The sequence below is a fragment of the uncultured Veillonella sp. genome, from assembly GCF_937981445.1.
Lineage (GTDB): Bacteria > Bacillota > Negativicutes > Veillonellales > Veillonellaceae > Veillonella_A.
The window spans coordinates 115,343-173,013 of sequence record NZ_CALJON010000008.1 but is presented as its reverse complement, the minus strand read 5'-3'; the positions used below and the strand labels follow the sequence as shown (position 1 = coordinate 173,013).

The 57,671-nt window shown below is 39.6% G+C and carries 44 protein-coding genes, 1 tRNA gene, 1 other RNA gene and 2 other annotated features (2 of these 48 running past the window's edge); of the genes, 35 read left to right on the top strand and 11 right to left on the bottom strand.

Annotation, left to right across the window (positions count from 1 at the left end; genetic code table 11):
- The 7 genes from Q0376_RS01830 to Q0376_RS01800 all read left to right on the top strand — a co-directional run.
- Positions 1–104, top strand: the final stretch of a protein-coding gene (locus Q0376_RS01830; protein ID WP_298703449.1) for a hypothetical protein. It extends 469 nt beyond the left edge of the window; the window shows 104 of its 573 coding nt (coding positions 470–573); the start codon falls outside the window, past its left edge; it ends in the stop codon at positions 102–104.
- 10 nt (positions 105–114) lie between these two features.
- Positions 115–1,086 (top strand): DUF805 domain-containing protein, encoded by a 972-nt coding sequence (locus Q0376_RS01825; protein WP_298703447.1) that lies wholly within the window; start codon positions 115–117, stop codon positions 1,084–1,086.
- A gap of 94 nt (positions 1,087–1,180) precedes the next feature.
- Positions 1,181–2,578, top strand: coding sequence for a hypothetical protein (locus tag Q0376_RS01820; protein WP_298703445.1), 1,398 nt, complete (start codon positions 1,181–1,183; stop codon positions 2,576–2,578).
- 17 nt (positions 2,579–2,595) lie between these two features.
- Complete coding sequence (locus tag Q0376_RS01815) at positions 2,596–3,765, top strand: glycoside hydrolase family 3 N-terminal domain-containing protein (protein ID WP_298703443.1); 1,170 nt, start codon at positions 2,596–2,598, stop codon at positions 3,763–3,765.
- Positions 3,766–3,781: 16 nt separating this feature from the next.
- The gene (locus tag Q0376_RS01810) at positions 3,782–4,537 is read left to right on the top strand and encodes a DUF805 domain-containing protein (RefSeq protein ID WP_298703441.1); all 756 of its coding nucleotides are present in this window, start codon (positions 3,782–3,784) and stop codon (positions 4,535–4,537) included.
- Positions 4,538–4,606: 69 nt separating this feature from the next.
- A complete protein-coding gene (locus Q0376_RS01805; protein ID WP_298703439.1) occupies positions 4,607–5,470 on the top strand; it encodes a DUF805 domain-containing protein in 864 nt (287 codons plus the stop codon).
- Between the two features lie 63 nt (positions 5,471–5,533).
- Positions 5,534–6,193: a DUF805 domain-containing protein gene (locus tag Q0376_RS01800; RefSeq protein WP_298703437.1), complete on the top strand. Its 660-nt coding sequence runs from the start codon at positions 5,534–5,536 to the stop codon at positions 6,191–6,193.
- Between the two features lie 184 nt (positions 6,194–6,377).
- On the opposite strand, the gene panD is transcribed toward Q0376_RS01800, so the two are convergent.
- The 4 genes from panD to Q0376_RS01780 all read right to left on the bottom strand — a co-directional run bounded on the left by panD (position 6,378) and on the right by Q0376_RS01780 (position 9,619).
- Positions 6,378–6,761 carry an aspartate 1-decarboxylase gene (gene panD / locus Q0376_RS01795; RefSeq protein ID WP_298703435.1) on the bottom strand — a complete coding sequence of 128 codons (384 nt, stop codon included), beginning with the start codon at positions 6,759–6,761 and terminating at the stop codon, positions 6,378–6,380.
- 152 nt (positions 6,762–6,913) lie between these two features.
- Entirely contained in the window at positions 6,914–7,768 is an 855-nt protein-coding gene (gene panC / locus Q0376_RS01790; protein ID WP_298703433.1) for a pantoate--beta-alanine ligase, read from the bottom strand.
- Positions 7,769–7,790: 22 nt separating this feature from the next.
- Positions 7,791–8,657, bottom strand: coding sequence for a 3-methyl-2-oxobutanoate hydroxymethyltransferase (panB, locus tag Q0376_RS01785; RefSeq protein WP_298703431.1), 867 nt, complete (start codon positions 8,655–8,657; stop codon positions 7,791–7,793).
- 32 nt (positions 8,658–8,689) lie between these two features.
- The gene (locus Q0376_RS01780; protein ID WP_298703429.1) at positions 8,690–9,619 is read right to left on the bottom strand and encodes a Rossmann-like and DUF2520 domain-containing protein; all 930 of its coding nucleotides are present in this window, start codon (positions 9,617–9,619) and stop codon (positions 8,690–8,692) included.
- Between the two features lie 488 nt (positions 9,620–10,107).
- Positions 10,108–10,422: a binding site (T-box leader), on the top strand.
- A 58-nt stretch (positions 10,423–10,480) separates the two neighbouring features.
- On the opposite strand from Q0376_RS01780, the gene Q0376_RS01775 reads away from it, so the two are divergent.
- The 9 genes from Q0376_RS01775 (at position 10,481) to Q0376_RS01735 (ending at position 21,602) form a co-directional block, all read left to right on the top strand.
- On the top strand, positions 10,481–11,941 hold the full coding sequence (locus tag Q0376_RS01775) for an energy-coupling factor ABC transporter ATP-binding protein (RefSeq protein WP_298703427.1): 1,461 nt from the start codon (positions 10,481–10,483) through the stop codon (positions 11,939–11,941).
- A 36-nt stretch (positions 11,942–11,977) separates the two neighbouring features.
- Complete coding sequence (locus tag Q0376_RS01770) at positions 11,978–12,820, top strand: energy-coupling factor ABC transporter ATP-binding protein (protein ID WP_298703425.1); 843 nt, start codon at positions 11,978–11,980, stop codon at positions 12,818–12,820.
- A gap of 9 nt (positions 12,821–12,829) precedes the next feature.
- Positions 12,830–13,510 (top strand): energy-coupling factor transporter transmembrane protein EcfT, encoded by a 681-nt coding sequence (locus Q0376_RS01765; RefSeq protein WP_298703423.1) that lies wholly within the window; start codon positions 12,830–12,832, stop codon positions 13,508–13,510.
- Positions 13,511–13,528: 18 nt separating this feature from the next.
- On the top strand, positions 13,529–14,227 hold the full coding sequence (queC, locus tag Q0376_RS01760) for a 7-cyano-7-deazaguanine synthase QueC (protein ID WP_298703421.1): 699 nt from the start codon (positions 13,529–13,531) through the stop codon (positions 14,225–14,227).
- Between the two features lie 304 nt (positions 14,228–14,531).
- Positions 14,532–15,149, top strand: coding sequence for an SGNH/GDSL hydrolase family protein (locus tag Q0376_RS01755; RefSeq protein ID WP_298703419.1), 618 nt, complete (start codon positions 14,532–14,534; stop codon positions 15,147–15,149).
- 1,173 nt (positions 15,150–16,322) lie between these two features.
- The gene (locus Q0376_RS01750) at positions 16,323–16,838 is read left to right on the top strand and encodes a hypothetical protein (protein ID WP_298703417.1); all 516 of its coding nucleotides are present in this window, start codon (positions 16,323–16,325) and stop codon (positions 16,836–16,838) included.
- A gap of 209 nt (positions 16,839–17,047) precedes the next feature.
- Positions 17,048–17,349, top strand: a binding site (T-box leader).
- 202 nt (positions 17,350–17,551) lie between these two features.
- Positions 17,552–18,472: a PLP-dependent cysteine synthase family protein gene (locus Q0376_RS01745; RefSeq protein ID WP_298703415.1), complete on the top strand. Its 921-nt coding sequence runs from the start codon at positions 17,552–17,554 to the stop codon at positions 18,470–18,472.
- A 130-nt stretch (positions 18,473–18,602) separates the two neighbouring features.
- Positions 18,603–19,244 carry a serine O-acetyltransferase EpsC gene (gene epsC, locus Q0376_RS01740; RefSeq protein ID WP_298703412.1) on the top strand — a complete coding sequence of 214 codons (642 nt, stop codon included), beginning with the start codon at positions 18,603–18,605 and terminating at the stop codon, positions 19,242–19,244.
- 543 nt (positions 19,245–19,787) lie between these two features.
- Positions 19,788–21,602: a multicopper oxidase family protein gene (locus tag Q0376_RS01735; protein WP_298703410.1), complete on the top strand. Its 1,815-nt coding sequence runs from the start codon at positions 19,788–19,790 to the stop codon at positions 21,600–21,602.
- Between the two features lie 204 nt (positions 21,603–21,806).
- Here the strand turns inward: Q0376_RS01735 and Q0376_RS01730 are convergent, their stop codons facing one another.
- Positions 21,807–22,523 (bottom strand): DUF3800 domain-containing protein, encoded by a 717-nt coding sequence (locus tag Q0376_RS01730; protein WP_298703408.1) that lies wholly within the window; start codon positions 22,521–22,523, stop codon positions 21,807–21,809.
- A gap of 188 nt (positions 22,524–22,711) precedes the next feature.
- Between Q0376_RS01730 and Q0376_RS01725 the strand changes: the two genes are divergently transcribed.
- Both Q0376_RS01725 and Q0376_RS01720 read left to right on the top strand, forming a co-directional pair.
- A tRNA-Ser gene (locus Q0376_RS01725) sits at positions 22,712–22,802 on the top strand.
- 247 nt (positions 22,803–23,049) lie between these two features.
- Positions 23,050–23,778, top strand: coding sequence for a DUF554 domain-containing protein (locus Q0376_RS01720; RefSeq protein WP_298703406.1), 729 nt, complete (start codon positions 23,050–23,052; stop codon positions 23,776–23,778).
- 189 nt (positions 23,779–23,967) lie between these two features.
- Here Q0376_RS01720 and Q0376_RS01715 read toward each other — a convergent pair whose 3' ends face one another.
- On the bottom strand, positions 23,968–25,152 hold the full coding sequence (locus Q0376_RS01715) for a cyclopropane-fatty-acyl-phospholipid synthase family protein (RefSeq protein ID WP_298703404.1): 1,185 nt from the start codon (positions 25,150–25,152) through the stop codon (positions 23,968–23,970).
- A 535-nt stretch (positions 25,153–25,687) separates the two neighbouring features.
- On the opposite strand from Q0376_RS01715, the gene Q0376_RS01710 reads away from it, so the two are divergent.
- Positions 25,688–29,212 carry a PD-(D/E)XK nuclease family protein gene (locus Q0376_RS01710; RefSeq protein WP_298703402.1) on the top strand — a complete coding sequence of 1,175 codons (3,525 nt, stop codon included), beginning with the start codon at positions 25,688–25,690 and terminating at the stop codon, positions 29,210–29,212.
- Positions 29,178–33,302, top strand: a complete 4,125-nt coding sequence (locus Q0376_RS01705; protein WP_298703399.1) for a UvrD-helicase domain-containing protein — start codon at positions 29,178–29,180, stop codon at positions 33,300–33,302. The genes Q0376_RS01710 and Q0376_RS01705 overlap by 35 nt, the downstream gene beginning before the upstream one ends.
- A 268-nt stretch (positions 33,303–33,570) precedes the next feature.
- Here the strand turns inward: Q0376_RS01705 and Q0376_RS01700 are convergent, their stop codons facing one another.
- Complete coding sequence (locus Q0376_RS01700; RefSeq protein ID WP_298703397.1) at positions 33,571–34,362, bottom strand: basic amino acid ABC transporter substrate-binding protein; 792 nt, start codon at positions 34,360–34,362, stop codon at positions 33,571–33,573.
- Positions 34,363–34,856: 494 nt separating this feature from the next.
- Here Q0376_RS01700 and Q0376_RS01695 point away from each other — a divergent pair, with 494 nt between their 5' ends.
- The gene (locus Q0376_RS01695) at positions 34,857–36,083 is read left to right on the top strand and encodes a M20/M25/M40 family metallo-hydrolase (protein ID WP_298703395.1); all 1,227 of its coding nucleotides are present in this window, start codon (positions 34,857–34,859) and stop codon (positions 36,081–36,083) included.
- Positions 36,084–36,178: 95 nt separating this feature from the next.
- Here Q0376_RS01695 and Q0376_RS01690 read toward each other — a convergent pair whose 3' ends face one another.
- A complete protein-coding gene (locus Q0376_RS01690) occupies positions 36,179–37,597 on the bottom strand; it encodes a sodium:alanine symporter family protein (RefSeq protein WP_298703392.1) in 1,419 nt (472 codons plus the stop codon).
- Between the two features lie 444 nt (positions 37,598–38,041).
- Here Q0376_RS01690 and ffs point away from each other — a divergent pair.
- From ffs to Q0376_RS01650, 8 genes are all read left to right on the top strand, one after another.
- Positions 38,042–38,141: signal recognition particle sRNA small type (ffs, locus tag Q0376_RS01685), an RNA gene on the top strand.
- A gap of 131 nt (positions 38,142–38,272) precedes the next feature.
- Positions 38,273–40,936 (top strand): DNA polymerase III subunit gamma/tau, encoded by a 2,664-nt coding sequence (gene dnaX, locus Q0376_RS01680; protein ID WP_298703390.1) that lies wholly within the window; start codon positions 38,273–38,275, stop codon positions 40,934–40,936.
- Positions 40,937–41,126: 190 nt separating this feature from the next.
- Entirely contained in the window at positions 41,127–41,453 is a 327-nt protein-coding gene (locus tag Q0376_RS01675; protein WP_298703388.1) for a YbaB/EbfC family nucleoid-associated protein, read from the top strand.
- 1 nt (position 41,454) lies between these two features.
- Positions 41,455–42,045, top strand: a complete 591-nt coding sequence (gene recR / locus Q0376_RS01670; RefSeq protein ID WP_298703386.1) for a recombination mediator RecR — start codon at positions 41,455–41,457, stop codon at positions 42,043–42,045.
- An 8-nt stretch (positions 42,046–42,053) separates the two neighbouring features.
- Positions 42,054–42,296, top strand: coding sequence for a hypothetical protein (locus tag Q0376_RS01665; RefSeq protein WP_298703384.1), 243 nt, complete (start codon positions 42,054–42,056; stop codon positions 42,294–42,296).
- Between the two features lie 95 nt (positions 42,297–42,391).
- Positions 42,392–45,061, top strand: a complete 2,670-nt coding sequence (locus tag Q0376_RS01660) for a 3'-5' exonuclease (RefSeq protein ID WP_298703382.1) — start codon at positions 42,392–42,394, stop codon at positions 45,059–45,061.
- A 104-nt stretch (positions 45,062–45,165) separates the two neighbouring features.
- Positions 45,166–46,125, top strand: coding sequence for an RluA family pseudouridine synthase (locus tag Q0376_RS01655; RefSeq protein WP_298703380.1), 960 nt, complete (start codon positions 45,166–45,168; stop codon positions 46,123–46,125).
- Positions 46,126–46,152: 27 nt separating this feature from the next.
- The gene (locus Q0376_RS01650) at positions 46,153–47,538 is read left to right on the top strand and encodes an MFS transporter (RefSeq protein WP_298703378.1); all 1,386 of its coding nucleotides are present in this window, start codon (positions 46,153–46,155) and stop codon (positions 47,536–47,538) included.
- A gap of 96 nt (positions 47,539–47,634) precedes the next feature.
- Here the strand turns inward: Q0376_RS01650 and Q0376_RS01645 are convergent, their stop codons facing one another.
- Together Q0376_RS01645 and Q0376_RS01640 are read right to left on the bottom strand one after the other, a co-directional pair.
- The gene (locus Q0376_RS01645; protein WP_298703376.1) at positions 47,635–48,303 is read right to left on the bottom strand and encodes a CpXC domain-containing protein; all 669 of its coding nucleotides are present in this window, start codon (positions 48,301–48,303) and stop codon (positions 47,635–47,637) included.
- Positions 48,304–48,668: 365 nt separating this feature from the next.
- Positions 48,669–49,310 (bottom strand): hypothetical protein, encoded by a 642-nt coding sequence (locus tag Q0376_RS01640; RefSeq protein WP_298703374.1) that lies wholly within the window; start codon positions 49,308–49,310, stop codon positions 48,669–48,671.
- 855 nt (positions 49,311–50,165) lie between these two features.
- Between Q0376_RS01640 and Q0376_RS01635 the strand changes: the two genes are divergently transcribed.
- From Q0376_RS01635 to dcm, 6 genes are all read left to right on the top strand, one after another.
- The gene (locus Q0376_RS01635; protein ID WP_298703373.1) at positions 50,166–52,118 is read left to right on the top strand and encodes a hypothetical protein; all 1,953 of its coding nucleotides are present in this window, start codon (positions 50,166–50,168) and stop codon (positions 52,116–52,118) included.
- Positions 52,102–53,025 (top strand): hypothetical protein, encoded by a 924-nt coding sequence (locus Q0376_RS01630; protein ID WP_298703371.1) that lies wholly within the window; start codon positions 52,102–52,104, stop codon positions 53,023–53,025. Before Q0376_RS01635 ends, Q0376_RS01630 begins: the two co-directional genes overlap by 17 nt.
- Positions 53,026–53,053: 28 nt before the next feature.
- Positions 53,054–53,782, top strand: coding sequence for a DUF6339 family protein (locus Q0376_RS01625; RefSeq protein WP_298703369.1), 729 nt, complete (start codon positions 53,054–53,056; stop codon positions 53,780–53,782).
- 72 nt (positions 53,783–53,854) lie between these two features.
- Entirely contained in the window at positions 53,855–54,700 is an 846-nt protein-coding gene (locus tag Q0376_RS01620) for a Dam family site-specific DNA-(adenine-N6)-methyltransferase (protein WP_298703367.1), read from the top strand.
- A gap of 123 nt (positions 54,701–54,823) precedes the next feature.
- Positions 54,824–54,991: a hypothetical protein gene (locus Q0376_RS01615; protein WP_298703365.1), complete on the top strand. Its 168-nt coding sequence runs from the start codon at positions 54,824–54,826 to the stop codon at positions 54,989–54,991.
- Positions 54,992–55,215: 224 nt separating this feature from the next.
- The gene (dcm, locus tag Q0376_RS01610; protein WP_298703362.1) at positions 55,216–56,493 is read left to right on the top strand and encodes a DNA (cytosine-5-)-methyltransferase; all 1,278 of its coding nucleotides are present in this window, start codon (positions 55,216–55,218) and stop codon (positions 56,491–56,493) included.
- A gap of 118 nt (positions 56,494–56,611) precedes the next feature.
- On the opposite strand, the gene Q0376_RS01605 is transcribed toward dcm, so the two are convergent.
- Positions 56,612–57,671, bottom strand: partial view of a Sau3AI family type II restriction endonuclease gene (locus tag Q0376_RS01605; RefSeq protein WP_298703360.1) — the 3' portion only. It continues 314 nt past the right edge of the window; only the last 1,060 of its 1,374 coding nucleotides appear in the window; the start codon falls outside the window, past its right edge; its stop codon occupies positions 56,612–56,614.

Genomic DNA, 57,671 nt, shown 5'->3' with positions numbered 1-57,671 from the left:
CATTTCGCCCTATATATAGGCGCAATGACTCAGGGTGGATTGCATTTCTTATCATTATTTGTATTATAGCCCTCGCAGTACTAGGGGTTTTTATAGAAGAATAGGAGGAATACAATGTTTTGTATTTATTGTGGACATGAAATTCCTCAGGATGGTAAATTCTGTCCTCGCTGTGGGCGTCCCGTGGTAAAGAAACATAAAGATGCAGGGTCGACCGCGCAGGCAAAGAGTGACGAAGCATTTACTGGTGCTGAATCTGAACAGACGGGGCAGGTACCCTATGGGGCGCCACCAGATGGACATCAGCCGTATGGCACGCCACCTAATGGAGCTTCGCCATATGGGACACCACCTAATGGCTATTCCCCTTATGGAACGCCACCTAATGGAGCTTCGCCATATGGGACACCACCTAATGGCTATTCCCCTTATGGAATGCCGCCTAATGGAGCCTCACCATATGGGACACAGTCAAATGGGTATTTTCCTAATGGAATGCCGCCTAGTGGAGCTTCCCCATATGGGACGCCACCCAATGGCTATCCCCCTTATGGGATGATGCCTCCAGGGGGTCCACCATATGGATATCCTCTCTATGAGTGGCAAATGGGACCATGGGTAGGCTCACTTGATATCTGGTCGGTGTTTAAAGAGTCTATGACGTCTAAATTTAACGATATTTCAGGACGGATGACGCGAGCGGAGTATTTTCGATTTATTTTAGTCATTTTAACTTTGTCCGTGTTAGTTGAAGTGGGGGCTTTATTATTAAAATCAGATCCCTTACTAGATATAGTATATTATGGCATGATTTTTATCTTTACGATTCCCGTTCTTAGTGCTGGCATTAGACGACTCCATGATTCGGGGATGAGTGCTTTTTGGATTTTACTAGAAATACCGAGTCGTGTTATTAGCTTTTTGATAGGGCCTAATGAAGCGGGACAACTTTTATTGCCTCTACTCATAGTGGCTGATGTTATGTCCTTTATATTTTTGCTCCTTTGTTTGAGGAAAAGTCAGCGATTTAGTAATCAATATGGACCTTTGCCAGATTATACATATTATGTTAAGGAAGTAAAATAGAAGTAAAATAGAAATAAAATAGGAATGGAAATAAAATAGGAATGGAAATAAAATAATCATTTCATCATAGCAGTGTTAGGAAGGAGTGTTTGGTATGAAATGTAAGTCATGTGGCCATGAACAGCCGCAGGGGAAATTTTGTAGTCAATGTGGAGGTAACTTAGTCAATGAAGCCGTAGCAGGTGCTACCAGTTTAGATGCAGCATCATCAACTAGTGGAGCTACAGCATCATCGGCTAGTGCGACTACAGCATCAGCGGTCAGTACCGCTACTCCATCATCGGCTAGTACAACTACATCACCAGAGGGGTGTGTTGGCACATCTTCAACTGCCGATACAGGCTTGTCATCACAGGCTAGTGCAGAGGGCAGAGTAGCTACAGTATCAGACGTAAAGACAGATAGCACAGTCGACGGGGCATCATCTGTAGCATCTAATATGAAATCAGAAGCTGGTTCCGCTTCTACTGCAGAGGCTGGTTCCGCTTCTACTGCAGGGGCTGGTTCCGCTTCTACCACAGGGGCTGGTTCAGATTCTAAAGCAGGGGCCGTTACAGCATCGGCTGAAAAGTCGGCATCAGTGCAGGCAGCAGGAGATAAGGATTCTTCTACAGGGATTCCAATGCCTCCTGTACCACCAGTGCCTCCAACACCTCCAATACCGCCTATTCAGTCGGCGCATACAAATGGTGCTAGCTCTGTACAAGGGGGACAGCCACCAGTAGGTCCTCAACGTGGTCAACAGGGGCAACCGGTGGGTCCTCAAGGAGGTCAGCGCTTCCAACCAGGTCAAGGGCCATTACCAGAGCAAGGCATGCCTGCTCAAGGGGGTCCACAAGGCGGTATACCAGGTGGTCAGGGACCACAGGGACGTAAACTATATGAGCGCAATGACAAAGTCCATATTATTGTTGCCATCATTTTAGTTTTTGTATTATGGGGCTCGTCATGGATGCTTATGTTCAGTAGTTTCATGAGTGCAAGTAATAGCTTTGGGGACGAATATGGTATTTTTGATGAATATACCTATGAGGATAGTCGCGATACGGATTCACATAAGCGTGATACATCAAAAACGGAGCCAAAGGGGAAAACAGCAACGCCTACGCCAGTGCAAACTGCTACGCCAGCACCTAAGCCAGACCCTCTCAAGGTGGATGCAGAACAGGCACAGCGCGCATTTAATCAATATCATCAATATATTACAGCTCGTAATTATACAGCAGCATATAATCAATTTACAGATCAATTTAAAAACCAAGCTGGCGATGTAAATGCTTGGGCCAGCGGCTTTGCTACGACTAAGGAAAGTGTCGTGGACTCCATGAATGTGGTGTCTCAAAATAATAATCAAATCGTAATTAACTTCGTTCTTCATGCTACAGATTATGAAGGCAGTGGTACAGTAAAACGATCCTTTACAGGACAAGCTACGATGGTAAAAGTAAATAACCGTTGGCTTATTGATAGCATTGAAGCAAGACAACTATAGGAGGTTGGAGTTAATTGATGAAGAGATTTAAATTTTGGCAGGGACCGGTGCGCAAGGTCCTAAGCCTTGCTTTATTAACGGGTTTAGTGTTGGGCTTAGTAGGCTGTGGCAAGGCCACATCGGAAGCGCCTAAGGAAGAGATTTGGCAAAAACAAGAGCTTACAGCGGAGCAAAAAGTAGATGCCTTAATGGAATCTATGAGTGATGCAGATAAAGTGGGGCAGCTCATTTTATTTGGCATGCAAGGCACTAAAGTAAGTGATGATGTAGCCTATATGCTCAGTGAATACAAGATGGGTGGGGTCATTTTATTTGACCGCAATATGGAATCAAAGACACAAGTGTCTGAGCTCATCAAGGATTTGCAAAAAACAGCACGGCAAAGTGAAAAAGTACCGCTCTTTGTAGCTGTTGACCAAGAAGGGGGCCTAGTAGAACGCATGAGTGAGGAACTCACGAATGTGCCAGCCGCAGAAATTCTTGGCCAAGGGGAGGTCAGTAAGGCCGCTGAGTTAGCGAGTACGAGTGGCAAAGAATTAAAAGCGTTAGGTTTTAATATAAATTTTGCACCGGTGGCTGATATAGGCCTTGGCGATAAACGCTCCTATGGTACTGATGCAGAGAGTGTAATACCTTTCGTAAAAGCTGTAGGGCAGTCTTATCATGAAGCGGGGCTTATTTATTCGCTCAAACATTTTCCTGGTATTGGACGTACCGTTACAGATCTTCATAAAGAGGGTAATGTGTTAGATGTTACAGCAGAAGATATGTGGGCAACGGATTTAAAACCATTTGAAGAAATGATTAAATCTGTAGACAATAATGACTACATGGTGATGGTAAGTCATGCTACTTATACGGGGCTTGATAGTGAGGCACCAGCTAGCTTATCTAAAATAATTATGCAGGATATACTTCGCAAGCAGTTAGGCTATAAGGGTGTTATTATTACTGATGACATGGAAATGGGCGCCGTAGCTAATCATTACAGCTTTGGCGAAATGAGTGTAAAAACTATCCAAGCAGGAGCTGATATTGTTCTCATTGGACAGGAATATGACCATGCTATTGAAGGATATAATGCGATTTTAAAAGCCGTGCGCAATGGGGAGATCTCCAAAGAGCGCCTTGATGATGCGGTGCGTCATGTGCTTACGATGAAGTTAAAGAATAATCTAAGCTGGTAGTAGAGGAGTGATATACATGTTTTGTAATCAATGTGGAAAACAAGTTGCTGAGGGCACTAAGTTTTGCCCTGCTTGTGGCAATCAATTTAAACAAACTACAGGGGCATCTAATGCCGGCCCTGGAGTAGGTAGGGTTGTACCACCGGCGCCTCCTAGACCGGCTCAAGCAACGCCAATGGCAAATCAGGCTCATAGCCCCCGTCCTATGCAACCCACGGGTGCTCCTATGGGACTAGGTCAACCAGGGGCAGTTCAACCCATGCCTACTCCTGGCCAAAATCGACCAGCACAAGTAACCCCAATGCAAGGTAATGCACCTATAAATGGGGGCATGAATGGGAGTCCACAGGCCGGTGCCTATGGACAATATCCACCTAATTGGGTAGGTTGCTTGGCGCTGATTCCTAATTTTAAAATGTGCATGACCAAGAAATATGCATCCTTTACAGGACGGGCTACACGCGGTGAATATTGGCGCTTTGCCTTGGCTAATAGCGTAGTGAGTTTGTTGATTATTACATTAATTGGTCTCATTTTTGATAATTTCATTATTTCCTATGCTGCGGCGGGTCTACTTAATTTGGCATTTTTATTGCCTTATTTAGGGGTTACAGTACGTCGTTTACATGATACGGGGCGCTCTGGTTGGTGGCTCTTGATTAGTTTTGTGCCACTTTTGAGTATTGCTATTTTAGTATTTATGTTCTTGCCAAGTAATCCGGGGCCTAATAAATACGGACTTTTGCCAGATTATACATACTATGCAGGTTAATAGATAGTGTATAATGAAGCTAAATGATAAAAAGTTTATGATAGGATATTATGGAAAAGAGGTGATACCATGTTTTGTCCCCAATGTGGTAAGGCCGTAAATGAAGGATCGGCATTTTGTACACACTGTGGTTCGCAACTTCATATGAACCGCTCCATACAAGGCCCCCAAGGCAGACATAATGGTGCAGGTCAACCCATGGCGCAATCACGGGGCTATTCACCTAATTCGCCAGGTGGGGCACAAGGCCATTCGCAATGGGGAGCGATTCGTCATCCCTATGTAATGAATCCAGCAGCGCCACCGAATGGAGTAAATGGCTCGCTACCCCCTATTAATGGTACGCAAGTACCTACTGTTGCTAATAGTACGCAGGTACCTACTGTTACTAATGGTATGCAGGTACCTGCTGCTCCTAATGGCACAGGGTATGGCGCGGGGTATAGTGCAGGTCAGACTAATGGAGCCTATGGGACTTATAACTCTCAAGGGCCTTATAATTCTCAAGGAACTTATGGTTATAGTAAATATCCCGCTGGATGGGTGAGTTCTCCTGGCATTGTGGAGAATTTTAAATGGTGCTTTTTAGATAATTTTGTAAATTTTGAAGGTCGTGCTACTAGGCAAGAATATTGGTACTTTCAATTGGCTACATTAGTTATCACTATAGTAACGGCTATTTTTACTTTAGGAATTAGCCTTTACATTGCACCGATGGTGTTCTTCTTGCCGAATTTGGCCGTTACGGCCAGGCGCTTACATGATACAGGGCGCAGTACCTTATGGCTTTTGCTAGGATTAACAGGCATAGGAAGTTTTGTATTGCTAGTCTTCATGTGCTTAGAGAGTGATCCTCAGCCTAATGAATTTGGGCCTTTACCCGATTTTAGATATTATGTGCCACATAGTCAGAGACATGGGCAAAATTTTTAAATACTCTATGTATATGATATACTAGTTTGAACTTATTATATTTATTTTATAAGGAGGCATATGATGTTTTGTCCAGAATGCGGAAAGCAAATTAATGATGGTGCAGCCTTTTGTCCTAATTGCGGTGAGCATTTAGCGCAGCCAGCACAAAATAATGGTTCAGCACCAGCGAATCCTGTGAGCAATCGCCCAGCAGGTCAAGTAAATGGTCCTGTAGGTGCTCCCGTAAATCAAGTAGGTTCTTACCAACAGCCACAACAAGGTTATGGTCAACCTCAAGGGGCGTACCAACAAGGTGGGTACCAACAATTACCACCTAATTGGGAAAGTGCACCTCCATTTATTGATAATTTTATGATGATTTTAACTAAGAAGTACTTTTGCTTTACAGGCCGTGCAAGTCGTAAGGAGTATTGGTATTTCACATTAGCTACCTTTATTATCGTCTTTATTGCCGCTCTATTAGGTGCTCTTATTGGGGATGACGAAGGGGCCGATATTTTATCTGGTCTTGTAATTCTTGCTCTTGTTTTGCCAAGCTTAGGTGTATCTGTACGCCGTTTGCATGATGCGGGCTATGCTGGTTGGTGGATCCTTTTAGCGAGTCTATTCGGCGGTGTTGGTAGCATTGTTGTGGGTTGTTTAAATACAAAACCATTCCCTAACGAATATGGTCCAGTGCCTACGTATGACCCTGTGACTAAGCAACATTATTTCCAATAATTAAGAAGCTAGTTACAAACTAAAAATAAAAAAATTAGAAAAATAAAACTAGAAAAAATAGAAAACCTCTAGACGCTATAGTTGGTTTGAACTGATGTTCTCAGGTTAGATATAAGGTCTAATATGAGACGTTCACAACATATAGAGTCTAGAGGTTTTTGTTATGTGCGGCTATGGGACTGTATTAGCCGATTTCCCTTTCTTTTTCTGTACCGCGCACATTGATGGGATGATTATGTTCATCGACCATAACAACCTTTGGTTCAAAGGTTTTGGCCTCTTCTTCTGTCATAAGGCTGTAGGCGATGATGATGACCGTATCACCGACTTGTACTTTCCGTGCGGCAGCGCCATTTAGGCAAATCACACCACTTCCTGGTTCACCAGCTATTACATAGGTTTCTAGACGATTACCATTATTGTTGTCTACGATTTGTACGCGTTCTCCAGGTAAAATGCCCGATAATTCTAAGAGCTCACTATCAATGGTGATGCTCCCCATATATTCAAGACAAGCTTTCGTTACAGTGGCACGATGGATTTTTCCATGAAACATATTGTATAACATACAGACTCCTTTTAGTTTATTATGTGTTTTCTATTTCTATCTTCTATCTTAGTTTTTCTAAATAACCTACATCTCTTCGAACTGGCTTTTGGTTATTTTATTATTACTCAGAGAGAGCTTTTTTACTATATGATGTCTCTAGATTGGTAATTTTATTTTTCTTCTAAAATGACATTATCAATGAGGCGCGTCGTGCCAAATTTTACAGCGACAGCAAGAAGATGTGCTCCTGTCATAGGTGTACGAGGTGCTGTAAGGCCTGGTAAGGCATAGATTTCTACATAATCAATTTGACTTTTTGGTTCCCTTTGAATAGAGGTTTTAGTTAACTCCACTAATTTGTCAGCTTCGTGCGCGCCCTGTTCAAAGGCTGTTTGAGCGGCCTTAAGGCTTTGATTTAAAATAAGGGCTGCTTTATGTTCTTCTGGACTTAAATAGGTATTGCGGGAACTTTTCGCAAGGCCATCAGCTTCCCTCACAATGGGCATGATGCGGAGCTCAACGGGGATGAATAAGTCCTTTACGAGTCGTTTTAGTACTTCCACTTGCTGTGCATCTTTTTGTCCAAAGTAGGCTCGATTTGGCTGTGCTAAATTGATAAGTTTGGTAACGACTGTAGTAACCCCTCTGAAATGGATAGGGCGGGTGCGTCCGCAAAGCACTTTAGTAATATCCCCCATTACTTCGACCCAAGTAGGCTCATCACTGGGATACATCTCCTTAGGGGAAGGGGCAAAGACGATGGTGGCCCCCATGGCTTGGGCTAAGTGGCAATCGGCTTCTAAGGTACGTGGATAAGCATCTAAGTCTTCGCCAGGGCCAAACTGGGTAGGGTTGACGAATACACTGACTACGACCATATCATTTTCTTCGTGTGCAGCCTTAATAAGGGATGCATGGCCTTCGTGAAGCGCGCCCATAGTAGGAACTAAACCGATGGTTTTTTGTTGTAATTTAGCATTTTGAATTTCTTGACGAAGCTCGGCTACAGTGTGAATGCATTTCATAAGTATGTCCTTCTTTCAAAGATTAATATAGTTTTTCTAGCACAGAATCATCTATTTTAAAGGTATGTTCTGGGGCTGGAAAGTTACGAGATTTTACATCTGCAATATACTCTTTTACAGCGTTAACCGTTATATCATGCAAATTGGCATATTGTTTTACAAATTTAGGACAAAAGCCTGTGCTTACACCAAGTAGATCATTGCAAACAAGGACTTGTCCATCGCAACCATGGCCTGCACCAATGCCAATGGTGGCCATCGTATTAAGTTCTGCCGTAATGGATGCGGCCAAGGCAGCAGGTACACATTCTAGCACACAGGCAAACGCACCGGCTGCTTCTAGGGCTTTGGCATCGGCTAGGAGCTTTTTGGCTGCTGTTAGGTCTTTTCCTTGTACTTTAAAGCCCCCTAATTGATTTACCGATTGTGGGGTTAAGCCAATATGGGCTACAACAGGAATGCCTGCGGTGGTGAGCTTTTCTACTAGCTCACAGACTTCACTGCCGCCTTCTAATTTTACAGCGGTACAACCTGTTTCTTTTAGTAAGCGACCTGCATTATATAGGCCGTCAGAGAGACTAGCTTGGTAGCTCATAAATGGCATATCAGCGACTACCAGCGCGGTACTATTACCGCGCATCACGGCTTTGGTGTGATGAATCATTTCGTCCATAGTAACAGGTACCGTGGATTGGTAGCCGAGGACTACATTGCCTAGGGAATCGCCTACTAAAATCATGTCGATGCCTGCTTCATTTACATTGCGAGCCATGGCAACATCATACGCTGTAATCATAGAAATAGGTTCTTTATGGGCCTTCATAGTGCGAATGGTACTGACCGTCACAGGTTTTCTGGGAGATTCTTTTTCAGGGGTATTGAGTAGCATAATTGCCTCCTTACAGGGTAGAATAGTTTACTTTACTTAGTTAACATCTCTTGCCATAGTGCTTCAAAGGATTGGGCTGTGGATGAATCAATATATCCTTGTTCTACGGCGATAGTTGTAGTATAGCGGCCTAATACACAATAGAGTTCTTTTAACTCTACTGGCATTTGGTCTAAATGACTCTTAATAGTGGCTTTATCACCTCTCGCAATAGGCCCTGTTAACGCTGCGGCAGGATTGGGCCCTTGCTTAGGGGGAGGCTCTTGTGTTAGATTCTTAACAGTACCTTCAAATAAGGGCCGTAAGGCTTCCCAAGCATGCTCACCAGCCCAACGGCTCATGAGTTTAGTAGCCAGTGTTTCTAAGGTAACTACATAATTAGAACAAAGGCAGGCGGCTGCATGATAGAGCGGACGCTCCTGGGCCGGCACGTGAAAGGCATGACCTTTTAATAAATTGACGATGGCCTCACCAACTTGGAGGGCTTGGTTATCACCATCTAGGGCCATGAACACACCGTTGAGATCCGTTATACTATCTAGGTGTGGGGGTGTATCTGGGCGAGTTCTTTCTAGAGGATGAATCGCAAAGCTTTGTAAGGGATGAAGGCTCCCGGTGGATGCCCCTAATGCTTGCAAGGGGGCCAGTGTTTCTAGGCCTAAACTGCCACTGCAGTGTAGAAACGTCTTGCCTTGTAGGCTTTGATTGGGCTGAAGTCTTTTTCCTATGGATTGGGCTAATTCATAAGCCATAGGGCCAATCATTCGGTCGGGAACGGTAATGAAAATGACATCACTTACCTGTACTAACTCTTCATTAGTATAGGGGGGGGGGAGCTTAAAATAGGTCGCTAATTTTTCTGATGATTCTTTAGAATGCGCCGTAATTCCTCGAAGCTGGTCTTTTAAGTAGAGGCCTAAGGTAGTCCCCACTTTACCACCACCGATAATACCGAGATTCATAATTCTCCTTTCTGCCGGATAGGGAACAAAAGAAAACGCGCTAGCTTTACAGGAATTGAATACTTTGTGTAATAAAGTGAATTCCGGTACGGCTAACGCGTAAGAGGGCCAGGCTAAAGCAGACTGGTCCCATATAAAAAAAGGCGCACTTCGGCCCGAAATGCGCATGAAAAATCTCTTTTGTTGCGTCTCGTCCCGGTCTAATTGATCCAAGCGAATATTGCGTTTGTAAGTGAATGGCTGTTACTAGGCATACTGTGTAGGATATGATGCGGCATGATTCAATATCAATACAGTTCTGAGTCGATACCATTTGATATTAGCCTCTATGGCGCTTTCATTCCAAAGTAGGGCTCTATAAAAAGCTAGGTGCTTCACACTACGTTATGATAGTAGTATATAGCGAGACATTTGTCAAATTAATAAAAATACATATCTTCCTATTGACTTAGTATTTTCTTGTGTGTATAATTAAGCAAAACATAAAGACATCATCTACGAACAGGAAGAGTACTTATAAGTAGTCAGCTACAGCGAGTTGGGAGTGGTGGAAGCCCGATGCTGGACATTGTAAGGAATGGCCCTGGGAGATGTGGCCCGAATTTGAGTAGGTACCACCGGTCGTCTCTGACCGTTAACAAAGGAGCGCGTATCGCCAGATAGGAAGAGCAATATATAAGAGCGTTTGCTATGTATGTAATTCTTTTACAGTTCTATCACTTTCTATGATGAGCCGTACGTAGTGAGCCGGATTCGTATTGAATCAATTGGGGTGGCACCGCGGAGTAACCTTCGTCCCTAGTACATTTGTATTAGTTGGATTGGAAGGTTTTTTTTATACCCTTTTTTAGGAGGTTTATGATGGAACGAGTGACTGATGTTTCAAAATTAGTATATACACATATGCAAGGCGGTCAGTTTCGCTGGGTAACAGTAAGTACCTTGATGCTCGCCTTGGGCACTATTTTACACTTAGTGAGCCCTAGTGTGGCGGGGATTACGCCGAATTGGATGATTGCTACGTACTGTGTAGCAATTCACTTAACCCGCCCTAATTATCGGCAAGCGGTAGGGATTGGTCTTGTGGCAGCGCTTATTAATGTGATGACTTCTAAGTCCGCGTTTCCTTATGCTAATTTGCTAAGTGAACCAGCTGGGGCTCTTGTTTGTGCCTTTGTAGTACAATTATTTAGCCGCGTTAAATTAGGCCGAAATGTAATACCACCAGTTGTGTCTGGGTTCTTTAGTACCTTAGTATCTGGGGGCATATTTGTTAGTATTTTATATGTATTGTTAGATTTACCTTTAGATGTATATTTAAAAGGCATGTGGCCTTTAGTTTTAATCATATCCCTTTGTAATGCTGTAGTAACACCACTTCTTTTTATTCCCGCACAGCGTTTATTTGCTCGCCGTGGCTACTTACCGAGTGCTGATGAAGTAATTACCAGTGATCATAGTGAGTTAGAATTAGTGCCTGCGGTGGATGGAAAAATCAGCATGGAACATTTTACTTATTACTATGGTCATAGGGAAGAGCCAGCGATTAAAGATGTAAATTTAGTTGTTAATGATGGAGATTTCTTGGTTATTACAGGTCCAGCGGGTTGTGGTAAATCCACCTTGTGCATGGCCATGATTGGGGCGGTACCTAAATTTTATGGCGGCCGTATGGAGGGCATGGTATTTGTTAATGGCAAGGCGACAACACAATTAGAAATAGCAGAACTTGCTACGGAAATTGGCGTTGTATTAGCCGATTATGATACGCAGCTCGTCACTATGACAGTAGGCGAAGAAGTGGCCTTTGCCATGGAAAATCGAGGTTATACACCAGACGAGATTAAGGAACGCAGTGCTATCGTATTTAAACAAGTCGGCCTTGAAGGCATGGAAGAGCGAAAAATCACGAGCCTTTCTGGCGGCCAGCGTCAACGCTTGGCTATCGCTTCCGTGTTGGCTACGAACCCATCAATCTTAGTATTAGACGAACCAACGAGCTCCCTAGATCCAGAAGGGACCGAAGAGTTATATCGTTTAGTAGGCAGTTTAAATAAGGACTATGGCATCACAGTAGTAGTTATTGACCATGATTTACAGGCTGTACTTCCTTATGCCAATCGCGTAGCTCTCATGGTAGATGGGGCCTTACAATGTGATGATACGGCAGAAGCGACCTTGCGCTATATGTATGAACATAATATTTATGTAGATGCGTTGCCTTCTATCTTTGTTACTTATATGCGTCTTGAACAAGGTGGCTATACATTTAATGAGCCATGGCTCAGTGTAAAAGCTGCTAAAGCTGGATTGAAGAATTAAAGATAAAGTTGGATACAGCACCAATAGGAGGATGCTATGTTAGAAGTGAAGGGCTTACGATTTGGTTATGTGCCAGGTCGTGACATAATTGATGATGTGGATTTTACCATAGGAGAAGGCGAGTTTATCGCTTTAGGGGGCCGCAATGGATGTGGCAAAACAACGGTAACAAGACTTTTAATGGGGCTTGAAAAGCCTCGCGGTGGCAACATATATTATGATGGCGAAGATATTACAAAACTTGCACCAGCTGATCGGGGCCGTTTCATAGGCTATGTATTTCAACAGCCAGATCGCCAAATGTTCCGTCCCACTGTAGGGGCAGAAGTATCTTTTGGTCCCGAGCAATTAGGGTATACAAAAGCTGAGGTTAGTGAAATTACAGATCGAGCTTTGGCGCAAACAGGGATTCTTCATTTAAAAGAGGCCTACCCACCAACATTGCGCCGCGGTGAAAAACAAAGGGTGGCCATTGCCTCAGCATTGGCTATGAATTCAAAGATTTTAATCCTTGATGAGCCAACGAGTGGTCAAGATGGCAAGGAAACACGAGAGTTATTGGAACTATTAGAAACATTGCGCGCTACAGGTTTAACAATTATACTAGTGACTCATGATATGGAAATTATCGCTGGTCATTGTACGCGAGCCATTATTGTTGGCTATGGCACCAAGGCCTTTGATGGTACACCAGAAGAATTGTTTACCAAACGTGATGATTTATTCGATTTAGGATTGACTAAGCCTGCTTGTGTAGAATTATCTGATGCCGTACCAGGGATTGGGTATTGCAAGTCCATGGTTGAGTTTGAAGAGCGCATGTTAGCACTAAAACAAGGTGCAGCAGTGAAGGCTCATACAGTAGATATGATGAAATAGGAGGCAATTATGAAACGACTTGTACCATTTACAAAAATATTAATGACCATTGCCTTCTCTATTTGGGCTATTTTACTTCAAACATCCTTGGAACTTTCTTTATTATTAGGCTTAGAGCTTGTATTGTTACTCGTAACCGGTTTATTGGTAAAACAATATAAGGCTGTACTTACTTTGGCTGTCTTTGCGGCATTTTTATCTTTAGTGCAATACGTAGGTGGCGGCACTTTAGAGTCGGCTTATGTAACAGGCCTTCGCATGCTCTGTATGACCATGGTATTTATTATGCTTTTGGCGACAACTAAATTGCAGGATTTAACGGCAGCTCTTGTAACACAGTGTAAAATCCCTTATGAATATGCCTTTATGTTTACGGCGGCCTTACGCTTTGTGCCAGACTTTATTGCCGAAAGTCGGGCCGTTCAAGAGGCACAAGCATGCCGAGGACTAGCACTAGATAGTAACTTTTTAAAACGCTGTAAATCCTATGGCTCTATCATGCAGCCATTACTTTTAAAATCCTTAGGTCGCTCGGAAACAATGGCGCTGTCATTGGAACTCCGCGGCTTTGGCAATGAAGACCATAGCTTCGTTGCTAAGGTAGGTATGCGTGGCCTTGATTACTTGGTAACTTTGATTCTCCTGGCCATTACAATTGGTTTAGTTATATATGGTCAGGGAATGATGTAAACACATAAGGAGAATAAAATGAAAGCCATTGTATTATCTAGTGGTGGTGTAGATTCTACCACTTGCTTAGCATTAGCTATTGATCGTTTAGGGGCAGAGAATGTAGCCGCGGTTTCGATTTTTTATGGTCAAAAACATGATAAGGAACTAGCTTGTGCTAGACAGATTGCGGCGTATTATAAAGTGCCTCATTATGAATTAAATTTAGCGAATATTTTAAAATATTCCAATTCTTCACTCATGCAAGGCTCTACAGATGAAATTAGTCATAAGAGTTATGCGAAACAGATTGCGGAAGATGGTACTGGCATAGTCAGTACTTATGTGCCATTTCGAAATGGTCTCATGATGTCGGCCGTGGCGGCACTTGGTATGAGTTTGTTTCCTGAGGAAGAGGTTGAAATTTATCTTGGTGCTCATGCTGATGATGCGGCCGGGAATGCCTATGCTGATTGTAGTGAAGCCTTTATTGCCGCCATGGGTCAGGCTATTAACATAGGGACTTATGAAAAGGTGAAAGTGGTGGCCCCTTTTGCGGATAAAAATAAAGCCCAACTTGTGGGTGTGGGCTTAGGTCTTAAAGTGCCTTATGAATTAACTTGGAGTTGTTACGAAGGTGGCGACACCCCTTGTGGCACCTGCGGTACTTGCATTGACCGCATTAAGGCTTTTGAGTTGAATGGCACGACGGATCCTTTATTAAAGCAAAACAAATAGAATTTAAGTAAGATAAAAAGTTAAGGCCAGTAAAAATTACAACAAGATTCACATTAACATAGGCTATTTATTCACATTCACATTAACATTAACATTAACATTAACATAGGTTACTTATTAACATACGCTTAAGCTGTGTGAGATTAACGATAGCTGCATAAAATAAAAAATATGCGAAATAAAGAAGATATGTGAAATAAAGATGGATATGTGAAGTAAGAAAATGTGAAATAAAGATGGGGATGCGAAGTAAAGAAATAGATACGTGAAATTAACGATAGATGTTTAATGCTGGGGTAGGACAATGAATATTTTGTTTATAGGAGACAGTCTCACTCGAGGTTATGATGTGCCCTATGGTGAAGGCTGGGTTGAGCTGAGTATTAAGGCCTTACGAGCTGTTGAGAAGGAGACTTCTTTTAAGGGCGCTAGTCCGTGGATTCTTCGCAATGCCGGTGTGGATGGTGCTACTTTACAGGCCATATATAATAATTTAGAGTGCCAGTGTGGGATGACAAAAACTCCCTATGATTTTATTATCATCATGGGCGGTACCAATGATATTTTGCAAGGTCGCAGGGCTGAAGATTGTTTTCACATGTTGAAGAAAAATGTGGCATATATTCAATCCCTTGGGGCAATACCTATTCTGGGTCTGCCACCTCATATTGATTTTGACCCTGATGGGGATAATGCCGTAGTAAAGGCCTATGGGGAACTAATTTTAGCTTATGCAAAGGCGCAAGGCTTGGTAGTGATTAATTTTTATGACGCCTTACTAGCAGCGGATGCACGAAAAGAGATTATCTTTGCTGGTGATGTACATCCTAATACATTGGGGTATCGGTATATGTACGAAACGGCCTGGCCTATTATAGACGAACAGGTTAAAGCACATATATCTTATAAAGATCGGACTTAAGAACCAAAATTACTTAAGAAAGTAAATGATTAAAGAGTAGCATTTATAAGAATGTAGCTATTTAATTATAAAATGACACAAGTAAGATGATATTAAAAGAGAGTGTATTTAAGTACTACGTAATTGGGCCGTTGAATATTCTGTAAAGATGCTAAATGTACTGCAAAAATGTTAAATGTACTGTGTAGATGGACATGTTGACGTGTGTCATTCATATGGTGCAGTAAAATATAAAGTATTATTTTTGACTACATGTTGCACATGTCACGTAAATTTTTTGTAAATGTAGTAAAATTTTAGTAAGATTTTATTTTAAAGTATGGAAAATATGGTGTGAGTTTATCTAAAAACCGTTGTGTGGCGGGCATTTATGTTAATTTTTATGTGTCCAAAAAATAAATCGAAAAAAATAGAAATTACATATTGAATTTATTAGATTTACATGTTATAATGTGTACATAACAAGAGAACAGTAATCACTTTCCCTAGTGATTACACTTGGTTTTAACTCTTTATCCCGGAGTTACTATCATGCGAGTCTACTTGTTAAACCTCTAAATACCTATACCTAATCGTGAGTACAAACATGTACGAACACCTTGCCTCAGCCTCCTCCCTAAGGGCTGGGGCACTTTTCGTTTTATATGCAAGATGCCAAGGTGGCGCTATTGCTAATGATAGATACATTATCTTATTATTAGTGATCCGCCGCCGTAAGGCATCTTTTTTATTTGTAATTAGCTGTATAGATTTGGATACAGTAGTTTTTAGAGTTTCCGTTGCTTTAAGCTGAGGGTAAAGATAAGGATTAGGTTTGGGGTTAGATTTAAATTCGGATTTGTATTTGTATTTGTATTTGTATTTGTATTTTCAAAAAAATAATTTCATGATTATAAGATGAATACAATGCGCATAAAAATGCTATTATATCCCAAAAATAAAATGAAGAAAATTTTAGAAAAAACTCATTTTATACTCACGGACTATTCACAGCTATCTCATAAAATATGCGTATAGTATAAGCATGCTCCGGTAGATTAACAGGCTATCGGTTAATATAGATTGTTGCATGTACCTGTATATCTATGATACAAAGGATGGAATAACTTTGTTATAAAAATGCAACTAATGGTTTAAAATAGCATAATAATGCAAATTAGGGAGGGTTATATTATGAAGAAGTTTGTGTTTATTGTTCCAGTGGCGGCAGTTACGTTATGGGCTAACTCATTTGGTTTCATTGTGAGTGCAGCATCAGTAGAGCCGTATGAAGGTGCCAATCGTCCTATTTATATGCAGTGGGATGGGTTACAGAATTTAGATAAGACACAAGATAAGAAGACTAATACACAAGAGAAGAAGCACAATACACAAGATAAGAAGTACAATGCAGAAGATAAGAAGTACAATGCAGAAGATAGGAAACAAGATCGAAACCAGGATAAAAAGCATGATACTTTTGAAAAGAATCACAAAAAGCCAACTGTAAGCAGTGAAGTTAAAGAGAAGCGTCGTATAGCCCTTGCAAAGGACTATGAGGAGCGTAAGAGAATAGAAAAACCGGTAGGTAATGAAAATAATCACAAGGTAGAAGCACCAAAGGCACCTCAGACAGAGGGTAAGAAAAAAGAGGGAAAGAAGCCAATGCCCCTTAAGGATGGTAAACCACATATGTCTATATATGCTTAGCAAGATTCAAGTGTATATTGATTACGCCTATATTTTAGCTTATACTGTTAGTATGGCTATGATAGAAAAATCCCATTTTTATGGGCTTTTTTGCTAGCTGAATTAATAAAAGAAAAACGATTTATAATGAGGCCTTGCAAATAAACTTGTAAAAAAGAAGTTGACAGGGTTAATTCATAGTGTTATAGTAGGTTTACGATTTGAATAGAAATCAGACGATGAAGAGAAGAGTACATATATGAGAATATGTGCAGAGAGCCCGGACGGTGAGAGCGGGTCATAGGACATATATGGAAGTGCATCTTGGAGTTATGAAGGCAAAGCTTATGGAGGTTGACGGAGTCGCCCTTGATAATGCGCTGATGAGTAGTAGGGGAGTTTTTTTCGGGTGTCGCCCGTTACAGCGAATCTGTATACAGTCTTTAAGACCTGTACAGTTAGAGATATTTAATGCTCTTAAATAAAAGTGCATTAGATGAATCAAGGTGGAACCGCGATTATCGCCCTTGGTCACAATAGTGACTGAGGGCTTTTTTTATTGCATTAAACCTTAGATTAAAATTTTACAAAGGTACAAAGGCTCCACATGTTTATAAATTTATAAATCTCTGAATGTATGAAATTTAGCGCTACTTACCATGGATTTATAGATTTATGAATTTAAAAACAGTATGTAATACGTATCGTCATTTTTGAAAGGAAGAGAGATTATTATGAGTACAAAACCTGTAAATGATACATTACAATTGATTGGTAATACCCCAGTATATCAAATTAAAGACAGCAATGTGTATGTAAAACTAGAAAAATACAATGCTGGTGGTAGCGTAAAAGACCGTGCTGTGTATGGCATGTTAAAAGACGCACAGGATAAAGGTTTGATTAAACCTGATACTATTTTAGTAGAAGCAACAAGCGGTAACACTGGTATTGCTCTTGCTATGTTAGGTGCTGTACTTGGCATTAAAGTAGTGATTTTGATGCCTGAAAGTATGAGTAAAGAACGCCGCGAATTAGTAAAAGCATATGGTGCTCAATTAATTTTGACTCCAAAAGCAACTGGTATGAAAGGTGCGCTTGCAAAAGCTCAAGAAATTCTTGATGCTAATCCATCTGCCGTTACACTTGGTCAATTCGTTAACCCTGCTAACCCTGCTATTCATTATGAAACTACAGGGGCAGAAATTTTTGAACAAGTGCCTAATGTAGGTATCGTAGTTGCTGGTATTGGTACTGGTGGTACATTTACTGGTGTGGCTCGTAAATTAAAAGAGCTTAAAAAAGATGTAAAAGCCGTAGCTGTTGAACCAGCTGGTTCTCCAATGATTTCTGAAGGTAAAGGTGGCGCGCATAAGATTCAAGGTATTGGCGCTGGCTTTATTCCTGAAAACTTTGATCGCAGCTTAATGGATGAAGTTAAAACTGTAAGCGATGAAGAAGCGATTGCACAAGTAGAAACATTTATGCGCGAAACAGGCATTAGCATTGGTATTTCTGCTGGTGCAGCAATTAAAGTAGCAAAAGATTTAGGTGCTCAAAACCCTGGTGTAGCAGTAGTTGCTATTGCTCCAGATGGAGTTGAAAAATACTTATCTATGCTCGAATTTGGTGATGTTGAATACGTAAAAGCTTAAGTGATTAAGGGCTTAGTAAAAGAGGTTTCACAGTAAATACCTAGTGATTGGGTCTATGAGAGAGGACTCAACTATGGGGGACTTTACTTCTGGGGACTAGGGACTAAGAATTCACTTAGGAACTTCAAGTGTGGGAGGCCCTATGAAAGAATTATGGAAATCTATTCGGTATAATATTAAACGAGTTATGGACTCTGATCCAGCAGCCACTTCGGTGCTCATGGTGCTTTGGACATATCCGCATATTACAGCATTGTTTTGGCACTTCTTTGCCCATCGTTTATATAAGCATGGCTTTAAACTTTTGGCCCGTCGTGTGGCGTTGCATGCACGGAATGCTACCGGCATAGAAATTCACCCTGGTGCACAGATTGGACGCGGTTTATTTATTGACCACGGTATGGGCGTGGTGATTGGTGAAACTGCCATTGTAGGAGATGATGTGACTTTATTCCATGGGGTTACCCTTGGGGGGATGAGTTCACGCCGTGTGAAACGGCATCCTACAGTAGGTAATGATGTACTTATCGGCGCTGGCACGAAAGTGCTAGGCGATATTACGGTAGGCAGTGGTAGCCGTATTGGCTGTAATTTAGTCATTAAGCGCGATGTACCTGAACATGTGGTTATTTACGAAACAGAACCAGAAAATATTGCTGTAAGACGTCATAAGCCTAGTATTCATGTAGTATCAGGTGGAAAACATCGACCACGGCATAAAGTAGCATTTACACCAAAAGATATGACTGATGAAATGGCTTGGTTTATTTAAGATATTAATTTAATTTTGGTATTTTATTAGACTGTGGATGTGACAATCAAGAGTCTAAATAAACCGTCAGCATTAGGTTAAAGGTGTATATACTACGAGCGCTACACCGGTTGTTGAAACAGGTGTGTAGCAAATAGAGAAAAAGAAAAGAGACTTTTGGATTGCCATAGATCCTGTATAATAGCAATTTTAAGTTGTACACTATACACGAAATATAACCCTAGATTAAGTAGCACTTGATCTAGCGTTATATTTGTATAGAACTTACATTTTATTTTGTGAATTTTACTGTGTTGTTTTATGCTCTTATGGTATGGTCAGAGGATATTGGATTAGCTAGTTAGGGGATACAATTCGTTACTATATACCCCCTTATTGAGTAAAGTGCTATGAGATGATAGTATAGGGGAGAGCTTAGGATAGGATACTCTAGTTGGGTATTATAGGAAAACAAATTAGTTAACAGTACATTATGTAAAATTTGTACAAAATAAATGGGGTTTGTAATTAGATTGTAGTTATAAATGACTTGGAGGATATAATATGAAGCTATTAAAGAATCAATCTAGAAAAAATTTTCGCACCGCATTGTTAGTAGCTACTATTTTAACAAGCAGCATATATACGGGACATGCATATGCCAATCAAAGTATGAGTTCTATGCATCAAGGAATGCAACAAGATATGATTCAAGAGATGCAACATGATATGGGTGAGGGCATGCATCATAAAATGGGCCAAGGCATGCATCCTGACATGGATCGAGATATGCATTCTATGATGGAAGCCGGTATGGCTCACCATATGGAAGAAATGCACCAAAGTATGGGCCAGTCTGGAATGCATCACATGGATATGTCCATGAATCATGGTATGGATATGTCTATGAATCATAGTATGGAGGGGTCCATGAGTCATTATATGGGCAATTCCATGGGACATCAAATGGGCTCTTCTAATGGGCATCACATGATGCGTCATGGAGTAGATGATGTAGTACCATTTAAGGCTATTGCGCAAGCAGCACGGCCTTTAGCTTTGCCACCGGTACTAAAAGGGGAAGCTGATGAAAGTGGCCGTGTGGTGTATAATGTGACGGCTCAAAGTGGTCATAGTGCAATTAAAGAAGGTGCCGTTACGGCTACTTATGGTTACAACGGCGATGTGCTAGGACCTGTATTACTTATGAAAACGAACGAAAAGGTTCGAATTAATTTACAAAATAATTTACCAGAAGATACAACCTTTCATTGGCATGGTCTCGTAGTTCGTTCCGATGTAGACGGGGGCCCACATTATCCAATCAAGGCTAATGGTGGAACTGGTTCAATTGAATTTACTGTTCAACAAGGGGCTGGGATGGCTTGGTATCATCCCCACAATATGGGGAGTACGGCAAGTCAAGTATATAAGGGCTTAGCTGGTCTTATAATTATCAATGATGATAAGCAAGCTGATTTGGGATTACCACAGGAATATGGTGTCAATGATATTCCGGTAGTTCTTCAAGACAGAACGTTTACAGATACAAATCAATGGGATTATGACCAAGCATATAATGCTGATGGTGTTTATGGAGATACCTTGGTTGTTAACGGCACAATTAATCCGTACTTTGAAGTGAATCGTAAATTAGTTCGCGTACGTCTTCTTAATGGCTCGAATGCTCGTAATTACACAGTTGCTTTAAGTGATGGCAGTCGTTTTACAAAAATTGCTGTTGATGGAGGACTGTTAAATACGCCTGTATCACAACGCAAAGTGACGCTTGTACCAGGGGAACGGGCAGAATTATTAATTGATTTCTCTCAGTATAAAGGTGAACTCCCTAGCTTGGTAACTCAAGATGGGGCAGTTACAGTGCTTCAATTTAGAGCGGGTGCCAATTTTGCTAATGCCCCAGTAGAACCGATTCCTACTTGGCATATGAACTTTGAAACATATAAAGACTTACAATCTAATGTAGCGTCTATTAATGAACAAAAAGCAGACAAACATGTAGTCATGTCTGGTATGGCCGAAGCAGTTACTATTAATGGTAAGAAATTCTCCATGGATCGTGTTGATTTAACAAGTAAATTAGGTAGCACGGAAATTTGGGATATTACCAATGCTGATAATGCTATGATGGGCATGATTCATCCATTCCATATACATGGAGTTCAATTTGAAGTGTTAACACGTAATGGTAAGCCTGTATCACCAAGTGAACAGGGCTTAAAAGACACCATATTAGTAAGCCCTAGTGAAACAGTACGACTTAAAGTAAAATTCACGAAACCAGGCATTTTCATGGTTCATTGCCATATTTTAGAACATGAAGAAAATGGTATGATGATACAACTTGAAGTTAAATAGAAGTAGTATACAAAAAGCCCCTCCAGATTAGGCCTTAAGCCTAAATCTAGGAGGGGCTCCATGTAGTACGGTGCACTAAAAAGTACACTTAATGCTTCGCATCGCAGTTACATGTGAACAGTACATATTGTCTGTAACATAATAGTAACATAGAGGATGAGGTCTGGCAACGGGTATAAAAATTTTCTTTTTACTATTTTATATCTAGGTTGACGTGTTGTTGTACTCTATTTGGGGAAAGTGTAGGGTAAAAATTTTCTTTATGGGAAGATTATTTTTACTTTGATGATGTATATAATTGGCTAAAATATCAGCAGCTTGTATTAGATATTCATGGTCAGAATGACAATATTTAATATCCACTAGTAATTCCCCTGTAAATATAGGTGGCATGAAGGCATTGTAGTTCCAATTGGAAATGCCATGGCGAAATTCTTCTATGATAGCGGTTTTTAAATCGTAAATACCACTGCTGGCGTTAGACTGTTCATCAATATTAATTATAAGTTGCGTGTCTAGATTAGGATCTAGTTTACCCTGAGCAATGAGTAGTTTTACTTTTTCTTTAATGAGCTGCTTGAGTATAAAGTCCTTATAGCGTACACGAGCGTATTTGTCCTCTATAATATGGGAATGCACATTGTGTAACGTGACAACGAGGGCGAGCCGTTCATATTTTTTTAATACATTTAAAAGGGCTCGTCTATGTGTATTGCGCAAGGAACAGGCTTTTAATTCATCCTGTCTATGGAGGCTGTTTCGGATTTTTTTGTTTAGCGATTGATATTGGCGGCGGGCAGAGTCTTTTTCAGATTTACTAAAAAATATATACCCTGCGTATACAAAATAGCCGGAAGGATTGGAGCTATGAAAAATACCTGAGTCATCAAAGAAAAAGTATACGAGTTGTTTATTAGTCATACGAACGCCCCTCCTTACTATTATTATATATAATTGTATATGTATTGGATATGGTGGACTGAAAAAGATAAAAGGAATAAAACAGTGGCTAGTAAAATTTTAATCGGTAATTCTTGACAAAATTCTTATTTAAATGGTATACTACTCTAGTAATTTAACTCTTGTGATAGAGAAAAATTTCATAATATGGAGGATTACTCAAGAGGCTGAAGAGGACGGTTTGCTAAATCGTTAGGGCGGGTTACCGTCGCTAGGGTTCGAATCCCTAATCCTCCGCCATATCTTATACTTTTGACTGATACTTGTTGGAAGTATTAAAACCCCTACTGAACTAGGATATACCTAGAGCGTAGGGGTCTTTTTATATCTTTTTTATGCTATAATTAGCTACATGAGAGAATGGTACCAGCCTTCATTAGGGCGAGAGCGGCTAGTTATACTGTCAAAGCGATGAAAAGCGATATATGGTGTTTATGATAGTATAAAACCGCAAGAATGTATAGAGAAAAGAGAAGAGGCGAAGTATATGATGCAGTTTCAAGGTGTTCCTGGTATGGGGACGGTCATAAATATGGTAGTTATTGTTATAGGGGGCTTTATTGGTCTTATGGCACGTAACTATCTGAAAGCACGCTTGCTAGAGACCTTGATGGCAGCCATGAGTGTATGTATTTTGTTCATTGGTTTTATAGGGGCTATTAAAGAATCCTTAGCATTTGTAGAGGGTCATTTTGTGGCTAATCATATTATGATGCTTGTTGTTACCTTTATTATTGGCACTGTTAAGGGGGAACTATTAGATTTAGATAAGAGGTTAGAACAATTTGGTACTTGGCTCAAGGTAAAGAGCAAAAATGAAGGCGATGGAGGTTTTATAGAAGGATTTTTAACTACGTCCTTCATGGTGTGCATTGGCGCAATGGCTATTATTGGCTCTATTCAAGATGCATCAGGTGATCCGTCAATTCTATTGGCAAAGGCTATGATGGATGGTATTGTCGTAATGATTATGACCACTACCATGGGTAAGGGCTGTATATATTCGGCCATCCCTGTAGGTTTTGTGCAAGGGGCCGTCACTTTATTAGCTGTATTTATTGCACCTTGGCTTACTGAACAGGCTTTAAGTAATATTTCTCTTACGGGCTCGCTTATGATATTTCTTGTAGGGGTAAATTTATTGTGGGACAAGAAAATACGGATTGCTAATATGTTGCCTACCTTAATTGTGGCGGCGTTGTGGGCCTTATTATAAAAATAGGCTATCAAAGAGTATGTAGGCTGTTGTTTCTTAGGATTAGATGCAAGGATTCTAATGAGAAGAAGCAGCAGTTCATACCTCTTTGATAGCCTGTTTAATTTATATTATTACTATAAATTTACGTTCTCACTGTAAATTTACGTTTTCATTGCTAATTAGCGCCTACACGTGATGAGTTGATAGTTAATACCAACGTGTGATAGGTAAGTCATTATTAATGCCTTTGGTGGCTAAGATTTGATGTAGGTCCATCATGCCATTGTAAAATGCGGCGGCGCAGCCGTTTAGATATAGATCCCACATGCGGATAAAGCGTTCGTCAAAGGTTTCGCGGATTTTAGGCAGTTGGGCACGGAAGTTTTTATCCCATGCGAGCAAGGTTAGATTGTAGTGATTGCGGAGATTTTCCACATCGAGTACATGGAAATTATCTTCTGTCATATCTGCAACCATTTCACGAAGGCTAGGTAGCATGCCACCGGGGAAGATATATTTGCTCATCCACGCATCACCAGGTTTTTCATCCATGCCACTGATGAAATGGAGCAAGAACACGCCACCTTTGACGAGGACTGAATCGACACAATCATTGAAGAGTTGATAGTTCTGACGGCCTACATGTTCTACCATGCCTACACTGACAACACGGTCAAATTCAAGCCCTGACTTTGGTAAATCACGGTAATCCATGAGTCGCACTTCAAGATAGTCTTCGAGATGATTATCTTTGATACGTTGTTGAAACTTTTCATATTGTTCATGACTTAGGGTGATGCCCGTGCCTTTAATTTTATATTTTTTAGCTGCTTCGATAAGAAGAAAGCCCCAGCCACAGCCAATATCGAGCAGGCGAAGACCTTCTTTTAAATAAAGCTTTTTTAAAATGCGATCAATTTTATGCATTTGTGCTTCGTATAAAGTATCGGTAGGGTGCTCAAAATAGGCACAAGAGTATTGCATCGTGTCATCGAGCCATAAAGAGTAGAAGTCATTGCCAATATCATAATGGCTTTGCACTTCTTCTGCTTGGTGCTTTTTTGTAAGCGGATTGTGAGTTAATTTGTTGAGTACATCACCTGTGGTAGCAAATTGGTCCATTTGTCCTAAGAAATGATTAAGGGCATCATATAAGTCCCCTTCAATATCTAAGGTGCCGTCCATATAGGCTTCGCCAAGGGCGATAGAGGTACTGCTCATTAACTTACTAACAGGGATTGGTTCCTTCATATTAACAGTAAATGAGGGAGTGCCTTCGCCGATTATATACTCATTATCTTGGAATTTCACTTTAAATGGATTGGCGTCGAAGCGTTGCAAAAAATTGATCATTGCTTTCTCTTCTAATTTTTCACCTATTGCATTAAACATAATCGGAAATCCTCCTCATTGAAAATTTTTACATACTTGATTTATATATACTAAAACGCTAGGTTTAAAATGTCAATTCATTTTGCGTTGTAAAAATTAATAGGTAATATATAAAAAAGTGATAATAAGTATAATTCGTTTTAGTGCGGTATTATAAGGCGTATTAAGTTATACTTTCTAAATTTTTATAGTAAATATACATTTTTGTAACAGTTTGTTATTTTAATATATACATAAGAGCTTCTACTTAAATAAACCGGTTTCACTAATGAAGTTAGAAGGTAGTAAATAATAATTTTATCAAAGAACAATCTATTTTTGATCTATAATGGGGAGCCTAAGCTGTAACGTTTGTTTGTCCATGTTGAGGGTAATAGACGAAATATAACAGAAGCGATGTAGAAGAAGTTTGATAGGGAAAAGATAATAGGAAGAAATGTTATAGAAGAAATGTTATAAAAGAAGAAATGTATAAATGCTATAATAGATGTAATTATATGATTAGAAAGTTAGGAATGCTTAATTAGGAGTTATTATGTCGATTTCAGTGTATCTAGGACGAGCTGGCACGGGGAAAACAGAGGCTTGTTTTGAACATATTAAAGAATTGATTGCCACGAAACCAGGCGAGCCTATTATATTGCTGGTACCAGAGCCAGCTACTTATGTAACAGAACGGCGCTTGGCCGAATTTATGCCTGAACGAGGGTTTACAACGGTTCGTGTAGTAGGGTTTAATCGTTTAGCGTATCAGGTCTTTCAATCCTTAGGAAAAGTGCGCGAAATAGGATTATCCGATGTGGGACAAAAGCTGTTGTTGCGTCTTATTATGAAGCGTCAAGGAGGTTCGCTAGAGCTGTTAGGGCAAGTGGCAAAGCAGCCTCATTTTGCTGATATTGTGCAGCAATTATTGACCGAATGCAACTCCTTCAAAGTAGATGGTGAGGCCTTGCGTGCTGGTGCTGAAGCGGTGGATTCTATTGTTTTACAGCGCAAGTTAAAAGAACTGGCACATCTTATGGATGCTTATAAAGAATTGGCCAGCGAAACTATCGGGGATAGAAAAGATCAGATGACGGAGCTCATTGAAGATTTACCCCTCAGTCCTTTGCTCACGGAGAGCCATGTTATAATTGATGGATTTCATTGGTTTACGCCTTTGCAGATGGAGTTAGTATATACTTTAGTAGATTTGGCAGCAGATAGTATTATTACCTTAACCTTGCCGCCAGAGTTAGCAAAATTAGGTGTGGGTCCAGAAAAACTACGCCTTTTTGGCCGTCCTTATTCTATTTTTGAAGATCTAAGTAAAGAATATGGGAATAAATTACTCATACGAACATTTGAGACGCCGCAACGCTTTGAAAATCCTGCTATTAAGGCTCTTGAATCAGGTTATTTTAATGTATCGATGAAGGGGAATCAATCTGATCAGACATTGCCTTTTATGGTGGCCTATAATCGGGAGCGAGAGGCTGATGCAGTATGTCGTAAGATATTGGCTGAAATGGAAGCACCCCATCGCCGCTGGCGTGATATGGCCATTATGTTGCGTGAATCTGAGACCTATGGTGATGCCTTAGAAAAGGCCTTGAAACGCTATGGAATTCCCTATTTTTCTGATAGAACACGCCCCATGGTGAGTCATCCTTTAGGGGAATTTTTATTAGGGCTATTGGAAGTGGTGCGTCGTAACTTCAATCATGACACCTTATTTAGACTATTAAAAACAGATTTTTGGGGACTCTCGCGTAGTGATATTGACGAACTAGAAAATTATTGTTTAGAATTCGGCATTCGCGAGTTTATGTGGTTAAAAGATCATTGGGATTATATGCGTTACCAGCGCTTAATGGGTAGTGAGGCGGTTTCTGGAGAAGAACCGGTCACTCGTCAGCCTTTACCAGGTGAAGTGGAGCGCTGTGAACGGGTCAATGCGAGTCGTGAACTCATCATGCAGGAATTACGGCCCCTGTGGGATTTTGCTAAAACAGCACACACTGGGCAGGCATGGTGTGACATGCTCTACCAGGTGCTACTAGCTGTAGGTGTGCCAGCCCATCTATATACGTGGACTGAACTAGCTCGTGAGAATGGTCAGATGGAAGAAGCCGCTGCTCATGAGCAGATGTACAAGCAGGTAATCAGTCTTTTTGATGAAATTATGACTTTGCAATTACCAGATGAATTGACCATACAGGAAATTGAACTTCTTTTAGAAGAAGGCATTGAAGAAGTTACCTATTCCTTAGTGCCGCCAAGTTTAGATCATGTAACAGTAACTACTATCGAACGTGGCTATACTAGGGAGCATGATATTGTATTTCTCATGGGCTTAAATGATGGCGTATTTCCTCAACACATGGGTGACGAAGGCTTGTTAAATGACTCAGAGCGCGTAGACTTGCGTAAGGCTGGTGTTATTTTAGCTGAAGGGGCTTTAGTGCGTGCTTTTAATGAAAACTTTTTGCTGTACTTGGCCTGCACGAGAGCGCGTCATACATTATACCTATCCTGTGCTAAGTCCTCAGAAGGGGACGAAGATGAAGGGGGCGCCTTGGAGTTATCCTTGCCCCTAAAGCGTTGGCAACAATTAGGATATATAGGTAAAGGTGAAGAGGTGCCTCTTACACTTCCTAGTGAAGCTGGTGATGAAGCGGTGTGGCCTTATTTATGGCGGCCAACGCAGAGTTTGAGCCTATTAGCTAATCAGATGGCTCCTTTGGCACATGGTGAGGCGTTACAGCCTATTTGGCGCAGTCTCTATGAGTGGACTAGGTCAAGTCCTTATGGTGATGCACTACGCATTGCCACTCGAGGATCCTTAGATTCGAATGCCGTGCCAATTGTGCAGCGGTCTATTGTGGAGGCTTTGCTTTTTAGAAATGATGCATTAAGTGGTTCGGTTACACGAATTGAACGCTATCAGAAATGTCCCTTTGCTTTTTACGCGCAATATGGCTTGCGTTTAGAAGAGCGGCCAGTAAAACAGTTTGGCGCGCCTGAAATCGGGACGTTCCTCCATGAAAGCTTGCGGGTTTTGGGACAGCGCTTATTGCGTGAACAAAAACAGTGGCGTCACATACCTGAACTGGATGAAGCGGCCTTGTGTAAAGCTGTTATTGATGAAATAGCAGAGGAGGTAAAATTAGGGGAAGATGGCAATATTTATGAACTTGTTCTGCGGCAACGCCTGGAAGATACACTGCGGCGTACGGTGGCACGACTTCGTGACTGGTCACAAAAGAGCGCATTTGATACGAAATACTTAGAGCAGAACTTTGGTAGTGGTACCAATAGTTGGCCGCCCGTTATGATTCCTCTAGGTGGGGCGAATTATATTCGCTTACAAGGGCAGTTAGACCGCGTTGATGAGTGGTCTGATGGACAGCATACCTATGGTCTGGTGGTGGATTATAAGACAGGGAATATTAAGGTCAGTGCATCGGAAATTTATTATGGTTTAAAACTTCAATTAGTAACGTATTTATTGGCCTTAGAAAAGGCGCAGCGAACTAATGGTTTAGTGCCAGCAGCTTTAGTATATAGTTTTGTGCAAAATCCTAGGATTACTACATCTGATTTAGTGAGTCCTCTCACAGCTCCTCAGATTGCAGCAGACAAAGGGGATTTAAGAAATACAGGCTATTATACGGATGATTTAGATATATTGATGAAAATTGATGATACCTTAGAAAATACTAAAGGCAAGAAAACACCATATGTGCCGATTCGAATTAGCAGTAAGGGCACAATTTATGCCAGCGATATGTATTTAACAAAATCAACGGAGCAATTTAATGTGTTGACTCAATATGCGCAAGATGTGATGAGCCGTGCAGGGGCCCATATGTTAGAGGGGCATTTCCCTATTAGTCCGTATAATTACAATGACGCCATTCCTTGTAATTATTGTCAATATAAAGGCTTATGCCGCTTTGAAAATACACGTAATTCCTATCGCTATATAAGTAAGTTAAATGAAGAAGAAGCATTAGAAAAAATGGAGAAGGGAGATGAAGTATATGAAGTGGACGCCCGAACAACAACAGGCCATTGATTCACCTAAGCCCGGTTCTAGATCAGCGCAGACGCTATTAGTGGCCGCTGCTGCTGGGTCAGGTAAAACGGCCGTTCTCGTAGAGCGTATTATTCAGCGTTTGCAAGATACAAGTCGTCCTTTATCCATTCAGGAGTTGCTAGTTGTTACCTTTACTAAGGCGGCAGCAGCTGAAATGAGAGCGAGAATAGGGGCTAAATTATCTGAAGTATTTAGTGAAACAGGTCATGCCTATTTAGAGGAACAGCTTAGTTTATTGCCGTCAGCTCATATTTCAACATTGCACTCATTTTGCCAATGGGTGATTAGTAATTATTTTTATCGTATTGATTTAGATCCGTCCTTTCGCATTGGTAATGAATCTGAATTATTGCTCATTAAAGCAGAAGTATTAGATGAGCTTCTTATCGAGGCTTATGAGAATAATCTGTACCATATCTATGGTTTAGCCGATATGTTTGGCACCACGCGTTCTGATGAAGGCGTTAAGGAGCAGGTTCTTGATTTACATCGTTTTGTAATGGCCCAAGATGACCCTTTAGGTTGGTTAAATAAGGGGTTAGCGCTCTATGAAAAGAGTGCTCATATGGCGCTTAAAGACACCATATGGGGCCAGTATTTTTGGCAGAAGCAGCAGGAACAAATTGCCACTATAGAGGCGCGCTATGAAGAGATGAAAGAGCTCATTGCATTGCCAGAAGGACCGTATGCTTGGGACGAAAATGTTAGTTCCGTAGCATATATTGTGGAAGCCTTAAAAGGGGCTACTACTTGGGATGAGATGGTGGCAGCGGCAGCATTAGGAGCCGCTCATAAATACAAGCAATTCCGTACCACTAAATATAAAGAAGGCTTACATACAGGGGCCATTAGTGCGGCAGCAGTGTCTAAAACACATGCGTTGGGCTTACTCAATCAAAATGAATTAAAGGCTATGAGTCATGGACCGTTTGGTATTACTGAAGAGCAATTTGCTTGGCAAATGGAACAACAATTGCCTTATATAAAAGGTCTCATTGAATTGACGAAGGCATTTATGGAAGCCTTTCAAGAACGGAAAAAAGAAGAAGGCATGGTGGATTTTTCTGATTTGGAACACCTGTGCTTACAGATTCTAAGAGATAAGGATGAAGACGGACAGTGGATACCCTCTGAAGTGGCTTTGGAACTTCAAGAGCAATTCAAAGAAATTATGGTAGATGAATACCAGGATACTAGTGGCGTACAGGAAGCCATCGTTAATTTGGTATCCCGTAAGGACAATCGCTTTTATGTGGGCGATGTAAAGCAAAGTATTTATCGCTTCCGCATGGCTAATCCAGGTTTGTTTTTGCATAAGTATAATACCTTTGGTCATGATGTAGAGGATGAAGAGCGCCGCATTGATTTGGCTAAAAATTTTAGATCTGATGAAAATATACTAGATTTTACTAATTTCTTATTTAGTCAAATTATGACGACCGATGGCGCAGAGCTTGATTATGGCAAAGCGGAAGCGCTGTATGCAGGTCGTAAAGTAAAGGACGCACCATCTAATTGGGTAGGCGGTGCTGTGGAGCTACATGTGCTGGATGTGGGCGATGGCAAATCGGCAGTTGACGAACAGGATGCGTCTAATTCAGAGCCGTCTAGTGCAGTAACTAATCAAGCTAAGTCTAGTCCAGCGGTTAGTCAAGCCCAGTCCGGTGTAGGGACTAGTCAATCCCCTTCTAATGGTAAGGGGAATACCAGTCAGTCTAGTCTTTCTTCAGCGGCTCCAGTTAATGGTAGTAGTGAAGGATCTTCAGACGAAAAGGATGAGCTCGATAATCAGGACAAAGAAATTGCCTTTGTTGTAGAGAAGATTGAACAGCTTATGGCTGGTAACTATGTGGTGGAAGAAAAAGATGGTTCGTTTAGACCTTTGATGTATCGCGATATTGTAATTTTACTGCGGTCCACAGAAGGGAAGGGGAATCGCATTGTAGAAGCATTGCGAGCCAAAAAAATCCCCGCTTATGCGGAGTCAAAGAGTGGGTACTTTAGTGCTATTGAAATAAAATTACTTCTCGCTTTATTGCAGATTATTGACAATCCAGAACAGGATCTTTCTATGGCTATTGTCCTAGCATCGTCTTTTGTAGGCATGGATGCGAACGAATTAGGACGTCTTCGTTTGACTGGAGAGGGATCCTTGTGGAGTGTTTTGCCTGAGTATGCCAAATCGACTGATAATAGGGCTTTGCAGGTGTTTGTGGAGCGCTTAGAGCGGTGGCGAACCTATTCTCGGCGTCACAGTGTAAGTGAACTATTGTGGACTATTTACGAAGAAATGAATTATTTGGAATATGTCAGTGCCATGCCGAATGGCCTAGTGCGAAGGGCTAATGTGATGGCCTTATATACAAGGGCTAAGCAATATGAGTCAGGCAGCTTTAGAGGCTTATTCCGTTTCTTGCGCTTTTTAGAGAGTTTGCAAGCTGCTGGCAAGGACTTGGGGCAAGGCACTACGGTGAGTGAGGCCGATGATGTGGTGCGCATTATGACCATTCATAAGAGTAAAGGCCTCGAATTTCCGGTGGTATTTCTCATGTCTACGAATAAAAAATTCAATGACATGGATTTGCGAAAATCCATGATTTTAGACAGTGAGAGTGGCATTGGTTTAAAAGGCTATTATGAAGACTATCGATTGCTCTATGGTACCTTTCCATGGCTCTATGCGCGCGATCATGCGGCACATGCTATGAAAGCTGAGGAAGAGCGTGTGTTATATGTAGCTCTTACACGTGCTAGGGATAAACTCTTTATTACGGGCTATATTAAGGGATTAGAATCCTTTTGTCAGTCTACAGTAGCACCTGCGCTCGTATGCAATGATGAAAAATTCTCTAGTGCTTTGATTCAAGGCGCCAATTCATATTTAGATTGGATTGTAATGGCTTTGGGGCGTCATATTGAAGGTAATATACTGCGTGTTCATAGTGGCGTTGAAGAAGTGAGACTCATGGATTTACCTTACAAATCTTGTAAGGTAGCCGTCTCGGTTCATGATGGTAATGCATATAGAGAGCGCCTTACTCATAGAGCTAAGGAAAGTGAAATGCTTTCAGCGATTCGCCAGTTAGCACCTATTGAAGCGTCACCGTTACCAGATTTTCTAGCAAAGCGCTTTGACTTTGCCTATCCTTATGAAGCGGCTACAGAACGGGCAGCCAAAATTTCTGTTAGCGAATTGAAACGTCGTTTTGCTGAAATGGAAGAGGAAGCCCAGCCTTTAGCAGACTCCTTGCCAGTTATTGGCTTAGAAGGAATAGAAAAGGGCGAAATAAATTCGTCTGCACCGTCCAATAGCCTTACTGTTGATGCGGTGCAGGATGGTAAGGGGATTACCGTAGCGGCACAGGATGCTCAAGGGACTGCAGTAGAGGCACAGGATGCTGAAGAGCGTATTGTAGCGGCACAGTCTACTGAAGACAATACAGTAATGTCTCTTAGGGCAACTGATACGGAAGCGACGCCTGTTGAAGAGCTTGCGAGTGATAACGAAGTAGACTTGGGAATATTTAGCTTAGCACCAGCCTCTTTTCGAGCCGAGACAGCCTTACAAAGCGGTGTACAATGGGGCACTTTAATGCATGAAGCCATGCAATGGTTGCCTTTGAAGGACTATACCAAAGAATCGTTAAGTGAAGCTTTAGATACATTGACTTTGGCAGGTTATTTTACTGAAGAAGAACGTCATGTATTGGGTGTGGGGAGCTTGTACAGATTTTTTACATCTTCCTTAGGACGCCGACTCCTTAAGTCCCAGCGAGTTGAGCGGGAATGGCCCTTCAGTTTACTCCTAGAAGCACAGACTGTTTATAAAGAAGTACCAAAGGGTGAACAGTTATTTTTACAGGGGATTATTGATACTGTCTTTTTAGAAGATGGCGCATGGGTATTGGTTGATTATAAAACAGACCGCGTTCGATCCGGTGAGGAATTGAAACAGCGCTATGCATTACAATTGCGCATGTATAAAGAGGCCTTAGAAACATTGACGCATATACCTGTTAAAGAAACATATATTTACTCTTTTAGACTTCATGAAGCAGTTAAAATTTGAGTATGATAAAGCATAAGCATTATAGGGTAACACATAGGTCGTATAGAGTAACACCTAAGTCGTATAGAGTAACGCATGAGTAGTATAGGGGAAAGCGTAAGTTGTATAGAGTAACGCATAAGTAGTATAGTGTAAAATATAAGCGCTATAATGCAAAAGATATGAGTTATGGCAGATAGTAGAAAATAAAAAAATAGGAGCTCTTAGAGCTCCTATTTTTATTTTATATTTAAAATTTACTTTATTACGCTGTACCTAACTTACAGGATTATTTCTGGCTAGAACCAAACCATTTGTCATAAATTTTTTGGTATGTGCCATCAGCTTTTAAGTCTTGAAGTGCTTTGTTAGCTTTTTCGCGAAGTTCATTATCCCCTTTGCGGAATGCCCATACAGTGCCTTCAGCTTGTGTTGGTTGACCAGTGATTTTTAGATCCTTGTCAGCCCCTTGTTTTAAATAATACATAGCGACTGCATTATCAAGAATCATAGCATCCGCTGTATTAGCTTGTAATTCATTGAATGCTTGGGAATTGCTATCTACGTCTTTTACTTGAGCACCGTCAATTTTGCGGGCCATTTCAGAAGGAATAGTACCAATTTGAGTGATGATACGTTTGCCTTCTAAGTCTTTCCAGTCATTGATGGTAGTGTTATCTTTGCGAACAACAATAGCAAAGCCGCCTTCAGTGAAGTATGGTTCGGAGAAATCAACTGCTTTAGCGCGTTCTGGTGTAGCATTAATACCAGATGCAATCATATCAATATCATTACTTTGAAGCGCTGGAATTAATGCATCAAAGCCCATGCTCTTGAATTCCATTTTGTAACCCATTTTTTTAGCGATAGCTTCAGCCAAGTCGATATCAAAGCCTACATATTTATCGCCTTCAGTAAATTCGAATGGAGGGAAGGTTGTTTCGGCGCCCACGCGAAGTACCTTTTCTCCTTGTTGTGCAGAATCATTGCCACAACCAGCTAATAGACCAACAGCTAATAAAGCAGCAGTTACACCAAGAACTACTCTTTTAGATGCAAATTTCTTTAAATTGCTAAACATATATGCCTCCTTATGCCCCATGAGTACTATTTTGAGGAGTTTGATAGGAATGAACTACTGTCTCCTCTCAATTCATAGGCACATTATAACTTTTTTCTGTATAAATATCAACATAGAAATGATAGAATTACTTAATTTCTTGAGGTTATTCATAGGAGATACCATCTGCTATAAAGAAATAACGCTAAGATGTTATTTGCTAAATAGACGGAAAAACACGAAATAGTACAATGAATAAATTGGTTGATAGCGATTTATAAAACTCTATGTATACTTATATAGGTGAAATGAGTATAATAAAAAGCAAAGTGTATGGCATTTGAATTTATGCACTGATTGAGTTATAAATTTACAGAGACTATTGGTTGCGTGTAAAATACGTTTTGAAGAAAAGGCTTAAGTGTGAACTACGCTTCAATGCAGAGCACTTTGACATGTAATAAGCAGTAATGAAGGGCGTTTATGTGTGAACCATTGAGACATAGGAGGTTTGTATGACATATTGGGAACGTGCTAAGGCACAGATAGAAGCGCATAAGGAACAAGCATTCAATATAAATTTTGAACTTGCAGCACATCCAGAAATATCGGGGCAGGAAGAACAATCGGCTCGTTATATTAGTTCGATTCTTGAAGGGGCAGGGATTCCTATTTCTCGTGAACTTAGTGGCGTTACACACTCCTTTAGAGGACAAGTCATCAAAGGCGATACTACGACAGGTTTGATGATTCACGGGCGTAAAGGGCTACGTCGTCCAAGATTGGCTATTTTATGTGAATATGATGCCCTGCCTAATATTGGCCATGGTTGTGGACATTGTGCTAGCGGCTCTATTAGCACCTTAGCAGCATTAACTTTAAAAGGGCTTGATGCTGCGCTTAAGGCGGAAGGCGCTGAGGGTTTACCTATGGATGTGGATATTATAGGTACACCGGATGAGGAGGCCACTGGTGGTAAGGTTGATTTAGTTAAGGCTGGTGAATTTGATGAGTATGATTTTGCTATCATGGTTCATATGGATGGCGTTGAATCACGGGCTAATTCAGCCTTTTTAGCTCTTGATTGTTATCGCATAGCCTTTCATGGTGTACCAGCTCATGCGGCCGGTGAGCCTTGGAATGGTGTTAATGCGCTTAATGGCATGAATTTAGCATTTCAGGCGATAGACATGCTTCGTCAGCAAACAAGGCCAGAAACACGCATTGGTTACTATGTTATTAATGGTGGCAATGCATCGAATGTAATTCCAGAATATGCGGAATTTGAACTTTGTGTGCGTCATACAGAACGGGCGTATTTGGATACCTTGGTATATAAAATTACTAATTGTGTAAAAGGGGCGGCCCTAGCAACTGGGACGACCTATGAAATGAACATGTACGGCAATAGCTTTGATGACATGAAGTGGAATGAGGCCGGCACAGCCCTTATTGAGCAGGTTTACGAGGAGCTTGCTATTCCACATAAAACTGGTAAGCCCACTGACCTAGGAAGTTCAGATATTGGCAATGTAAGTAAAATTTGCCCTGCCTTTCATCCTACCTTACGCCTAAAAGGGGCTGATAAAGTGTGTCATACCATCGAATTTGCTCAGGCTATGACTGAACCAACCATTAAAACGTCCATTGAAGAAGGGGCGTCTATTATCGTGAAAACCTTGTTACATTTAATGGAAACACCTGATACATTAAAAGCAATTAAGGCGGAATTTGAAGGATAAATGATGGAAATAAAAAACGCCATAACTACTTCTCACATCAAATTCGATATATTCGACTGATGCAGTGAAGTGTTTATGGCGTTTTTGTTTTTTATTTAGTCTTGGTGCTTAGCATTTTCATGCCACCATACAATGCCATCGCGGTCAGTTAATACATCGCGGTGGAATACGGGTTCTTTGATACCTGCTTTTTTCTGTTTGAAATAGTCTAGGGTAGCCAGTTCAGATTGTTTGTTGAGTAATAAAATGGCCGTTAAGTTGGTGAGTACCATGAAGGCCATGAAGAGATCCGCTAGATTCCACACAAGATTTAAAGACGCTACACAGCCAAAGTATACCATGAAGACGACTAAGATACGGAATATGTTGAGGTACATTGGATTTTTAGTTAAATGGGCAATGTTAATTTCACCATAGTAGTAGTTGCCTACAATAGAGGAGAAGGCAAACATAAAGATGAAAATGGCCATGACACTAGGGGCCCAACTGCCTAATTGAAGGGATAAATCATGTTGTACTAAGGCGATCCCCGTAAGTCCAGAGGTTTCAAAATTACCTGATAAAAGCACGATAAAAGCGGAGGCACTACATACTAAGAAGGTATCCACGAATACCCCAAAGCTTTGGATAAGACCTTGTTTTACAGGATGACTTACATCGGCCGTGGCTGCAGCATTTGGGACGGAACCTTCGCCTGCTTCGTTGGAGAAAAGGCCACGCTTGATACCATTCATCATGGCGGCGCCAAAGAAGCCGCCAGAGGCTGCATCAAAGGAAAAGGCTTCGGTAACGATGCGATATAAAATGTGTGGTAGTTCCGTAATATGTACTAAGGTAATAAAGACAGCGGTTAAAATATAAATACCAGCCATAAGAGGCACGAACCATTCGCTAAGTTTGGCGATGCGCGCAATGCCACCGAAGATAACTAGGGCCGTAAGAATGGCTACAGTTAGTCCTACAATATGACCATTTAGCTCAAACACTTGTAAGGCCATGGAAATCGTATTAGCTTGAACGGAGTTGTAAATAAGTCCATAGGTAACACTGATTAGTACGGCAAATAGGAAGGCAAAGAAGGGACTTTTCAAGCCGGCTTTAATATAATAGGCAGGACCGCCATGGAAGCCACCTTTTTGGGAAGGAACTTTGTAAATCTGTGCCAATGTACTTTCTACAAAGCCTGTGGAGGCCCCTAGAAAGGCGATGAACCACATCCAAAATACTGCGCCAGGACCACCGAGTACGACAGCAATGGCAATACCGGCAATATTTCCAACACCAACGCGTGATGCGGAGCTAACACAGAAAGCTTGGAAGGAGGAAATGCGATTACCTTCTGTTTTTGTGCCCACACCTTCACCTAGGAGTCGGACCATTTCCTTTATTTCTCGTATTTGAATGAACTTAGTAGTAATGGAAAACCAAATACCAGCGCCAATGAGGAAGATAATAATGATATAGTCCCAAAGGAAACCAGTAATGGAACCGATTATATTGTTGAATAAATCCATATAAATCCTTTCATTAAAACGTATAGAATAGAAAAAGAAAGTAAATATTTAATAACTGTTATAATTTCCATAAAAAAAGCACAAAATATATTATACTACAAGTTTTTCGCATTCGTATAGACTGTAGAATTAAAACCGAGGGACTTTTAGCGAATTGTAGATTGGGAAATCATATTTTATACATATTGAAATCAATATGTAAGTATACTGGAGACAATGAAGATGAGAAAGGGAACATAGGGAACAAAAAGCACACAGAGAACAAAGAGCATACAGAGAACAAGGATAACATGGAAAATAAATATAACAAAGATAACAAAGATAACAAAGACCATAAAGATAATAAAGATAATAAAGAGGCTGTACTTCCTAGTATTGTATTTTTCCCTTTATTAAGATATAATGATATAGCTAGCCGTAATGCAGGACTGGATTATGGCAGTCTTGTGGGGCTTGTGCAATGGGAGCCTGTGAATCGTGTCAGGATCGAGAGATAGCAGCACTAAGCGGTCACTTCCATGTGCCACAAGGGAACCTATGAGGCTGTCATAATCGAGTGCTGCATAGGCAGAAGAAAGCAGCGGTTACCGCTGCTTTTTTTATATGTATTATTAGAATGTGACGTAGAGAGTATTAAATAGTAGTAGATGTGATGACTGTAGGAAGGAGGGGCTGATGAGTTATTTAGCTTTATATAGAAAATGGCGACCTCAAACATTCACCGATGTAGTAGGACAAAAGCAAGTGAGTGAAACCTTGATGCGGGCTATTCGGGAAGATAAAGTGGCCCATGCATACTTGTTTTCTGGACCAAGGGGAACAGGTAAGACTAGTATTGCAAAAATTTTCGCCCGTGCTATCAACTGTGAAAAAGGCCCCACTGACCATCCTTGTAATGAATGTACGAGTTGTAAGCAGATTTTAAATGGCCAGTCCATGGACGTTATGGAAATTGATGCGGCTTCTAATCGCGGCATTGATGAAATACGGGCTCTTCGTGAAAGTGTAAAATTCTTACCCGTAGAAGGACGCAAAAAAATATTCATCATTGATGAAGCCCATATGCTTACTAATGAAGCTTGGAATGCGCTTTTAAAGACCATTGAAGAGCCGCCAGATCATGTGCTATTTATTTTTGCTACTACTGAAATAGATAAATTACCTGTAACAATTTTATCTCGCTGTCAACGCTATACGTTTAGACGCATTACAGCAGAAGATATTAGTGCTCATTTATTGAAGGTGGCTCAGGCCTCTAATATATCCTTAGACCCGCAGGCAGCGCAATTAATTGCTATTCATGCAGATGGCGGGTTACGTGATGCGCTCAGCATTTTAGACCAATGTTCAGGCATGACATCTGATACGATTACGGCGAGTACCGTGGAAACTATGATTGGCTTAGTGAGCAAGGAGTGGATTATTTCCTTCTTTGATATCTTGCGTGCTGGAGATGGTGCTAATGTGTTAGTAGCCGCTAAGACAGCCCTTATGGAAGGGCGCGATAGTCGTCAAATTTTAGAAGCCCTCATAGAACATGTAAGGGCCCTCTTGATTCAAAAAGTAATGCCTAATGCGGAAGAACTAAGTTTGTATACACCCTTTAAAGAAAGTTTTACAGTACAAGCAAGTAGTGTGAGTATTGATGAATTAAACTATTATGTAAAGGAATTGCAGCAGGTCTTAAATGATGCTAAACGGGTTGATAATCCTCGTATCGTTATTGAAATGGGACTCTTAGGGCTTTGCGCGCGGGTGCAATCTGATGGGGCCGATGTGGAAGAGCGAGTTGCTGCCATCGAGCGAAATTTAGGGGCTGATCGCGATGCATTGGCTACACGTATTGCTGAATTAGAGCAAGTGGTTGAGTCCGGTAATTTTCCGGTTCACCAAGGGGCACAGGCAGGACCTATGAATGGAGCCTATACAGCGCAGCCAGTAGGTGGTTTAACAAGTCCTATGTCTGGTAACCCCGGTACTATTTTAGGAAATCAACTCCCAGGTGATGCATTAGAAAATCAGCTTCCAAGTGCTACATTAGGGAATCATCCTTCAGGCGGCGTTTTGCCAAGTGTGCCGGCTTCAGCAGGGACTATGATGAATGGCGGTACTGCTGCCGTACCTGGTATGCAGCCACCTCGCGTGCAACGTCTGGCCGGTAATGGTGCACCAACTGCTAATAATAACAGTCATACAGGGGGTAAAGCTGGTAAAGGTAAAAAGCAAATTTTATCAACCCCTGGAAATATGGCTATCATATTAGGGCAACAAGTGGTTCATCCTAGTCAATATAAAGATATATGGCAAAAAGTCATTGAGTACACAAAGAAAAAGAATTGGCAAATGACACGCAGTTTCTTTAGTATGTCTGCTATGAGTTATTTGGATGAAACTCATGCAGTGTTTGTTTTTAAGGGACCTAGCTTAATTAGTATTGCTGGCTCAGCAACGCGCTTAGGTGAAGTAGAAGAGGCTTTGCTCCATGTAGTAGGACGTCCTCTATCGGTGCAAGTAATTAGTCATAATAGTCCGACAGACCAAGGCTATCGAGAGGCGTTAAAAAATTTATTTGGTTCTGGTAGTCATCATAAAGCGAGTGGTACTCAAGGACAAGTGGCTCCAGAGGTGGCCCCTATGCACCATGGAGCGCCTTCCGCGGCAGTGTCCAGTGTAGGTCATGCTAAGGAAAACGATCTTGCTATGACTGCGCCGCTAGCTCAAGGCGAGAACTCTGTTATGGGAGCTCCACCAACTCAAGGGGGAAGCTCTGCTCTGGGTGCGCTGTCAACTCAAGGGGGAACCGCCACCATGAGTACGCCGCCAATGCAAGGCGAGAACGCTGTCATGGGAGCACCACCAATTCAAGGGACAGCAGCTCAATCTAATCATGAAATGGCAAAACAAGCCGCCTTGGCAGCACTAGCTAAGCGTAATGTGGGAACGAATTCGGGTCCTGCCTTGACCGTAAGTCCTGATTCACAGGATACGCCCTATGGACTGACTCCAGAAGCACCAGGGGCTGATATTATTGATGATTTCGGCAGTGCTCAAATTGAAGCAGGATTAGATCCTAGTAGTAATATGGTCACGATGACTACGCAGCCTAATCCACCAGCGTCGCCTATAAATACGGGGACTAATAGCAGTGATGAGATGGTGGAAGGCATCAATCGAAAGGCCTTAGAAAACCTACCTAAGTGGAGTCCTGACCAGAGCACGGAGGAGGAACGCAATAATCCTCTTTTATTAGGTGCGTTGACTACGGCCGCTGCAGAAGGCAATGATATATATGTAGAAATCATCCCTGATGAGGACGATGAGACTCCCCCTCATTCATAAACTTGAGACTGAAGCTCAGCCGTAAATCTTAGTGGGAGCGATCTATGGTCGTGGTGGCACACGGCTTATGAGATTTAAGACTGTGTGTAGCAACAATACTATGATTGAATAAAAAGGAACCTTATGACAAAGTAATCGGTTATAGGGTATAATATATAATAATTAATTGTATTTACAAGGAGGCAATCGAATGTTTAATAAAGGTATGGGCAATATGCAAGGTATGATGAAGAAAGTTCAAAAGATGCAAGCAGATATGCAAAAAATGCAGGAAGAACTTAAACAACGCACTGTAGAAGCATCTGCCGGCGGCGGTTCTGTTACAGTGGTAATGAATGGTGAAAAAGTGGTTCAATCCATTCAAATCAACCCAGCAGCTGTTGACCCAGAAGATGTAGAAATGTTAGAAGACATTATCGTATCTGCTGTGAATGAAGCAGGTCGCAAAGTAGACGATATGATGGCTCAGGAAATGGGTAAAGTAACAGGCGGCTTGAATATTCCAGGATTATTCTAATATGACAAATGCATTAGAAAAGCTCGTAGAATCATTGCGACGCTTACCAGGCATTGGGGCAAAGTCAGCGCGACGCTTAGCCTATCATTTAGTAGAATTACCAGCTGAAGAAGTGGATGATTTAGTAGAGACTATCAAGGCTGCTAAGGAAGCAACTAAACGCTGCTCCATTTGCTTCAATTTGTCCGCACAAGACCCATGTCAATTTTGTGCCAATGAACAACGAGATCATAGCACCATATGCGTGGTGGAAACATCTCGTGATGTTATGGCTATTGAGCGCAGTGGCGATTATAAAGGGGTATATCATGTACTAGAAGGTGCATTATCTCCTATTGAAGGCATTGGGGCAGAAGATATTCGCATTAAAGAATTAATTGCTCGACTTCGCGATGAAACTGTACAAGAAGTGATTTTAGCGACAGACCCTGATGTAGAGGGGGAAGCAACGGCTTTATATATAGCTCGCTTATTACAGCCTACAGGGATTAAGGTGACCCGCATTGCTCGTGGCGTACCAGTAGGTGGCGACATTGAATATGCTGATGAATTGACATTAGGCGGTGCCGTAGTGAATCGCCGGGAAATGTGAGGATTTCTATGGGTTTAGATTTTATAATACAAATTGGTGTAGGCCTTGTGGCGATTTACATGATTTTTAAAATTGCCTACTTTACTATTAAACGCGTAGCCATTCATTTAATTACAGGCTATGCGGCCTACTACATTGCAGTTAACTATTTCCATATCCCAATGGACATGGGCCTTGGCATGTGGGCATTAAGCGCTCTATTTGGGCCTATTCCTGTTATTGCTATGGCCTTATGGCAACATGGCATGTAGTTAGATATGCATATAAATTGGTAGCTACAATGGTGGCTACCAATTTTAGTATGTGCAGGAGTTAATTTGTAGTCTTGCTAGAGGAGGGTGAATTATTGGAACAGCTAAATGAATTACAGCAGCAGGTAGTAAAGACTTTAGACAAGAATATTCTGCTCCTTGCTTCAGCTGGAACGGGCAAAACAAATACATTGGCTCATCGTGTCGCACATATTATTCAAAGTGGGGCAGCTAAAGGTGAAGACATTCTTTGTCTAACTTTTACGAATAAGGCTTGCCGGGAAATGAAGGAGCGCATTCTTTCTATTGTAAGTGCTAAGGAGTCGCCACAGACTAAGAGCAAGGACATAGGCTCTCACGCTGAGCAGGCTGAGACGGTAGATACTAAGGTCGTCTCCATGGCGGAAGCGGCGCGTGCGGTAGAAGTGAGCACATTTCATAGTTTTTGTTATAAAATTTTGCAAGAAGAAAGCAAGCGTGATGAGAGCTTATATGCAGATATGGCCATTTATGATGAGGAAGATTGCGATGAACTCTTAGCGCCCTTACGGCCTATGAGCATGAAAGCCTTTGCCTATGCGGGGCTCATTAGTTTTGTCAAAGAATATCGTTCCTTATATGGGTATTATAGTGATGACAGCGCCGCTGATTATAAAGCAACCATTGCTCGTCTTAAGAAGGAAAAGTATAAAGAATTAGAAGGATTTTTTGGTACGGGGCAATTATTACAACATGATTTTCAGGAATTTATTCTTCATGGTTACGAACAATTAGTAGCCTATGAACAAAGCTTAGGTCAGCTTCATGGCGTTGATTTTACTGATTTGATTACAGGCGTACATCGCTTATTTCAAAATCCAGTCATTTGCCAGCGCTGGCGTGAACGCTATTCCTATATTTGCGTAGATGAAATGCAAGATACGAGTGATTTGGAAGGTCTTGTTATGAAGCAATTATGGCCAGGAAATCATATCTTGCTGTGCGGTGATTATTTTCAGACTATTTATGAATGGCGTGGCTCCAATCCAGAAGAGTTCTTAGCCATGTATGAGGCGGAATTCAATCCAGAAATTATTGTATTTTATGAGAATTATCGAGCCAATCGCCATCTTTTTGATGCGTCCTTTACTGTACTACAGAATATGTTTCCTAGCTTAATCAGCAAATTTTATAAAAAGGCCCCTTATGCGGCCAGTGAAGACGAAGGCAAACCGATTGTAGTCCATCAGGCGCCTACAGAGTGGAAAGAAGGGGCATTTATTTTTGATACAATCCGTAGTTTACCTAAAGAGGCCTCTGTAGGGGTACTTGTGCGGGTTAATAAGCAGGCACAAAATTTGAGCCATTTCTTTGAAAATCTCAATATGAAATTGTCTCCTGAAGAGCGGCGAGACTTTATGATTATTGATGAATTTAAATTTTTCCGCCGCCAAGAGATTAAAGATGTGATGGCCTATTTTAAACTGCTCCTTAATCCGAATGATGCATTAAGTGTGAAGCGTCTTGTAAAACGGTATGTATCAGGGATTGGTGAGGCTCGTATAAAAGAATTAGAAAGCGAAGCCGTTAGAACATTAGGACTTCGACTTACTGATTTTTTAGATATGCAAATTTTTGAACGAGAACCCTATGATCATTTAATTCAGGGCCTTGCCAACGGGCAGGTTATTATCTATGATGTGGAAAGTACGGGTACCGATACAACGCGTGATGAAATTATACAAATTGCGGCATATCGCATGAATCCCGATGGCTCAGAGGGCGAGATATTTGAACGTTTCATTCGTCCTACTAAGTCAGTGGGCCGCTCTGCCGAGGTGCATGGGTTTACTGATGAAATTTTAGCTGAGCGCGGTGAGCCAGCTGAGGTGGTATTAAAAGATTTCTTAGAATTTACTAAAGGCGCTATTATTGTAGGTCATAATGTGAGCTATGATGTGAATATTTTTACTAGCGAATTGCACCGTCATAAGTTAGGCCGTCCGGAATTTGCCGCCGTATATGATACATTGGACATGTTTAGGCGCTTTTACCCGCGACTACCTAATCATAAACTGGGCTTTTTGAGCGAGCACTTTCCTATTAATCATAAGCCAACCCATAATGCGATGGACGATATTCGCGCGACAGGCTTATTGTTGCGCTATATTTTAAAGGAAAATATTGTGCCTACAGTGGACCAAAGACGAGCCCTTATTGTGCGTTATAAAGGGGCCTTTGGAACTATTGCGTCTCAAATGACCACCTTACGACGCAAGAGTATGACAGAAAAACCAACTAAATTATTGGCCTATATTATGAATGATATGGGCGTCATTGAGTACTATAAAGGCCGTCATGAAGTAGAACGGGTAGAACATATTCGCGACTTGTATCGCATACTGTTAGACTTAGAAGTGACTAATGAAGCGTTAGGTGGGCGCGATTGTTTGCAGCGGATTTTAGAAGAGGCCGCGCTTACAGCTGGTGAGCCAGATCGACGGATTAAAAATAGTACGCGTATCCCTATTATTACCATTCATCAGGCCAAGGGGAGCGAATTTGACTATGTCTTTTTAGCGGGCATGACAGATAATAATTTTCCTAGCTTTTATGCCTTAAAAGAAGGGCGCTTATCAGAAGAGCAGCGCCTCTTTTATGTAGCCTTAACAAGGGCGAAAAAAGAGCTTTACATTTCGTATAGTAAAACCGGTGGCCCTTATAATAGAGAAACTACGCCTAGTCGATTTTTGAAATACTTGCCTTCTGATGTGGTGTATGATTGAGGATATTATATGGAAGGTAAAGTAAAGCCTAGTAAAGTCTAGCAAAGCATAGTAAAGCCTAGTAACGCATAGTATAAAATCTTTGATAAAAAGGAGGTGTCCGTATGGCGAGAAAAACATACCGGCCTGATGATATTTGCTTTTTGTTTTCTTCTTTAGATCAAGAAGCCGGGGTTAGTTCTGTAGGCGAATGGTTAGATGCGAAGCGCATGTCTCGGGGCGCCATGAAGAAACTCTTTGAAGAAAAGCTTGTTTTATTAAATGGCAAGAAGACCAATCCAAAAGCAACTGTTACTATTGGGGATGAATTGCGTCTACAAATGCCGAAGGAAAAATTAGACCATGAACCTATAGGAATGGACCTAGATGTACTATATGAGGATGAAGATCTTCTGGTGTTACATAAACCTGTGGGCATTACTGTGAATTCAGAGGGGCAAGTTTCATTGGCTAATGGAGTGGCTCAATATTTTAAAGAACAAGGAATTAAACGGAAAGTTCGCTTTTTGAATCGCCTAGATCGAGACACGTCAGGCTGTATTGTTATAGCAAAAAGTGCTGTGGCTCAAGCATTTTACCAGCAGCAAATGGAAGAGCAAATTTTTGAAAAATGGTATCATACTAAAGTCGAAGGCCTTTTGGAAGGCACACGCATTATTGAACTTCCTATGAAGCGTGGTGATGATGGAATCCATCAGGTGGTCAGTGAAGATGGTAAAATGACGCGCACTGCTTATAAGGCAGAGGCTGTATACCGACTCGAACCCATTGGTGAGGGTTGGCTAGAGCGAAAAGTAGAAGAGCAAGAGCTAAGCGATTTAAATGATGAAGTGAAAGCGCAGCTCATAACGCATGTAGATATTCGTCTCTATACGGGTAAGACCCATCAAATTCGTGTAACCATGGCCCATTTAGGTCATCCGTTAGTGGGTGATGCACTATATGGTCATAAATTGCCAGGACAGACCTATTCACTTGTGGCAAAACGGATTGTTTTTACATCCCTTCGTACGGGGCAAGTAGTGGTTGTAGAGGCAAATTGTAACAGGGAAGATACGAATTGAGTTAATTTTATTTATAGGAGAAAGACTATGAAAGCCTTGAATTTTACACGTACTCAAGTGTTAGTCTTAGCAACTATATGGTTGTCATTTTTGCTTAGCTTTGTAGTGCGCCTATCTTGGTCTACGTTGATGCCTATTGTAAATGAAGCGATGCAATTTACGCCGCTGCAAGGGACGAGTTATGTAACGGCCTTTTATATCGGTTATGCCCTTATGGTACTACCTGGAGGCATTATTGCAGATCGCATTGGCTATCGTAAGACGATTTTATTTAGTTTATTTTCCATGGCCCTTATTACGGGCCTGATGAGTACAATCACAAGCTATACCATGGGCTGGGTATTGCGCCTTTTATTAGGGCTTGTATCAGGGCCGGTGCAATCCTCTTGCTTGAGTGCTATTGGGGACCATTTTAGTAATTTCCAACGAGGCACGGCAGTGGGCATTTTTATGTCTTGTACATCTTTTGGGATTTTTACGGTTAATTTATATGCCCCTACTGTAGCGACTCATTATGGTTGGCGTATGGCGTTTTTAGTGACTGCCATATTGCCTTTACTTGTATTAGGCATGAGCTATTTTACTTTGGTGAGAGCTAAAAAAGCAGACCATGAAATAGGGCAAGTTATTAGTGAGCGCCCGGCTCGCACCGTCCAAAACATGAATGGGGCTTATGCCGTGAAGGGCGGTGAAGGTGTTACGACACAAAAACTGTTGGAAAGTCCTGCAGAGCAAAGAACATTTGGAGATGGTGCTGAAAAATCGTCTGTATCAGTTGGTGCTAAGCAGCGACGGCCAGAAGATATTGTAGGTACTTCGGAATCGACCTTGTGGAATAATTTAAAATACTTATTAACGAACCGTAATATTATGCTCTTAGCCATTACGGGGTTCTTTGCTACTGGCACTACCTGGGGCGTAACAAATTGGACTAATTTGTATATGGTAAAAAATTTAGGTGTTACATCTATTTTTGCCGGATCTGTTATGACCATTTATGGGTTAGCGGCCCTTATGGTAAAACCTACGATTGGTATTTTATCAGATATGCTGCCTATCAAAAAAAATCACTTAGCCGCCATTTGTCTTTTCTGCTTTGGACCAGCCTTGATTTTATTTGCCAGCACAATCAATCCTCATATGCTCTATGTAACAGGGGCTATTCTAGGGATCGGGGCCTTTATGTATAGCCCGTTGACCAATGCCTTAGTCGTGCAATCCGCACCAAGCCATTTGCGTGGTACCACAGCAGGCTTTGTCAATCTATTTAATCAAATGGGCTCTATTACAGCACCGATGATTTTGGGAAGTATCTTGGCCTATACAGGTCATTACCAAACGGCTTTGTATACTATATCTGTGTTCCCTGTTGTGGGATCGATTGTGTTGTTGTTTGTGAAGTTGAAGAAGTAGATAAAGTAGTTAAAGTACTTAAAGTACTTAACTCGTAATCTACTGATTTATATAAAAAAAGTCCTCCTACTTTGGTAGGGGGACTTTTTGTTTAAATTATTTTAATACCTCATACGTACGCATAATTCTTGTAGCCCAATCGGTGTCTATGACTGTTTTTTGACGTTCTTCTTCAGGTAATAAGTCGACTGTTTTAGCGATGTCTTGGTAGATTTCATTTGAAATAGGAACAGCAAAATCGTCATTACTGTTTTCACATACAAAATATAAGGACGGGCCATGAGTTGCTTCATTAATAAAGAGTATATCATTGAAGTTAATGGTAGGGTCTTGGGTTTCCTGCATAACAGCGTAGATAATTTTTACAATTTCTATAGTGCAATCATCAAAACCAGCGTCGAAAATGGTAGCTTTTTCACTTAAGGCACGGCGTGATGTAACGGCACGAATTCGATAGCCTTGAGAAGCCATGTATTCTTTTACAATATCAGGGCCATTTAACAAATTTTTGATTAATTCTTCGAGCTCATGGGCATCAGAATTATATTGGACCATTAAATGATTGGTCATATCATGATAGAGCAGTGGATAGTCTAAGCTGCCTTTAGCTTGGCAATGGGGGCAAGTATAATCAAATAAGTGTCCATGAATTAGTTGCTCTTTGGCTTCGGGGTCAAGGTCTCCATTTAGACTATCCCAAGCGCTTACTTCAAACTCTTTATGACATACGGGGCAGGCAGCGTGCTTTGTTTGACGAATAGACATGATAACCTCCTTAAAAGTGGTGTTTTTATTTTGTCATCAACAGAGGATGGCTATAGATGTAGCGAGTAGATATAGATTACAGATATAGCTTACAGGTAATAGTTCGAAGATGACAGTCTAGATGATACATTACTAATTTTATTATAACATGAGAAATATGTTGAAAAGATTTTGAAGCGGGGAAATTATATAACGTAAAACATGAAATAAGGAATAAGAAATGAGAAATAAGAAATGAGAAATAAGAAATGAGAAATAAGAAATAAAAAAAGAGCAATGGTATAAAACCATCGCCCTTTTTTGTTAGGTATGAGGATGTGCATGTTTTACATGCGACTAATTCATAATTTTACTGTGCTAGTTGATTAGAAAGTTTTAGACACATTGTCTTTAATCAAACGTTCTTCAACAGCTTTTTTGTCTTTATCTGGTTCTACTGGTGTAGTAGCATCAGTATTTTCGATAATAACGTCAGCTTTTTTTACTTCTTCTTTGCTTTGTTGTTTAGCATTTTGCCAAGTGGAAGCAATTTTAGCGTCTTCAGCTTTCTTTTCTACTTGTTGAGCTGGAGTTAACACTGTATCAGGTTTTTCTTTTAAACGTTGGTTGCGGTCAACTAAGTTAGCTACCACGTTTTTCAAAGCTGCATCCATACCATTTGCTTGGATAGTACGGGATACTTTACCTTCAAGGTTTTGTACACTCATAGGTTCTTCGCTGTTGTTACGATATACGTCATGGTCATAAGTGTAAAGAGTGTTATTAGCGAAGTCTAATTTATAGAAGTTGATTTCAGTAAGACCAGTATTTGGGTTTACTGAAGAAGTTTTTACATCAGCTACGTCAGTATTTACGTCATAGTTTAAAGAGTCTAATAATACGCGACCAGTTTGATCTGCATCAGAGTAGTACCAGTACCATTGATCAGCTGGTAATGTTTTAGCAGATGCTACGCCTGCGATTGTAGAGAAAGCAACACCTAAGATTAATAATTTTTTTAAATTCATAGTAAGCAACTCCCTTTTCTTTTGGTTAAATCGAATAATATCAATCTATGTTTATATAATACCATACTTTGGGTAGGAATTCAAGGGTTAAATAAAATTTAATTGCTTATCATTTAATTAAGCGCTCTACTTTTTTGCTTTTAAAATAACTAAGCCTAAAGCTTAAAAATGAGAAGCTATCCTAGCAAAGTACAGAATCTTATAAAACTAATCATAGTATATATTACTAGTGTGAATACAGTATGATGGAAGGGGAGATTTGGGTGTAGAGGGGGATTTAATAAATATAGTTTATATTAATTGATACTTTTTATACGTTAATATACTTGTATATAAAGAAAGTCAGCAGATGATTTATGAAGGTGATTATAAAGTAAATCGTGATATAGAAGACTGCCATTCAAGAGACTACATGAGAAAATCTTGTTGGGATGATATAAAAACACGAGAAACTTGTTTTAAATATTGGAAAAAAAGTAAATTAGATAAACTAATAGTAAAATATAGACTTTTATTTTAATGTATAGTAAATATTTGCAAAAATAAACACAATATTTGACAAATATTGTGTTTATTTTTGTATATTTAGATTAATAAATAGTTTGTCTTATAAGAAGGTGTAGTATGGAAAAAAACGTGAAAATTTCATTCGATTAGCTGAAGGTAGAACGAATAAAATTATTCATACATTGCGATTATTAGGGAATTTAGCTAATACATCGAATTATGAATACACAGATGAGCAGGTAAACATTATATTTAGTGTGATTGAAAAAGAAGTTAGAGTACAAAAAGGTAAATTTAAGTTATCATCTGCAACTAAGAGAAAAATATTTAAATTATAAAGGGGAAAAAATGAATACAACTGGTAAATGGTATTTTCCAACTAATAACTATGGCATGTCTAATGGACTAGATACAGCAGATATGGAAATATTTAAAAAGGATCCTGATGGGAGTTTGGCTCGGGAAATTTGTCAAAATTCAATTGATGCGAGAACGAATTATGATGGAATTGGCTCTGCTAAAGTAATTTTTAAAACTTTTTTAGTTAGTACTTCTAATATTCCTGGCGTGGAGTTATTGAAAGAAGAAATTTCTAAGTGCTTAGCTTATTCTAGGAGTGGGGCTAGAAAAGATATAGATGCTTTTGAGAAAATGCAAGAACTTCTCAAAAGTGATTCTATCAAATGTTTGAGGATAAGTGATTTTAATACTATGGGACTTAGAGGTATTAAGACAGGAAAGAGAGGTACCCCTTTTTTTAATTTGACTAGAGGTGCTAGTAATTGTAATAAAGGGGCTGGAAATGGGGGCTCTAAAGGAATTGGCAAATTTGCTTCATTTGTTGTAAGTGGGTTAAATACTGTATTTTATTCTACTGTAGTATCTGCTGATGAATATGGATATATTGGGGTTACTAAATTATCATCGCGGCCATTATCGATGGATTCGTATATAGTTGATGAATATGATATTGAAAATGATGATAAAGATGATGGGGAATCAACTCAGGGAAATGGCTATTTTGCTAGTTCAGAAAAGCACACGGCAGTATTTGAACATTTAAATTTAGATAAAGATTTTATAAGGAATGAGGAAAGGGGAACTGATGTATATATTCTTGGATATGATGATAGTGATGATTGGAAAACAAGAATTATAGGTAAAGTCCTTGATAGTTTCATGGGGGCGTTTTTGTTAGATGGATTTGAAGTGGTAGTTGAAGATGTAACAATAAATAAAGATAGTATAGAAAATATTATTAATGATAGTATATTTAAAGATTTATGGTCTGAAGACTTGTATAATTCAATTAGGTCCCAATATGAGCTTTTGAAAAATGGATTAGACGAATTAGAGGAAAAGGAAATCGAAGGTTGTGGAACTATTCGTTTGGGACTTTTGCGTTATGATAAAAGTAATCGTAATTTATCTACGAAAAAATGTGATTTCATTAGATATCCTTATATGAAAATAAAATCATATAGAAAGCAATCAGTATTAGATTATTCGGCAATTTGTGTTATTGGGAATAATTGTTTGAATGAATTTTTGAGAAGTATAGAAAATCCAGAACACACGGATTGGCAAATAGAACGTTTGAAAAATGATAAGGCATTATATAAGAAAGGGAATAAGACGATTAAAGTAATACGAGAAGTTGTGGCTCGATATATTGAGGAAAAGCTGATAGATGGATTTGGGGAGCAAACGGATGCAACAGTAGCAAATGACATACTTCCTGATCTTTCAACAAAATCCGGTGATGGTAATATGGTTAAAGAAAAACAAGTTGTGAGGAAAATAAAAATTAATAATACAGGGGAGCGTGTGACAAGTAGAAGTAAGCAAAAAGGTAGCTTGGAAGTAATGGAAGGTGGTAGAGAAATCTCACAGGGAATTAAAAATAATAATCGTAGAAATAAAAAGAAAAAAAGTAAAATAAATCAGAGAAACGTGACTCATGCCAATGCTAGAGCTAAGAATAATGGGAATGGTATTTACTTGGAGAAGATGAAATGTAGGCATATTTATAATGAAAATAAAGGAATGTATGATATTGTATTTACATCATTATACGATGTAAATAGAGCAGATATCTATGTAACTGAGTGTGGAAATAGTTCGGACACATATGATGTTGATATAGTAGATGCATATGTAAATGGAAATAAGTGTAAAGTAAGGAACGGTGTGATTGCAGGGATTAAGTTAGAAAAAAATAAGAATTATAAAATTTCTTATATTCCTGTTGAGTTACGACGCTTTGCTGCAGAGGTGAGGATATATGCAATTCAAGAATAGACTGTTTCCTTATCCAACACTTAATAGAAATTTAGGTTTGAGTGAGTTTAAGGAAGGTATAAATTTTAGACTTATAGTAAATGATAGCCATGACAATAGTATTAATTTGATTGAGGGAGATGAATATTTAATTTTAAAAGATGTATTTTATGAAATAAATGATTTAAAGATTATTAGGCTAATTGAGGCGGGGGCTGTTAAAGGCACACTTGTAGTTGAATGCTCTAGTACAGTATATAGATATAGTGTAAGTATTTCAAAAGATCCAATTGACGTAAAAATACCAATTAATTGTTTGAATGGAATAGTTGAGATTTTAGCATATTTAACAGTTGTAGCCAATCAAATCGACTTCAATAATGAAAATTTTGTAGATGAATATAAAGGATATAAATTTACTTTAAGTAAGTATGATACTATCGCATTAGATGATGGATTTACTTTTAATGTAGAATTTGAAGAGAGAGATAGTAGTTCGTATGAATCAATATTTTTAATAATGAAAAATATGAGTGAAGAAGAGGCTGTTGTTGGGTATGAAATAGGAGATACTAAAATACGAATTAGTCTGCCGGTAGAAAGTTATGCTTATTATTCAAGCTTGCAAAATACTCCAAAACTAAAATATATTTTGCTTTCGAGTGTAATATTTCCAGCGTTGATGCATGCGTTGGGTGATGTGAAAGAAAAATTGAGTGAAGAGTCAAATTGTTATGAGAATTTAAAAGAACAATATTTGTGGTTGGACTCTATTGAAAAAAGTTATTATGAAAAAACTAATCGGAGTTTAGAAGAGGCTCTTCTTTTTCAAGAGTCAGTAGCTGGATTAGCACAAATTATATTAGATAATCCAATAAATAAATCTTTGAAAAATTTGTGTAAAATGGCACTATCAGTTGAGGAGTAGGGGTATGAAAACAATTAACATTAGCTTCATGGCAGAAGATACTTTTTATACTATAAAAGATAATATTGCACATTTAAAGGACAACTTTATTAAATATCCCGAAGATTCTAGTTGGATAGAGACGTTAACTAATAATTCGACGTATAATAAAAAGCCTTTTAAGATGATTGATTTTGAGTTAAAGGTACCAAAAGATTTTAATGATAGAAAAGCCGAAATGGAAAACTCTAAAATTCTATATGAAGCGTTGAAGGATGTGCCACCATTTATATTGGCAAATAAATTATTTTGGGCATGGTTATTATTTGATAAATGCTATAAAGTCGCATTAATTATGATGCAGTCCAAAAAGGCCACTACATTTAATAATCAATGGCTAGGGGCGGATACGGATAGGAGAGGATTGTTCTTTGGGATACTATCTAGAATGTATTATAGAGTGGCATTAACTATTGATGAAAGTTTAAGTAATAAGTATGAGTTAACTGATTATATACTCGAAAATCCTTTGCGTTATAGGGAGATTAGCTGGCGAAATATAGCAAGTTGTCGACATATTGTGAGAGGTTTTGTCAGAGGGATTAAAACCGTTAATGAAACTTATACATTTCGGGAAAAAGGGTCGTATTATGCAGTATTAGCCAAAGATTTATCTCGTTTTGGAAGTGTTAAGCTATTGGATATAGTTGAAGAGAATGATATAAAATCTCATATTATTTTATGTTATATAAAGTTGTTAAAGGAAAAAAAGTTTTAAAATAACCTTTGCAGAGTGAGTTCAATACGATATAATTAGATATTAAGTAATTCTAATTAGGAGTCGATTGATATGAAGCCTTTTGTAAAATGGGCAGGGGGAAAAGGCAGATTAGCGCCTAGACTAAGTTTATTATTACCTCCTGTCTATAATAGATACATAGAGCCGTTTTGTGGTGGAGCTGCACTGTATTTTTATTTAAGACCAGAACAGGCAATTCTAAATGATAAAAATAGAGCATTAATTAACTGTTATAATCAAATAAAGTATAGAGTTGGTTATGTTATTAAATACTTAAATCAATTTACAAAAGAGCATAATCAGTCTGAAAGTAGTGAAGTTTTTTATTATAAAAAAAGAGCATATTTTAATTACGTCATGGAGAAAACAAAGCTGAAAGGAAGTTTAACAAGTTATGATGCAGCGGTAATGATTTACTTGAATAAAGCAGGCTTTAATGGCATGTATCGAGAAAACTCAAAAGGGAGGTATAATATTCCTTTTAGTAAACGCAAGACCATCAATTTGTTTGATGAGAAAAATTTGCGAGAATGTTCACAACAATTACAGTTAACAGAAATTCAATGTGGTGATTATCTAGATGTGTTAGAACAAGCTCTTGAAGGTGATTTTGTATTTATTGATAGTCCTTATTTTAATACGTTTAATACATACCAAGCTGGCGGATTTTTGGAAAAAGATCATGAAATGATTGCTAGACGATTTGAGGAATTAACTGATAGAGGGGTATATTGTATGCTTACTAATAGTGATGAGGAATACATACAAAATTTATACAATAATGAAAGATACTACACTACGAAGATTTTAGTAAAAAGATATATTAGTTGTGATGGAAATAAAAAAGATGTCAATGAATTAATAGTTACAAATTATCCAATAAGATATGATGTTTAGAGAGGATGAACGGATCCTCTCTTTTTATATAAAGCTATTACGTAAAAAGCTGTTGATCATATACTTATTTTATATTACAATTAAATAAGTATATGGAGTTTTATTGTTTAGGAGGATGGACATATGAAATATAAAAGTGAATTAGAGCAAATGATGAAAACTGATTACGAGGCATTTTGTAAGGCCTTATTTAGTATTGAACTATCTATAACTGATGAGGGGGTATTAGACAAGAAATACCAAAATTATATGAAGCATGATGAAATTACATTACTTAATGAGTTTATATAGTACTATTAGAGTCAATTCATAGGAGTCTATAAGATTTTGCCAAAGTTTATAGGTGCTATATGTTATAATGTTTTAGAACCGCTGTGCTTATAAAATGAGTTTTATAATAACAATACTGGTTATATTAATTTTAGGTTTAAGCATGCGTGTTGGCTAAATAAAGAGTATATCACTGAGGTCATTAGTGATGTTTTCGAATAGACTAAAAGGAGTTAACGAATTTAATGAAATTGACTGTAGCAGAGCTTTTTGCTGGTGTTGGTGGCTTTAGGGTAGGGCTCAATCATATTACTGGGATTGATGAAAATCAAAAGGCCATTGAAAATGGTTCATGGGATTTTGTTTGGGCCAATCAATATGAGCCAGCAACAAAAGAGCAACATGCTTTTAATTGTTATATAACACGGTTTGGAGAGAATAACCATTCCAATATAGATATACATCTAGTGGATAAAGATACGATTCCAGAACACTCTTTGTTAGTTGGTGGATTTCCGTGTCAAGATTATTCTGTTGCTCGTTCTTTGTCTAATGAGCAGGGGATAGAGGGAAAAAAGGGGGTACTATTTTGGGATATTAAGGATGTACTACTTGCCAAAAATCCCCCATTTGTTTTGTTGGAGAATGTTGATAGATTGTTAAAATCTCCCGCTAGTCAGCGTGGACGTGATTTTGCAATTATGCTAAAAACTTTTGATGAATTAGGGTATTTTGTTCAGTGGCGTGTTTTAAATGCTGCTGAGTATGGCATGCCTCAAAAAAGACGACGCGTATTTATATTTGCGTATAAAAAGAGCTTACAGTATGCAAGGCCATATGCTAGCATTGAGCTAATAAAGAATGAAGAAGCTGATAATAAATCATTGCTTCTAGGTGGTTTATTAAATACAGTATTTCCTATACGGCTACTGGAAAAAATTCAACTAACAAATTTAGATGAATATGCAACTGTTTTAGATGTATCAAATTCATTTAAAAATGGTAAATTTTTAGATACCGGTATTATGATTAATGGGCAGGTAATACATTCTAAACTTGAAGCTATTACTGAAGCCATATACCCGCTAAAAAAGGTACTTTTAGAGGCAAGTGATGCGTATGAGAATAAAGAAGCATTTGCTGTTGATGCGTCAAAACTTGATAAATGGAAATATTTAAAAGGTGGTAAGAAAATAGAGCGTACGGCAGCTAATGGACATACCTATATTTATAGTGAAGGGGCTATGGCGTTTCCTGAAAAAATGGAAGAGCCAGCACGGACTATGTTAACAAGTGAAGGCACTTTAAATAGATCATCACACATAGTTTTTGATGACGAGTTACAAGAATATAGAATTTTAACACCTGTAGAGTGTGAATTGATTCAAATGTTTCCTAAAAATTGGACTAATACTATGAATAATCGTAAACGTTATTTTATGATGGGGAATGCATTAGTGACAGGTATTATTAGTAGATTGGAGCCCGTGTTACGGGAGATTATTAGTAATGAACCTCGATAGGTACATTGTATATGGTAAATAAAAAAGGCCCTTAAGGGCCTTTTTTATTTCTTAAATTTAGAAGTGTATTTGGATTAAAGTTTTGAGTCTAAAAGGAAGTATAGATAGTCCTATGCTATTATTTTACAATGTTGGCAACATAGTCGCGATTAAGCCAATAACATTGTTTTGTTATCTCTACACCATTAGGACCTGGTAAAAGGACTTTATCTGCCGCATTTATAGCTTTAGGGCGAATATGGCAAACTGGGTTATCTTTAGCACCAGGGAGATTATTTTTTATGCCACGAGAAGTAGGCGTTAGTATAACACCATCTTTTACAATCTGCCGGGTATTTTCCCATAGTTCTCTTAAATTCGATTGGATTGTGCTTTCTGGCATATTCCATAATAGGACTTTTTTTAGATAGAGTGGACGAGATTTTTTAGGTTTAAACGCTTCTTTAAATTCAAAAACAACAAAAAGAAATTTTGTGTACTCAAATTTCTCATAAAATTGGGAGTTTTCCCACGAATCATTTATAAGTCGGTTAAAGTCTATTTGCTCAAAAGACATGTGCTCTTTTGGAGTTCCATTAGGTTCTAGACGAATGGTTTTGAATTGAATGTTGGCCTTTTGAAACTCCGCAATATCTTCTACGTATGTTCCTTTTACGCCTAATATCATGCTAGTTAATTTAGCAACTTCACTTTTATTGTTAGAATTTAATTGATAGTTAAATTGATTGCTTATCTCTTCTAAGCTTAATCCATAATAGGGCGCAAAGCGCTCCTCTAAAATATCATTAAGCGATTTGCGTTTTAATTCGCTAGCAGTGGTTAAAGCTATAGCAGCTTCTTGATTTAACATGCTTCGTGCAAAGGCTGTAATATAAGAAGGCTTAAGAGAAAAGGCGCGTTGTTTAGCTTTAACCGGAGAAAAAGGTTGGTCTCTAACGGTATTTTTATTACTACCCTTTGTACAAGCCGCTAGATATAAAGTATCACTTTCTGATAATTCATCAGCTTTTCCGGCTTTAATCTTATCAATAATACATTGCCAATCATTTTTTATAATTAGTAAATCTTCGGAAGAAAATTGATGCAACAATGACTTTAAGATTTTGTAGTCACCTCGAGATAGAGATTCTTGCCAAAGATAAAACATGATAAGTAATTTTTCATTTTTCTTCCAAAAC

Bases quoted from the DNA above. Each gene is read 5' to 3' on its own strand.
- Q0376_RS01720 (WP_298703406.1), top strand. From the start codon at position 23,050: ATGATGCAGTTTCAAGGTGTTCCTGGTATGGGGACGGTCATAAATATG.
- dcm (WP_298703362.1), top strand. From the start codon at position 55,216: ATGAAATTGACTGTAGCAGAGCTTTTTGCTGGTGTTGGTGGCTTTAGG.
- Q0376_RS01630 (WP_298703371.1), top strand. From the start codon at position 52,102: ATGCAATTCAAGAATAGACTGTTTCCTTATCCAACACTTAATAGAAAT.
- Q0376_RS01635 (WP_298703373.1), top strand. From the start codon at position 50,166: ATGAATACAACTGGTAAATGGTATTTTCCAACTAATAACTATGGCATG.
- panC (WP_298703433.1), bottom strand. From the start codon at position 7,768: ATGAAATGCATTCACACTGTAGCCGAGCTTCGTCAAGAAATTCAAAAT.
- Q0376_RS01765 (WP_298703423.1), top strand. From the start codon at position 12,830: ATGAAACGACTTGTACCATTTACAAAAATATTAATGACCATTGCCTTC.
- Q0376_RS01615 (WP_298703365.1), top strand. From the start codon at position 54,824: ATGAAATATAAAAGTGAATTAGAGCAAATGATGAAAACTGATTACGAG.
- Q0376_RS01665 (WP_298703384.1), top strand. From the start codon at position 42,054: ATGGGTTTAGATTTTATAATACAAATTGGTGTAGGCCTTGTGGCGATT.
- recR (WP_298703386.1), top strand. From the start codon at position 41,455: ATGACAAATGCATTAGAAAAGCTCGTAGAATCATTGCGACGCTTACCA.
- Q0376_RS01620 (WP_298703367.1), top strand. From the start codon at position 53,855: ATGAAGCCTTTTGTAAAATGGGCAGGGGGAAAAGGCAGATTAGCGCCT.
- Q0376_RS01625 (WP_298703369.1), top strand. From the start codon at position 53,054: ATGGCAGAAGATACTTTTTATACTATAAAAGATAATATTGCACATTTA.
- Q0376_RS01735 (WP_298703410.1), top strand. From the start codon at position 19,788: ATGAAGCTATTAAAGAATCAATCTAGAAAAAATTTTCGCACCGCATTG.
- dnaX (WP_298703390.1), top strand. From the start codon at position 38,273: ATGAGTTATTTAGCTTTATATAGAAAATGGCGACCTCAAACATTCACC.
- Q0376_RS01700 (WP_298703397.1), bottom strand. From the start codon at position 34,362: ATGTTTAGCAATTTAAAGAAATTTGCATCTAAAAGAGTAGTTCTTGGT.
- Q0376_RS01780 (WP_298703429.1), bottom strand. From the start codon at position 9,619: ATGAATCTCGGTATTATCGGTGGTGGTAAAGTGGGGACTACCTTAGGC.
- Q0376_RS01710 (WP_298703402.1), top strand. From the start codon at position 25,688: ATGTCGATTTCAGTGTATCTAGGACGAGCTGGCACGGGGAAAACAGAG.
- Q0376_RS01645 (WP_298703376.1), bottom strand. From the start codon at position 48,303: ATGTCTATTCGTCAAACAAAGCACGCTGCCTGCCCCGTATGTCATAAA.
- Q0376_RS01800 (WP_298703437.1), top strand. From the start codon at position 5,534: ATGTTTTGTCCAGAATGCGGAAAGCAAATTAATGATGGTGCAGCCTTT.
- queC (WP_298703421.1), top strand. From the start codon at position 13,529: ATGAAAGCCATTGTATTATCTAGTGGTGGTGTAGATTCTACCACTTGC.
- Q0376_RS01820 (WP_298703445.1), top strand. From the start codon at position 1,181: ATGAAATGTAAGTCATGTGGCCATGAACAGCCGCAGGGGAAATTTTGT.
- Q0376_RS01815 (WP_298703443.1), top strand. From the start codon at position 2,596: ATGAAGAGATTTAAATTTTGGCAGGGACCGGTGCGCAAGGTCCTAAGC.
- Q0376_RS01705 (WP_298703399.1), top strand. From the start codon at position 29,178: ATGAAGTGGACGCCCGAACAACAACAGGCCATTGATTCACCTAAGCCC.
- Q0376_RS01675 (WP_298703388.1), top strand. From the start codon at position 41,127: ATGTTTAATAAAGGTATGGGCAATATGCAAGGTATGATGAAGAAAGTT.
- panB (WP_298703431.1), bottom strand. From the start codon at position 8,657: ATGCTACTCAATACCCCTGAAAAAGAATCTCCCAGAAAACCTGTGACG.
- panD (WP_298703435.1), bottom strand. From the start codon at position 6,761: ATGTTATACAATATGTTTCATGGAAAAATCCATCGTGCCACTGTAACG.
- Q0376_RS01770 (WP_298703425.1), top strand. From the start codon at position 11,978: ATGTTAGAAGTGAAGGGCTTACGATTTGGTTATGTGCCAGGTCGTGAC.
- Q0376_RS01775 (WP_298703427.1), top strand. From the start codon at position 10,481: ATGGAACGAGTGACTGATGTTTCAAAATTAGTATATACACATATGCAA.
- Q0376_RS01745 (WP_298703415.1), top strand. From the start codon at position 17,552: ATGAGTACAAAACCTGTAAATGATACATTACAATTGATTGGTAATACC.
- Q0376_RS01695 (WP_298703395.1), top strand. From the start codon at position 34,857: ATGACATATTGGGAACGTGCTAAGGCACAGATAGAAGCGCATAAGGAA.
- Q0376_RS01655 (WP_298703380.1), top strand. From the start codon at position 45,166: ATGGCGAGAAAAACATACCGGCCTGATGATATTTGCTTTTTGTTTTCT.
- Q0376_RS01730 (WP_298703408.1), bottom strand. From the start codon at position 22,523: ATGACTAATAAACAACTCGTATACTTTTTCTTTGATGACTCAGGTATT.
- Q0376_RS01640 (WP_298703374.1), bottom strand. From the start codon at position 49,310: ATGAATTTAAAAAAATTATTAATCTTAGGTGTTGCTTTCTCTACAATC.
- Q0376_RS01715 (WP_298703404.1), bottom strand. From the start codon at position 25,152: ATGTTTAATGCAATAGGTGAAAAATTAGAAGAGAAAGCAATGATCAAT.
- Q0376_RS01690 (WP_298703392.1), bottom strand. From the start codon at position 37,597: ATGGATTTATTCAACAATATAATCGGTTCCATTACTGGTTTCCTTTGG.
- Q0376_RS01750 (WP_298703417.1), top strand. From the start codon at position 16,323: ATGAAGAAGTTTGTGTTTATTGTTCCAGTGGCGGCAGTTACGTTATGG.
- Q0376_RS01810 (WP_298703441.1), top strand. From the start codon at position 3,782: ATGTTTTGTAATCAATGTGGAAAACAAGTTGCTGAGGGCACTAAGTTT.
- Q0376_RS01825 (WP_298703447.1), top strand. From the start codon at position 115: ATGTTTTGTATTTATTGTGGACATGAAATTCCTCAGGATGGTAAATTC.
- Q0376_RS01755 (WP_298703419.1), top strand. From the start codon at position 14,532: ATGAATATTTTGTTTATAGGAGACAGTCTCACTCGAGGTTATGATGTG.
- Q0376_RS01650 (WP_298703378.1), top strand. From the start codon at position 46,153: ATGAAAGCCTTGAATTTTACACGTACTCAAGTGTTAGTCTTAGCAACT.
- Q0376_RS01805 (WP_298703439.1), top strand. From the start codon at position 4,607: ATGTTTTGTCCCCAATGTGGTAAGGCCGTAAATGAAGGATCGGCATTT.